Origin of the sequence: Georgenia ruanii (assembly GCF_009193175.1) — a bacterium.
Taxonomy (GTDB): domain Bacteria; phylum Actinomycetota; class Actinomycetes; order Actinomycetales; family Actinomycetaceae; genus Georgenia; species Georgenia ruanii.
The window spans coordinates 111,319-168,494 of the sequence record NZ_VUKE01000011.1 but is presented as its reverse complement, the minus strand read 5'-3'; the positions used below and the strand labels follow the sequence as shown (position 1 = coordinate 168,494).

The window sequence follows — 57,176 nt, the reverse complement described above, 5'->3', positions numbered from 1 at the left end:
TCGAGGGCGGCCTCGCCCTCGGCCCGGTAGCGGGCCAGGAGCTTGTAGACCCAGGAACGGTGGACGTTGTAGGTGGCGGCGACCTCGGCCACGGGACGCTTCTGGGTCACGACCGCGGCGATGACCAGGCGGGGCAGGCTCGACATGCCCCACCGGTAGTGCCTCCAGGCACTGTCGCCGATGTCCTGGGAGACGTGTCGCCGATGTCTTGAGAGACCTGTCGCCTATGTCTTGAACCACGACACCTCTAGCTCCACCGAGGATCTACCAGGATCCAAACCCCCGAGCCACACGGTTCGGGGGTTTTCTCGTTCTCCGCCGTGGGGCCCGAGGCGCCGTCTGCCGCGGGCATCGGCCGCGCAGCGCAGCGGCCCCAGGGCGCGAGCGACTCGGCACCCAGGCGCTCAGTCGACTCGGCACGCAGGCGTTCAGTGCACACAGGCGTTCAGTGCACGAGGGCCTTCAGGGCGATGAGCACCGCGGCGATGGCCGCGACCGCGGCCGCCTCCAGCAGCGAGCGGGCCATCCCGGCGCCGGTGAGGCGTGCGGCCAAGAACCCGTAACCGGCGAGGAGGGCGAGGCCGGACCACTTGGCGACAACGAACGCCGTCCCGTACGCCATGAAGCCGAGCACGACGGCGAGGAAGAACACGCTGGGGAACGCGACCCCGATGGCGACGGCCACCGCGTTCGCGGTGATGACGCGCGGCGGCTCGCGGTGCCCGCCCATGCTCGCGCGTGCTCGTCCGCCAAGGTGCTCGCTGTACATCTCCGCGAGCGCCACGGCCAGGGCGGTCGCCAGGAGCGTGCCGACGGCGGCGGACGGCGTGGGCGGATGGGCCTCGAGCGTCAGGACCAGCGCGAGGCCGATGATCGAGCCGTACACCACCCGCGAGACCTGCCCAGAGCCGAGGTGGCTGAGGATCCGCGGGTGCACGGTCATGGACGTTCCTCCTCGGGCGGGACCCGGCGTCCGCCGGGTGCGGCACCACGAACGGCACCGCGCCACGCCCGTGGTCAGGCCGCGGCCAGCAGCGGCCGGAACGGCAGAAGCTCGGCCTCCCCGGGCCGCACGAACCCGCAGGAGGACTCGGGGACCTCGTTCCAGGCCCCGCTGAGGTCGCGCAGCGGCTCGGAGACGATGAAGCGCGCCTCGGTGCCCAGCTCGTGCAGCACCTCCACCTCCGGGTGCAGCGCGGCGAGCTTGTCCACCCGGGTGGAGAAGTACAGCGAGCGCGCCTGACCCGAGCTGGCGTACCGGAACGCCCACATGCCTACGCCGTCCGTGGTCGCGACGGTCATCTGCACCGGGTGAGGCACGCCGTGACGGGCGGCGACGTCCTCGACCAGGCCCACCGCGCGTTCGACCGCGGGGATCGGGTCCTGCTCGAGCCCGAAGGTCAGGGCGAGGAAGAAGAGGAGCTCGGAGTCGGTCGTCCCCTCGATGTCCGGGAAGAGGTCGGGATCGACCGCCATCACCAGGTCGCGCCGCAGCTCGTGGAAGCCGGCCACCATGCCGTTGTGCATCCACAGCCACCGCCCGTGACGGAAGGGGTGGCAGTTGCTGCGCTGCACCGCCGTCCCGGTGGACGCCCGGATGTGCGCGAAGAACATCCCGGTCCGGACCTGGCCGGAGATCTCGCGCAGGTTGCGGTCGTTCCAGGCGGGGTCGACGCCTTTGAACAGGGCCGGCTCCTCGCCCTCGCCGTACCAGCCGATGCCGAAGCCGTCGCCGTTCGTCGTCGTCGCCCCGAGGCGGGAGTGCAGGCTCTGGTCGATGAGGGAGTGCTCCGGCTTGAACAGCAGCTCCTCGGCCAGGATGGGCCGTCCGGAATACGCCATCCATCTGCACATGCGCCGACCGAACCACGAGCCGCGACGGTGTGGCATCATCCGGCCGGGGTGAAGCGGCCGATCGGGGACGTGGCCGCAGAATGCCTGGCAGCGAACGAGGCAGGTGCCGGCCGCACGTGTCCGGTGTGGGTGAGAAGCGGCCGTGACAGAGAGCTGAGGACGAGTCCGACGATGACGACCTCGACGGCGCCGACGCCCTTCACCGGCGCTGACTACGCCAGCCGGCTCACGCGTACGGCCCACGCGGCGCACGAGGCGGGGCTCGACGGCGTCCTCGTCGCCCCCGGGCCGGACCTCGTCTGGCTCACCGGCTACCAGCCCCCGCCCACCGAGCGGCTCACGCTCCTGCTGCTGCGTCCGGACCAGGAGGCCACCCTGGTCGCGCCGACCCTGGAACGGCCGGACGCCGAGGCGGCACCCGGCGCGGACATCTTCGAGGTCGTCGGCTGGGCCGACGGCGCCGACCCCTACGGCGTCGTCGCCCAGCTGCTCCGGCCCGACGGGCGCTTCGCGATCTCGGACGGCACCTGGGCCCTGCACCTGCTCGGCCTGCAGCGCGCGCTGCCCCGCACCCGGTATCGCGGCCTGAGCGAGTGCCTGCCCATGCTGCGCGCGGTCAAGGACGCCGCCGAGCTCGCCCGGCTGGCGGCCGCCGGCGCCGCCGCGGACGCCACCTACGAGGAGATCGTGGGCGCCCGCTTCGCGGGCCGGCGCGAGGCGGAGGTGGCCGCAGACCTGGCGGACCTGCTGCGGGCCCACGGGCACGAGCAGGTGGACTTCACGATCGTCGGGTCCGGACCCAACGGCGCCAACCCGCACCACGAGGCGGGGGAGCGGGTGATCGAGCCGGGCGACGTCGTCGTCCTCGACTTCGGCGGGCTCATGCACGGCTACGGGTCGGACACCACGCGCACCGTGTCCGTCGGCGAGCCGGGCCTCGAGGTCCGGCGCGTGCACGACGTCGTCCGGCGCGCCCAGCAGGCGGCCTTCGAGGCGGTCCGCCCCGGGGTGACGTGCCAGGAGATCGACCGGGTGGCCCGCCGGGTCATCACCGAGGCCGGGTACGGCGACCGGTTCATCCATCGGGTGGGCCACGGGATCGGCGTGACCACGCACGAGCCGCCGTACCTCGTCGAGGGCGAGCACCACAAGCTCCGGCCGGGCATGTGCTTCTCCATCGAGCCGGGGATCTACCTCCCGGGTCGCTTCGGCGTGCGCATCGAGGACATCGTCACCGTCGACGACGACGGCGGCCGGCGGCTCAACACCACCGAGCGGGACCTGCGGGTGGTCGCGTAACCGCCGGACGCGGGGGAGGAATCACCCGACGCGGGGGAGGTACCGAGACGGCGCCGGCGCGACGCTCGTCGTGTCTCCGCACACGGGAAGGTGGTCCGGATGGACTTCTGGTCGCAGTTCTGGCAAATCCTCTGGTGGACCCTGTGGTTCACCCTGTTCATCGCCTACCTGTGGGCGCTGTTCGCGATCATCACGGACATCTTCCGTGACCGCCGGCTCAACGGCTGGTTCAAGGCGCTGTGGCTGCTCTTCCTGCTGTTCTTCCCGTTCCTCGCGGCGCTGATCTACCTCATCGCCAGGGGCCGGGGGATGGCCGAGCGGAACATGCGGACGATGGAAGCCCAGAAGGCGGCCACGGACCAGTACATCCGGGATGTCGCAACCACGAGCGCGGCCGACGAGATCGCCAAGGCCAAGACCATGCTGGACTCGGGGGCGATCACCCCGGCGGAGTACGAGGCGCTCAAGGCGCAGGCGCTCGGCGGGAACCGCCAGACCTCCACGCCGGCCTCGCCGGCCGGACAGGCCTCCACACCAGCCGGGCAGCCCTGACCCACCGGAGGACCGCGGCCGGCCCGCCCGCACAGGGCAGCGGGGGCGGGCCAGCCGCGTCGGTGTGTCCTGACAACGGCGTCAGGACTGCTCGGCGCCCCCGCCGGCGACGTTGACCAGCCAGCGGATGCCGAACTTGTCGGTGCACATCCCGAAGTAGTCGCCCCACGGCGCCTTCTCGAGGGGCACGGTGACCTGTCCGCCGTCGGACAGCTTGTCCCAGTACCCGCGCAGCTCCGCCTCGTCGTCGCCGCTGAGCGAGACGGCGAGGTTGTCGCCGGGGGTGAGGTCCATGCCGTTGGGGGTGTCGGCGGCCATGAGCACGAGCCCGCTGGGGGTCTCGAGCATGGCGTGCATGATCTTGTCCTGCTCGGCCGGGTCCTCGCTGGCGTGGAACTCGCCGAAGGTGCTGGTGTTGAGCTCGCCGCCGAACACCGAGTGGTAGAACTCCATGGCCGCCTTGGCCGTGTCGCGGAAGTTGAGATACGGGTTGAGCCGGACGGTTGCCACGATCGGTCTCCCTTGGTCGGTCGGGGTGGTGGCCCGATTCTTGCCCAGGCGCGTGCCCGGAGGAAGGGGCTATCCCGGGAGCCCTCATCCTGGGACTGTCCCGGCCCGCCCGGGGCCTGTTCGGACAGCCCCCACCCCGGGGGCCAGCCGGAGCTCATGACGAGCGTACGGCCCGTCCTGCTGACACCATCCGCCCATGGTCCAGCGCACGCCCGTCCTCACCGCGGAGGACGACGACGATCCCGTGACGCCCCACCGCCGTGCCGGCCGCCGCACCCGGGTCGGTCGCGCCGTCACCGCCGCGACCGGTGGCGTGCGCGTGCGGCGCTGGCAGCGCTACGGCCAGGACCGCCTCTATGTCACGGCCGCGGACGGCGCCCTCGTCGGTTGGTACGACCTCGTCACCCTCACCGCGCACCCCGCCGCCCCGGGCCAAGCGGCCGCCCTCGGCGCCGCCCTCACCGCCTGGCGCGAGCGGGCCGCGCCGGTCCCGGGCCCTGACGGCGCGGGCACGGTGGGCGGGGCGTGGACGGACCTGGCCGGACGCCGGCCCGGCACGATGCCCCGCGCGCAGGCCGCGGCGCTGCGGCGGGAGGCGCCGGTGCGTACCTTCTTCGCCCGGGTGATCGGCCTGCCCACCCCTGAGCGGGCCCGGCGCGTGGCGGCCCGGGCCGAGGAGCGCGTCGCCACCGGCCTCGAGCGGCTGGTGCGCCGCGACCCGCGCTGGCGCATCCTCCACGCCGTGCCGGTCGGCCCGGACGGCTGCGACATCGACCACGTCGTCATCGGCCCGGCGGGGGTGTTCACCATCAGGGCCGCGTACCACCCCGGGGCCCGGGTGTGGGTGTCCGGCGACAACCTGCTGGTGGACGGCGTGCCGCAGCCCTACGTGGGCCAGGGCAGGGCCGAGGCGGCGCGCGCCGCCCGGCGGCTCACGGCCGCGTGCGGCTTCGAGGTGGCGGTGACGGGCCTGGTCGTGCCGGTGCGGGCCAAGGAGGTCGTGGTCCGCGCGGGGCCGGCCGGCGCCGCCGTGGTGGAGCGGGTGCGGCTGGGCCGCTGGCTGGCCGGGCGGCCCGAGGTCCTCGACGGCGTCCGGGTGGCGGCGATATACGCCGCGGCCCGCCGATCCTTGACGTGGACCGCGGCCACAGGGGCTGCCGCGTCGGCGTGAGGCGCCGCCGGGCCTGCGTGCATGGCGCCGCTAATGGCCGCCGGGGAGGTCGGTGTACTTGGCGTTGGACCCGCGCGAGAGCTCGACGGGGTACTTCGCGGCGTTCTTGTCGATCTTGGCGTGCACGGCCGCGCCGAGGTCGATGCCGAGGGAGTTGGCGACCTCGACCAGGTAGGTGAAGACGTCGGCGAGCTCGTCGGCGAGGGCCTCCCGGCCGGCGTCGGTCGCCGCGAACGCCCGGACGTCGTCGTCGCTGCGCCACTGCATGAGCTCGGCGAGCTCGCCCACCTCGCCGACGAGGGCGAGCGTGAGGTTGCGGGGCGTGTGGAACTGGTTCCAGTCCCGCTCGTCGGCGAAGGCACGCAGCCGGGCGTGCACGTCGGAGATGTCCATGGCACCTGTCTACCGCAGGCCGCGCCCCTCCCCGGGCCGCGTCACGCCGGCCGCCCCGCCCTTGCCTCAGCCGGGTGCGGCAGGCGGCGGCAAGGGCGGTGGTTGCGCGCCGGGTGCGCGCACGCTCACGCTGGTGCGGTGACGCGACGGGGCGACGCGAAGCCCGGGTCCTCGGCGGGTCCGCGCGGTGCGGCGCCGGGGTCATCGGCGGGTCCGCGCGGTGCGGCGCCGGGGTCATCGGCGGGTCCGCGCGGTGCGGCGCCGGGGTCATCGGCGTCCCGACCCCAGCCCCGCGCCGGTGTGCTCACCCGCGAGACGAGCGAGTTCGAGCGGGGCCTGTCCTTCTTCGACGCGATCTACGCCATCGCCATCACCTTGCTGGTCGTCACCATCGACGTCCCGCCGCCCGAGGCCTGGCAGAGCCTCGCCACCCTGGCCGCCAGCGGCGTGCCCCGCCAGTTGGCCGGCTTCGCCCTCAGCTTCGTCGTCATCGCCGCGTTCTGGCGCGTCAACGTCCGGCTGATCCAGGGCATCTCCGCCATGGACCCGGCGACGACGAGGGCGAACCTCGTCGCCACCGCGCTGGTGGTCCTCGTGCCGTTCACGACGCAGGCCATCAGCGACCCGGGCTCGGCGTCGTATGCGCTGCCGACGGCGCTCTACGCGTGCAACATCGCGTTCGCCGCGCTCGCCCAGCTGACCATGTTCGAGGTGGCCCGCCGCCATGGCCTCGAGCGCGCGCGGCTGTCCCGGCGGGAGCACCGCGTCTGGCTGGTCGCCGGCCTGGTGACGCCGGCGGTCTTCCTCGCCTCGGTGCCGGTCGCCTTCCTCTGGGGCGGCGACGTCGGCAAGCTGTTCTGGCTGGTCTCGGCCGTCCTGTCGCCGCTGGCCGGGCACGCGGCGCGGCGGCGGACGTCGCGCTGAGCCGGCGCCGGACCGGTAGATGGGCGGCCCGCCCAGGCGGTGGGCCGCGCCACGGAACCGCCGGTGAGCCACCGTTTCTCGGGCTGCCGGGCGCACCCGCCAGCTCTACCCTGGAGACGGTGACCGGGCACACCCCCGCCCGGCGCCGCCGCATCCACGAGATGACGAAGGAGTCGTCGTGAGCCTCCTCACCCACCCCGAGCTCGACCCGACCACCTCCGAACGCACCACCGTCTTCCGCGCCCCGGGCCCGTTCGACCCCGAGCACGGCCACGAGCAGGTGGTCTACTGCCACGACCGCGCGAGCGGCCTGCGGGCGATCATCGCCATCCACAGCACGGCCCTCGGCCCGGCCCTGGGCGGCACCCGGTTCTACCCGTACCCCACCGAGGAGGACGCCCTCGCCGACGTCCTGCGCCTCTCCCGGGGCATGACCTACAAGTGCGCCCTCGCCGGGCTCGATCACGGCGGCGGCAAGGCCGTCATCATCGGCGACCCCGCCACGGACAAGTCCGAGGCGCTGCTGCGGGCCTACGGCCGGTTCGTGGAGTCTCTCGGCGGGCGGTACGTCACCGCCTGCGACGTCGGCACCTACGTGGGCGACATGGACGTCATCCACCGCGAGACCGGACACGTGGTCGGGCGCAGCGAGGTCCACGGCGGCTCCGGCGACTCCTCGGTGCTCACCGCCTTCGGAGTGTTCACCGCCATGCGCGCGTGCGCCGCGCACGTGTGGGGCAGCGACTCGCTGCGCGACCGGACCGTCGGCGTGGCCGGGGTCGGCAAGGTCGGCCACCTGCTGGTGGGCCACCTCCTCGACGCCGGCGCGCAGGTCGTCGTCACCGACGTCAGCACCCGGGCTGTCGAGCGGGTGCGGTCCGAGCACCCGGAGGTCGACGTCGTCGCCGGCCCCGACGCCCTGGTGGGCTCCGCGCTGGACGTGTACGCCCCCTGCGCCCTCGGCGGGGCGCTGGACCGGGCCACCGTGGACGCGCTGAGCGCGAAGATCGTCTGCGGCGCGGCCAACAACCAGCTCGCGGACGACGGCGCCGGTCACCTGGCCGAGCGGCTGCTCGAGCGCGGCATCACCTACGCCCCGGACTACCTGGTCAACGCCGGCGGGGTCATCCAGGTCACCGACGAGCAGGAGGGGTTCGACATGGCACGGGCTCGGCACCGGGTCGAGGGTCTGTTCGCGACCACCGAGGCGGTGCTGGCCCGGGCCGCGGAGCAGGGGATCAGCCCGGCGCGGGCCGCGGACCACCTCGCCGAGGAGCGCATCGCCGCGATCGGGGGCCGGTTCCCGTACCTGCGCCGCTGAGCGGGGCATTCCCGCTCCGGCTCCGAAGGGCCCGCGACGGGTGGGGGTGACCGCGCGTTCGGCCTCATGGGGCGAACGGCGGCCGCCCCCATGGGTCGCCCGCGCGTGCGCTCAGCCGAGGTCGCGGCGTCTCACGAGGGTCAGCGCGACGACGGCGAAGACCACCAGGTACGCGGCGAGCAGCCACGCGGCCGAGGCGCCGTCCAGCACCGTGAGCACCCCCGGGGTGCCCTCCCCACGCGGGTCCTGCCCGACGGCGCCCAGCGCCCCGGCCAGCGAGCCCGCGGCCGAGCCGGGCAGCCGGTCCGTCAGCGTCGCCATCCCGTCCACGAGCCCGGACACCCCGCGCAGCAGGTTCTCCACCACCAGCGCCCACACCAGGCCGAGCCCGGCGGCGAGCGCGGGGCCCTTCGCGAGGGCGCCGACGAGGACCCCGCCCGCCGCCCACATGCCGAGCACGAGGAGGCCCGCGGCCATCGCCTGCACGAGGTCGCCCGCGGCCGGGCCGGCCGCCGAGCCGCCCTCGACGGCCGCGACGACGTGCGCCGTGGCGAGGTCGGTCGCCGCGGTCAGCGCCACGATCCCCACGACCGACACCGCGAGCGCGACCAGCGTGCCGCCGAACGCGGCCAGACGCCCCGGCCCCTGCGTCAACACGGTCTTCCACGTGCCCCAGGCGTAGCCGTTGCCGATCGCCAGGGCGCCGAGGAGCATCACGATCGCCCCGCCGAACATCGGCATGCCCTGGACGAGGGTGCTGGGCACGTTCGCGGGGAGCAGCCCGGCGAGCAGCGCCTGAGGCGAGGCGCCGGCCGCGGCGTCCGGCCCGCCCCCGCCGCTGTAGCCGATCCACGGGAAGGCGTAGGCGAAGAGCAGGTTGAGCACCGTCCAGACCCCCACCAGCACCCAGGTGGCGGGCCAGCGCCACAGGCGGCGGAGCTCGGCGCGGGTGCTGCGGGCCAGTGCGGTCAGGGCGTTCATCGGGACACCTCCAGGGCAGGGGCGGCGGAGGCGGTCATCTCGAGGAAGACCTCCTCCAGGGAGCGTTCGACCGGGCTGATCTCATGGATGTCTAGGCCGGCGGCGACCAGCGCCCGGGTCAGGTCGGGCACCGCCTCGGCCCCGGCGGTCAGGCGCAGCGTCCGGTCCCCACGGTCGCCGTCGACCAGCTCGACGGCGTCCGGGCCCAGGACGCGGGCGGCGACGGCGGCGGCGGCCTCGAGGGGGAAGGCCCGCAGGCGCAGGCTTGCCCCGCCGCGCAGGTCCGCCACGGTGCTCTCGGCGAGCAGCCGGCCGTGGGCGACGACGCCCACCCGGTCGCAGATCTGCTGGACCTCGGCGAGCAGGTGGCTGGAGAGCAGGACGGTCTGCCCGCCGGCGGCGATGTCGACGAGGAGGTCGCGCATCTCCGCCATCCCGGCCGGGTCGAGGCCGTTGGTGGGCTCGTCGAGGACGATGAGGTCGGGCTCGCCCAGCAGGGCGGCGGCGACGCCGAGGCGCTGCTTCATCCCGAGCGAGTAGGTGCGGAACCGGTCCCGGCCCCGCCCGGCCAGGTCCACCCGGGCCAGGGCGGCGTCGGCGGTGCGGGCGTCCAGGCCCTGGTAGGCCGCCAGGACCCGCAGGTTCTCCCGCCCGGAGAGGTAGGGGTAGAACCCCGGGCCCTCGACCAGGGCGCCGACGCGCGCCAGCGCCGCCGGTGTGCCCGGCGGGGCGCCGAGCACGGTGGCGGTCCCGGCGGTGGGGCGGACCTGGCCCAGCAGCATCCGCATGGTGGTGGTCTTGCCGGCCCCGTTGGGGCCGAGGAAGCCGTAGACCTCCCCGGCCCGGACGGTCATGGACACGGCGTCGACGGCGCGGCGCTGCCCGTAGACCTTGGTGAGTCCGTCGGTGGCGACGATCGTGGTGTTCATGCCCACCAGCGTCCGCCGGGGCCCCCGCCGCGTCGTCAGCCGCGTGGCGGCGCGACCGTACGAGGTTTCGTGACGGTCGGGCCCGCGCCCGTACGCGCCGTGGCGGCCCGGGCGCGGTCCGTGTACGCGGATCTGCGTACGCCGGCCACCGCCGGGAGGTGGACGCGCGGCGGGCCGCCCGGCCCTATCGTGGGCGCCGTGACGGCCCACGAACGGCCCGGGACCCGGCCCGGCGACGTGCTGCTCGCCGTCGCGCTGGCGCTGTTCGCGGCGGCAGGGACCGCCGGCGCGGGCCGGGACCAGCCCCAGGCCGCCCCGCTGGACGCCTGGACCTACGTGCTCACCACGCTCGCCGCGGCGTCGCTGGTGCTGTGGCGCGGGCGCCCGCTCGCCGTCTTCGCGGCCACGAGCGCGGCCGTCGCCGTCTACCTCGGTCTCGGCTATCCCTACGGCCCGATCATGATCACGGCGGCGGTGGCCGCGGGGCTGCTGGCCGCGTCGGTGCCGCTGCGCACCGTCGCGATCGCCGGGGTGGCGGACGCCGTCGTGCTCGTGGCGGTCCTCCTGGTGCGCGACGTCGTGCGCGCGTGGCCCGAGGCGCTCGCCCACGTGCTCGGGGTGCTCGTGTGGACGGCGCTGCCGCTGGCGATCGGGGTCGCGGTGCGCACCCGCCGGGAGGCGGCGGCGCGGGTGCGCGAGGAACAGGCGCTGCGGGCGGTGGCGGACGAGCGGTTGCGCATGGCGCAGGAGCTGCACGACGTCGTCGGGCACGGGCTGGCGGTCATCGCCATGCAGGCCGGGGCCGGGCTGCACGTGCTCGCGCGCGATCCGGCCAAGGCGCGAGCGGCCCTCGAGGCGATCCGCACCGCGAGCCGGGACGCGCTCGACGGGCTGCGCGCGGAGGTGGTCGCCCTGCGCGGCGGTGCCCCGCGGGCCCCGCTGCCGGGGCTGGCCGACCTCGGCCCGATGGTCGAGCGGGTGCGGTCGGGCGGCCTGGACGTGCGCCTCGACGTCGATGAGGTCGACGGGGTGCCCGACGACGTCGCGGGGGCCGCGTACCGGATCGTGCAGGAGGCGCTGACCAACGTGCTGCGCCACGGCGGACCGTCGGCCGGGGCCCTCGTGCGGGTCCGGCGGGCGCCGGGCCGGCTCGTCGTCGAGGTCGGCGACACCGGGAGCGGCCCACCGGCCGACGGGCTGGTCGAGGGCAGCGGCATCGCCGGCATGCGGGAGCGGGCGGCGCGCACCGGCGGGTCCGTGGCGGTCGACGGCCCGCCCGGCACCGGGGTGCGGGTGCGGGCGTCGTGGCCGCTGGACGACGACCGGCCGGACGGCGCGGCGGCCCCGTGACCGCGGGGAAGGCGTGGAGCAGGCAGGTGCCGTGGCGATGCCGGGAGGTGGTCAGGTGATCCGGGTGCTCGTGGTCGACGACCAGAGCCTGGTCCGGGTGGGCCTGCGCACCATCCTCGAGGCCGAGGACGATCTAGAGGTGGTCGCGGAGGCGGGGGACGGGCGTGAGGCGCTCGCGGCGGTGCGCGCCACGCGGCCCGACGTCGTCCTCATGGATATCCGCATGCCCGGCGTCGACGGCCTCGCCGCCCTCGCCCAGATTACCGCCGATGTCGCGCTGGCGGACGTGCGGGTCGTCATGCTTACCACCTTCGAGCTCGACGAGTATGTCTTCGAGGCCCTGCGCGGCGGGGCGAGCGGGTTCCTCCTCAAGGACGCCGACCCGGGCGACCTGCTCCGCGCGGTGCGCGCGGTGGCCGACGGCGGATCGCTCCTCGCCCCGTCGGTCACCCGCACCGTCATCAGCCAGTTCGCCCGGCAGGCGGGGCCCACCCACGCCCCGCGCCCGGGCCTGGAGCGGCTGACCGAGCGTGAGCGGGAGATGGTCGCCTGGGTGGCCACCGGCCGGTCCAACGACGAGATCGCCGCCCTCCTGACCGTCAGCCCCGCGACCGTGCGGACCCACGTGGGCCGGGCGATGCTCAAGCTCGGCGCGCGGGACCGGGCGCAGCTGGTCGTGTTCGCCTACGAGTCGGGCCTGCGGGTCGAGGGGTGAGGGCCGCGCCTGCGCGACAATGGAGCCCGCAACCCGATCTGCCCCCCCCACCGAGGAGTCCCCGTGCCCGCCCTGCCCGCCGCCGACGTCGGCGCCCTGCGCGCCGACTGCGCGAGCTGCTTCGGGCTGTGCTGCGTCGCGCTGCCGCTGACCGCCTCCGCCGACTTCGCCGTCGACAAGCCGGCCGGCGAGCCGTGCCGGAATCTCCATACCGACCACCGCTGCGGCATCCACAGTCGCCTGCGCCAGGAGGGCTTCCCCGGCTGCACCGTCTACGACTGCTTCGGCGCTGGCCAGCGGGTCTCCCAGGCCACCTTCGAGGGCCGCTCCTGGCGGCAGGACCCGGACACCGCACGGCGCATGTTCGCCGTCTTCCCCGTCGTGCGCCAGCTGCACGAGATGCTCGTCTACCTCGCGGAGGCGCGCACCCTCCCCGCCGCCCGCTCGCTCCGGGCGGAGCTGGCCGCCGCGGAGGCGGCGACCCAGCGGCTCGCCGCCGCCGGGCCCGACGAGCTGCTCGCCCTCGACGTCGCCGCCCACCGCGCCCGGGTCAACCCGCTGCTGCTGCGCGCCAGCGAGCTCGCCCGCGCCGGTGCCCGCGGGCGCCGCCCCGGCCGCCGGCTGCGCCACGCCGACCTCCTCGGCGCGGACCTGCACGGCGCGGACCTGCGCGGGGCCGACCTGCGCGGCGCCCTCCTCATCGCCGCCGACCTCCGCGGCGCGGACCTGCGGCGGGCCGACCTCATCGGCGCCGACCTGCGCGACGCCGACCTCGCCGGCGCCGACCTCACCGGCGCCCTCTTCCTCACCCAGCCCCAGGTCACGGCGGCCAAGGGCGACGGCGCCACGCGCCTCCCGCCGACGCTCACCCGGCCGGCCCACTGGGGCGCCTGACGGGTGCATCCGCCCGCGGCGCCGGCACGTATCACAGGCGTGACCACCCAGGCCCCCGAGCAACACGACCTCGACGCCCTCATCGTCGAGGCCCAGCACGCCCTCCGCGTCATCGTCCCGAACCTCGCCCCGCGGGTGACCGTGCGGGTGTTCGCCGCGCCGGACCGCGGCCGGTACGTCGGGGTGGACACGCACCGCCTCGACCCCGAGTCCGCCGCCACCGTCCAGCGCATCGTCTCCTACGTCAAGCAGTGCCGGGGCGACCGGGGCGCGACGGGCGTCAGCTGATCCGCTCCGCGGCCGGCGCGGGCGGCTCCGTGCCCGCGCCAGCTTCCGGCGGGCGCGCCTCGGTCCTCCCGCCGGCCCTTGGCGTCCGGCGGGCCGGCAGGCGCACGTGCCCCTGGCCGACGACGATCCCCAGGATGACGAGGACGGCGCCGACCGGCTGGTTGAGCGTGAGGCGTTCGCCCAGCACCAGCGCGCCGAGCACCACGCCGACCACCGGCGTCAGGTAGGTGACCGTCGATGCCGCGGTGGCGCCCCAGGCGCGCACGACGTCGAAGTTCCAGATGTACGCCACCCCGGTGCTCAGCGCCCCGAGGGCGAGCACCGCGGCGACGACGCCGCCGTCGACGGCCACCGGCGTGCGCGCGACGAACGGGGCCAGCACGAGCATGATCAGCGCGCCGATGCCCACCTGCGTGGCGGCGACCGTCACCGCGTCGTAGCGCACCCCGGCGAGGAAGCGGCGCAGGTAGACGAAGCCCGAGCCGTAGCAGGCGGTGGCGCCGAGGGCGGCCAGCTGACCGAGCCCGAAGTCCTCGCCGTGCGGGGCCCCGCCCAGCGTCCACGGCGCGGCGATGACGACGACGCCGGCCGCGGCCAGGGCGAGGGCCGCCGTCCGCACCGCGGTGAGCCGCTCCTGGGGCAGCGCGACGAGCGAGACGAGCAGCGTCATGACCGGCGTCGTCGCGTTGTAGATGCTCGACAGGCCCGACGGGATGTGCTGCCCGGCCCACGCGAAGAGCAGGAAGGGCACCACGCACAGCAGCACCGCGACCACCGCGAGGTGGCCGAGCACCCGCCGCTCGCGCGGCCAGCGCCGCCGCGTCAGCGTCATGATCAGCGCCAGGGTCGCCGCGCCGACGAGCAGCCGGCCCAGGACCACCTGCGCCGGGGCCAGCCCGCCCACCGCCACCCGGATGAACAGGAAGCTCGAGCCCCACATCAGGGCCAGCGCGCCGAACTTGATGGCCGTGCCGCGACCGGTCGTGCCGTGCGCCATGCGGTGCTCCCTTCTCTCGCGCTGCCCTGGGACGGGCTGCTCGCGCGGACGTCAACACCGAGAAGACGCCGCAGCGTCCCGCGGTGTGAGTGCGGGCGCCCCTCACCCGGCCGGTGATCCGCCGGGGGCTTCCCCGGCCGGGCCTCGGCGGCCACAGTAGAGCCACGGACACGATCCACGTACGAGGAGAGTGACATGCGGGCTCAGCGAGGAGACCACATCGTCGTTGCGGGGACGCACGTCGGCGAGGCGGTGCGCGACGGCGAGATCATCGAGGTCCGGGGCGGCGACGGCGGGCCGCCCTACCGGGTGCGGTGGAGCGACGGGCGCGAGGGGATCATCTACCCGGGCGCGAGCGCGGAGGTGCGCGCCCAGCACGGCGCGGAGGCCCCGAGCGGCGTGCCCGCCGACGTGCAGGGCCGGCTGGTCCGCGAGTGGGACATCCGGGTGTCGATCTACGCGTTCGGCGACGACACGACGACGGCGAAGGTCGCCGTCGTCGCGGGCGAGGCCGGGATGAGCGCGGCGGGGGAGAGCCGGCGCAGCAGCCGGGATCCCGCCGTCCCGCGCATCGGCGACAAGGTCGCCGTCGCCCGGGCGCTGCACCACCTCGCCGACGAGCTGCTCACCGGAGCGGCGGAGGACGTCGAGGGGTCCACCGGCGAGCACGACGTGACGATCTCGCCGCGCTGACGCCGGCGCGCGGGCAAGGGGGCCGACGCTGCCCGGGCCGGCGAGCCGTCAGGCGCCGGTGATGGCCTCGGCCTCGAAGGCCGGCGCCTCGTGCACCGGGTGATCGGCCGGGGCCAGGATGCTCCGGAAGATGGCGAGCAGGGCCGCACCGACGAGGGCGGTGCTGGCGGCGAAGAGGAACGGGGCGCCCGCGCCGAAGGCCGCCAGGGAGGTGCCCACCGGGGCGCCGATGGCGCCGCCGAAGAAGCGGACGCCGGAGTAGGCGGAGGAGGCCACGGTCCGCGGCAGGTCGGTGGCCTCCATGACAGCCTCGGTGAGCACGGTGTTGGCCGTCCCGATCTCGAAGCCGAGCATCACCACGCAGACGACGAGCCAGGGGGTGTGCCCGGTCAGCTGGGACGCCGCGACGTGGGTGGCGGCGAACACGACGAGGGTGACCGCGAGCACCCGGGTGGGGGAGAACCGGTGCGTCAACCGCGGGGCGAGGACGATGCTGGTCAGTGCCAGGCCGATGCCGAAGCCCGTCATGACGAGGCCGATGCCGACCGCGGGCATGCCCAGCGGGTAGGGCACGTAGGCGAGAGTGACGAAGAACGAGGAGTTGTAGAAGAACGCCACGATGCTGAGTACGAGGAGCGAGCGGATGCCCAGGGCCCGGAAGGGCGCCGATGCGGTGCTCCGCTGCGCCGACCGGCCGGCCCCGCGCACGAAGACGATGATCGCCACGAACCCGATGGCGAGGAGCGTGGCCGTGCCCCAGAAGGGCACCATCCAGGAGATGTCCCCGAGCAGCCCGCCGACCAGGGGGCCGACGGCCAGGCCCAGGCCCAGCGCCGCCTCGTAGAGGATGACGGCCTGGCCCGCCGTCCCGCCGCTGGCCGAGACGATCGCGGCCAGCGCGGTCGACAGGAACAGGGCGTTGCCCAGGCCCCACAGCGCCCGGAAGGCGATGATGCCCTCGATCCCGGTGGACAGCGCGCAGCCGACCGCGGCGACGGCAATGACAGCGAGCCCGACGAGCATGGTGTTGCGCGTCCCCGCGCGGGAGGAGAGCCAGCTCGTGAAGAACATGACCACGGCCGTCACTACCAGGTAGCTGGTGAAGAGGAACGAGGTCTGCGTCGGCGTGGCGTCCATGGCCTCGGAGATCGACGGCAGGATCGGGCCGACGAGGCCGATGCCCATGAAGGTCACCATCGAGGCGAAGGCGACCGCCCACACCGCCGCCGGCTGGCGGAACAGGGGCGTGGAGGCCGGGGTGGCGGGGGCTGCCGCGGGGGAGGCCCCGGCGGCTGGCGCTGCGGTGGGCGCGGGGGACTGGGCGCGGGTGATGAGTCTCTCCGAATCTCGTCGTGGGAAGTTGGGCGTCCGCGGTGGAGGGAGTCGTTACCTCCGGTGGGACGGACGTGCCCCTCATCGCTGGGTGGGGGACGCCGAGATAGTACACGAGTAAAACATTGGTGAATCACCTGGGGTGGGACCTGTAGGGTTGGGGGCATGGCTTTGCCCGCCGCGGGGGACGACTTCATCACTCGGCTGCGCCACAGCTGGCAGCGCACGCTGCCGGAGCTCGACACGACGCCGGTGGAGCTCCTCGGGCGCATCAACCGCATCAGCGCGCTGTCCATCCAGCAGCTGGACCGGGTGCTGGCCTCCAGCGGGGTGACCCGGTCGGAGTTCGACGTCCTGTGCGCCCTGGCCCGCAGCGACCGCCCCTTGCGGGCCAGCGAGGTGACCGCCCAGACCATGCTCAGCGGGGCGGCGACGACGAAGCTCACCGCCCGCCTCGAACGCATCGGGCTCGTGGAGCGGAAGAAGCTCGAACGCGACGGCCGCGTGGTGCTGCTGCAGCTCACCGCGGAAGGTCAGGACCTGGTCGAGCGGGAGTTCCCCCGCTGCGTGGCGCACGACCGCGAGCTGCTGACGGGCCTGGACGAGAAGGAACAGGCAGCGCTCGCCGCGCTCCTGGGGCGGATCTCGGACAACGCCGAGCGCACCCGCTGACCCTCACAGACGACGGCGTCGCCACGACAACGGCGCCGGTGCCATCCCCCCGGGGACGACCACCGGCGCCGTCGTGCGGGGCGTCGCCGTCAGAACGGGTAGCGCTCGATGTCCTGCTGCATGGTGATCCACTGCGTCTCGGTGAACGTCTCGAGGCCCGCGTGCGGGCCGCCGAACCGGCCGCCGACGCCGGAGGCCTTGGAGCCGCCGAAGGGGGCGGTCGCCTCGTCGTCGACCGTGGCGTCGTTGATGTGGATGGCGCCGGAGTCGATGCGGTCGGCCAGCTCGTAGGCCGCGTAGGGGTTGGAGGTGAGGATGCTGACCGACAGGCCGTAGTCCGAGCCGTTGATGAGCTCGATGGCCTCCTCGACCGTGTCGTAGGCGACGACCGGGGCGACGGGGCCGAAGATCTCCTCGGTGTAGGCGGGGCTGTCCGGCCGGACGTGGCTCAGCACCGTGGGCCGGTAGAACAGGTTGGTGTACTCCCCGCCCGCGGCGAGGGTCGCGCCCTGGTCCACCGCGCCGGTGACGATGGCGTGGATGCGGTCGCGCTGGTGGGTGTCGATGATCGGGCCCAGGGCGTTGGTCGGGTCGGCCGGGTCCCCGACGGGGAGGTTCTTCGCCTTGTCCGCCAGCGCCGCGACGTACTCGTCGGCCACCGAGGAGTGCACGAAGTGGCGCCCGGTGGTCATGCAGATCTGGCCCTGGTGGAGGAAGGAGCCCCAGGCGCCCACGGACGCGGCCGCCTCGATGTCGGCGTCGGGCAGCACGAGCAGGGCGTTGTTGCCGCCGAGCTCGAGGTGGACCTTCTTGAGCAGCGGCCCCGCGGCCTCCCCGATCTTGCGGCCGGCCGTCGTCGAGCCGGTGAAGGACAGGCAGGGGATGCCCGGGTGGGCCACCACGGCGGCGCCGAGCTCGGCGCCGCCGGGCAGCACGTGCAGCACCCCGGCGGGCAGGCCGGCCTCCTCCAGCAGGTCCGCCAGGGCGAAGCCGCCCGCGATGGTGGTGCGCGGGTCGGGCTTGAGCACGACGGCGTTGCCCAGCGCCAGCGCCGGGGCCACCGAGCGCATGGACAGGATGCCGGGGAAGTTGAACGGCGAGATCACCCCGACGACGCCGACCGGCACCCGGCGGGCGACGGACAGGCGCGGCTTGACGGAGCGGAGCATCTCCCCGTACGGGTGCGAGGCGAGCGCGGCGGACTCCTGCAGCTCGGTGGTCACCAGGCCCACCTCGAAGGCGGCCTTGCCCTGGCCGGAGCCGGCCTCGGCCACCAGCCAGCGGGCGAGGCGGTCGGGGTTCTCCTGCAGCAGCTGGGCGGCCTTGAGCAGGACGGCGGCCCGCTTGTCGTAGGGCAGCGCGGCCCAGTCCCGCTGGGCGGTGCGCGCCTGCGCGACCGCGGCGTCGAGGTCCGCGGCGGTCGCCGAGGCGACCTCGGCGAGCCTGTCGCCGGTGGCGGGGGAGCGGACCTCGAGGCGCGGGCCCGACCCGGCGACCCAGCCGCCGGAGTAGAGCTTGCCTGACCACTGGGTGGTGACGTCGGTCGTCATCGTCCTCGTCTCTTCTCTCCTTCGAAGGTCACCCCGCTGAGCAGGGGCGTCCAGATGGTGGGTCGGTGTCGATCGTGCCACAGCGGGTCTCGGCGCGGACGAGCCGCCCTTCCGCCCTGCGCGAGCAGCGGCGGCACCTTCGCGACGTCGTCGACGAGGTGGGTGCTGCGTGCCAGGTCCCGGCCCCGCGCCAACGGGCTGAGGCGGCGTCGTGCAGGTGCGGCCAAGCGCGGAGGGGTGTGCGCGCGCCGGCCCCGAGCGGCTCGGGCGCCGGGCATGGCGAGAGGCCCGGGTCCGAAGACCCGGGCCTCGTACGCGTCACCTCGGTGGGCCGGCTTCTCGACCTCTGCCCGATCCTGGGTGGTGCCGGTGCTGACTGCGCATCAACGGCCAACGGATCGCAAGGTTCGCCTGGCGGCCGGGGTAACGGTGTATGGCTTCCACACTGCTACGCATCACCTGGCCTGGTCCGCTGGGCACCGCGGTCCCTCCGCCGATGGACGGTGTGCACCGCCGCCCGATCGCCCGGGGGAGTCGCGGTCTTGTGTGACCAGAGTAACCTCATCGCCCCTCGAGTGGGGGGTCGAACGTCCCTCGACGTGCGGCAATCTCGCCCGCGCCCGGCACGCCGCCGCCCATACTGGGCCATGGCCTGGCCCTCTGCGGACTACGACGCCCCGCTCGAGCACGCCCACCGTCACGCCCGGGACTGGCTCGGCACCCTGGCCGACCGGCCGGTGCCCCCGCGCGCGGACGTCGACGACGTCGTCGCCGCGCTGGGCACCGAGCTGCCCGCGGAGCCGACGGCGCCGGCCGACGTCGTCGACCACCTCGCCGCCGCCGTCGACGCCGGGCTGACGGCGATGCCCTCGGGGCGGTTCTTCGGCTTCGTCATCGGCGGGACGCTGCCCGCGGCGCTGGCGGCGGACTGGCTGGTCTCGGCCTGGGACCAGAACGCGCTGCTGCGCCGGCTCTCCCCGGCGAGCGCCGCCGTCGAGCAGGTCGCCGCGACCTGGCTGCTCGACCTGCTCGGCCTGCCCGCCGACGCCGCGGTCGGGTTCGTCACCGGCGGCACGATGGCCAACTTCGCCTGCCTGGCCGCCGCCCGCGACGAGGTGCTGCGGCGGGCCGGGTTCAGCGTGGCCGAGCAGGGCCTGACGGGCGCCCCGCGGCTGCGCGTGCTCGCCGGGGCCGAGCACCACGAGTCCGTCGCCGTGGCCCTGCGCTACCTCGGCCTGGGCGCGCCCGCGGTGGTGGCGGCCGACGACCAGGGGCGGCTGCGCCCGGACGCGCTCGCCGCCGCCCTCGACGCTTCGCCGGACGGCCCGGCGATCGTGTGCCTGCAGGCCGGCAACGTCCACTCCGGCGCCTTCGACCCGTTCGCGGAGGCGGTCGCCGTCGCGCGCGAGCACGGCGCCTGGGTGCACGTCGACGGCGCCTTCGGCCTGTGGGCCGCGGCCTCCCCGCGCACCCGGCCGCTGCTCGCCGGGCACCACCTCGCCGACTCCTGGGCCACCGACGCCCACAAGACCCTCAACGTGCCCTACGACTCGGGCCTCGCCGTCGTCCGCGACCCGGCCGCGGCCCGCGCCGCGCTGGGCATGCGCGCCGACTACCTGCTCACCGGCGCGACGAGCGAGCCCATGGACACCGTGCCCGAGCTGTCCCGCCGCGCCCACGGGGTGCCAGTGTGGGCGGCGCTGCGCAGCCTGGGCCGGTCGGGCACCGCCGAGCTGGTCGAGCGGCTGTGCGACCACGCGCAGGCCTTCGCCCGGGGGCTGGCCGCCCTCGACGGCGCCGCCGTCCTCAACGACGTCGACTTCACCCAGGTGTGCGTGTCCTTCGGCGACGACGCGCGCACCCGGCGGGTGGTCGAGGGCCTGCTGGCCGAGGGCACCACCTGGATGACCGGCTCGCGCTGGCGCGAGCGGGAGGTGCTGCGCATCTCGGTGAGCAACTGGTCCACCAGCGACGACGACGTCACCCGCAGCCTCGACGCGGTGCGCCGGGTGCTCGCCGGCCTCTGAGCAGCGACCGGATTGTCATTGCGGCTGCGACCGGAATGGCGGACCGGCCGCGCGAAGGGCCCGGGCGAACTGCCCGGCAGGTCGGGACGCTCGCCCCTGCCGCCCGGGACGCCGGGCGGCCCAGGCTCAGTGCCGAGCCCGAACCGGTCACGGTGGCCGGAGCACCCCGGGCAGAGCCAAGGAGTCCCCTTCCATGTCCGCCTCCGCAGTCACGTCCCCCACCACCACCGCGACCCGCCGCGCCGCGGCCGGCAGCCGCGGCTGGGCCGCCGCCGGCGTCGTCGCCGGCCTGGCCGGGGTCGCCAGCATCTACCTCTCGCTGAGCCTCAGCCCCGCCTACGACCGGGACAACCCGCCGACCCCGGAGCTGATCACCGAGCACCTGGGCGGGGTCATTCCCCAGCTCATCGGCTTCCACGTGGCTACCGTCGTCGCCGCCCTGCTGCTCATCCCGTTCGCCGCCGGGCTGTACCGCCGGCTCGCCGGCCAGTCCCCGGCCCGCTCGGTGCTCCCGGCGGTGGCGGCCACCGGGCTGGGGGTGCTCTCCGCCGTCCTCGTCCTCGGCTCCGGCCTGGACACCGAGTTCGTCTTCGGTCTGTCCGACCCCGCGCTCATGACGGCCACCGACGTGTCGATCTACTCGCACTGGGTCGCCACCATCGCCTGGCTGTGGGTCACCGCCGGGGTCAGCGCGCTCGCGCTCGGGATCGCGGCGCTGCGCCACGGCGCGGCCGGCAAGGCCCTCGGCGTGACGAGCGTGGTGCTCGGCAGCCTCATGGTCCTGTTCGGCGTCTCCCCGCTGCAGTACATGGCCGGCTTCATCGGCCCGGTGTGGCTGCTGGTCAGCGCGCTGGCGCTGCTGCGGGGCGAACGCGCCGCCCGATAGCACCTCCCGCAGGCCGGATCCCCCTAGATTGCCGCCATGACCGACCGACACCCGCATGACTGAGCCGATCCGCCAGGACCCCGGACGCCCCGCGTCCGGGGTCCTCGGGGCCGCCCGGGGCGGAGCCCCGGCCCTCGCCCTCGCCCTGGGCGGGACCGCCTGGCTCCTCTCCCTCGCCGGGCTGGCCCTCTACCTGGCCTCGGGCCCCCGCCTCACCCCCGACGAACTGTTCCTCCTGGTCGACGTCACCGTCGGCCTCGTCTACGGCGCCGTCACCGCCCTCGTGCTCACCCGCCGCCGCCACGTCGTCGGCTACCTCCTCGCGCTGACGAGCATCGGCGGCGCCGTCTCCGCCTTCGCCGGCGGCTGGCAGGTCTTCGCCCTGGCCCGCGGCGTGGACGCCGGCGCCCTCGCCGACCCGTTCGGCTGGGCCTGGGTGCCCGGCACCCTCGCCATGTTCCTCGTGGTGCCCTGGCTGGTCCGCGAGCGGCCGCTCGGGCGCGCCTGGTGGGGCCCGGCCGCCGGCGCCCTGGTCGCCCTCGCCGCCCTCGCTTGCTCCCTGCTCGGCGCGTACGACCTGCTCATGCCGGCGCTGGCGGCCGCCGTCGTCCTCGGTCTGATGACCGCCGCGGCCACGGAGGTCCGACGACGGCGGGCCGGGGACGCCGAGGCGGTCGGGCTGGACTGGCTCGCCGCCGGCACCGCGGTGCTGGCCGCCTCCTTCGTGCCGCTGCTGCTGCCCGAGGGGCTGGTCGCCCCCTGGCTGACCCCGGCGCTGCACCTGGCGAGCCAGGCGCTCTTCCCCGCCGCGATCCTGTCGGTGGTGCTGCGCCAGCGGCTGTGGGGCGTCGAGGTCGCCGTCTCCCGCACGCTGCTCGCCGGGGCGCTGACCGTCGGCCTGGCGGCGATCTACCTGGTCGTCAGCGTGCTGCTCACCGGGCTGGTCCCCGGGCAGGGGCTGGCCCAGGCGCTCGCGGCCGCGGCCGTCGTCGTCGCCGTCCAACCCACCCGGCTGTGGCTGCAGCGCCGGGTGCGGGTGATGGTCTACGGCGTCGCGCACGACCCCTGGCGGGTGGCGGGCCGGATGGGCACGGCGCTGGGCCGCTCGCCGGACCCGGAGGCGCTGCTCGCCTCGCTGGTGGAGAGCGTCGGCACCGCGCTGCGGCTGGAGTCGGTGACCCTGCTCGCCGGCGGCCCCGGGGAGGAGGCGGTGATGACGGCGTGGGGGACGGCTTCGGCCGGTGCCACCCGGGTGCCGCTGACCGCGGGCGCCGAGCAGGTGGGGGTGCTGGCAGTGACCGCGCGGCCGGGGGAGGCGCTCGACGCGCGCACCGGCCGGGCGCTGGAGGAGCTCGCCGCCGTGGTGACCTCCGGCCTCGTCCTCGCCCGCACGGCCCAGGAGCTCGCGCGCACCCGCGAGCGTCTGACCACCGCCCGGCTGCAGGAGCGGCGGGTCATCCGCCGCGAGCTGCACGACGGGCTGGGGCCGTGGTTCGCCGGGCTGCGGCTCGGGCTGCAGGGCGTGGCCAACCTGGTCGAGACGGACCCGGCGGGCGCGCGGGAGATGCTCGCCGCGCTGCGGGCCGAGCTCGACCAGCGGGTCGAGGACGTGCGCGGCCTCGCCCGCGCCCTGCTCCCGCCGGCCCTGGAGGAGCTCGGGCTCGAGGCGGCCCTGCGCGAGGCCGCCGCCCGGCACGGCGAGAACGGATTCGAGGTCCGGCTGGCCTGCGACGTCCCGCCGGAGCTGCCCGCGGCGGTGGCCGCGGCCGCGTACGGCATCGCCGGGGAGGCGATCCTCAACGCCGCCCGGCACAGCGGCGCGGCCGGCTGCGACCTCGAGGTCGCGCTCGACGGCGCCGCCCTGCGGCTCTCCTGCCGCGACGACGGCGCCGGGCTCGCCGCTGACGCCACGCCCGGCGTCGGCACCCGCGCCATGCGCGAGCGCGCGGAGGAGCTGGGCGGGCACGTCGAGATCCGCGCGCTGGTGCCGCGCGGGACGTCGGTCGTGGCCGTGCTGCCGGTGGGCGCGCGGTGAGCGGGGCGATCCGGGTGGTGGTGGTCGACGACCACCCGGTGTTCCGGCTCGGCATGGTCGGGTTGCTCGGCTCCCTGCCCGGCATCGAGGTGGCCGGGCAGGCGGCCGACGCCGCCGGGGCCCGCGCCGTCGTCGGCGACGAGGTGGACGTGGTGCTCATGGACCTGCACCTCGGGGCCGACTCCGGCATCGACCTCACCCGAGAGCTGGTCGGCCACCACCCGCGGGTGGCGGTGCTGGTGGTGACGATGAACGAGGACGACGCGTCCGTCGTCGCCGCCGTGCGGGTGGGCGCGCGGGGGTACCTGCTCAAGTCCGCCGGACCGGACGCCGTCGAGCGGGCCGTGCGGGCGGTGGCGAACGGGGAGATGATCCTCGGCCCGCAGGTGGCCGCGCGGGCGATGTCCTCGCTGGTGGGCGGGCGGACGGCGGCGCGCGTGCCGTTCCCCGAGCTCACCGACCGCGAGCGGGAGGTGCTCGACCTCATGGCCCGCGGGCACGACAACACCGCCATCGCCCGGCGCCTGGTGCTCAGCCCCAAGACGGTGCGCAACCACGTGGCGAACGTGCTGACGAAGCTGGCCGTGCCTCACCGCTCGGCGGCCATCGTGCGGGCGCGGGAGGCGGGGCTGGGCGCGGAAAGCTGACCGTGCGGCGTGTGCTGGCCGACCGAGGCAGACAACCGGGCCACGTCAGGTTGACCAACCGGGCCTGGTCAGCCTGGTTCCATGCTCGTAACGTGCAGTCATGGCCGAGACCGTGAACGTGCAGGAAGCCAAGAGAAGGCTCTCCGAGCTCCTCGCGCGGGTCCAGCGCGGCGAGGAGATCATCATCGCGCGGGCCGGCGTCCCGGTGGCCAGGCTGGATCCCATCGCGAAGCCGCCGGCGCGGACCTTCGGCACCATGGCCTTCCACGTCCCAGAGACGTTCTTCGCGCCCCTGCCGGAAACAGAGCTTGAGGCATGGCAGTGAGGTACCTCCTCGACACCCATGTCGTCCTCTGGCTGCTCGGCGAGCCGGCGATCATCCCTCCGGAGATCCGGCACGAACCCGTTTGATCGCCTCCTGGTCGCGCAGGCGATCCAGGGCAACCTCATCCTGGTCACCACTGACGCGGCGGTCCGTGCACTCGGTGGGCTGCGCACGCTCGGCTGGTAGCGATGTGGAGGACCGCCCCGCTCAGGTCCATCTGCGAGGATCGGGGTAGTCGGCGCTCAGCCCCTCCGCCAGCCCTCGAGCACCGCCGCGACCGACGCCCGCACCTGCGTGCGAGCGTCGGCGCGGGAGGTGCCGGCCATGAGCATCTCGTCGTACTCGGTGTCCTCGTGACGTACCGAGGCCGCGACCGCCCGCTCGACGGCGGAGGCCTCCAGGCGCTGGCCCGCGGCGGTCCGACCGATCCGACCGCTGCCTCGCACGCTGGTGTGCAGGGCGATCAGGGCGGCCCGTTCGGGCGGGCATCCCGGGAACATCTGGCTGATCTCGGTGGCGAGCCGCTCGGCGAGCTCGCCGTCGGCCGTGCGCCGTCGCTCCTCGTCACGGTCGCGGCGGCGGGCGCGCGCCTCGGCGTCGGCGAGGCAGGACGTCTCGGCCCCCTCCAGCGCCCGCTCCTCGACGAGGGCACCTTGGCGCTCGTAGCGCCCGCGGGACCGGCTGAAGCGGACCACGACGGCCGTGAGGCGGCTGGCCTTCTTCGCCCGGCGCGTCAGCGTGGCGTTGCCTGCGGGCAGGAAGGTCAGGTGGTCGAGGTCGGCGCAGCGCAGGCAGAGCGGGGCGTCGTCCTCCATCAGCAGCAGGTCCCCGGTCCCGCGGCACCGGGCGCAGGCCCAGTCGCCGAGCGGCGAGATGACGACGAGATCCGGCGGCCGGCTGGCCTTCTCCTGCAGGCGCGCCCGTTTGGCCTCCGACAGGGCCGGGGAGACCCAGTGCGTGCGGTACGCCCGCTCGATCTCCGGCTCGCCGCCGGCGGAGAATCGCAGCGTCCTGCGGTCGCGGGTACGGGCCACGTAGGCCGTCTCGCTGGGCTCCAGCCCCTGATCACGGGCCCACCGCCGCATCGCCGCCATCGCCGTGGCGATTCTTCCCTGACCGGCCTGCACCACCTCTTCCAGGCACGGCACGCGCCCCTGGCGCCAGTGGTCCCGGTGCACCGGCTGCAGCCAGCCGATGCCGACGAGCACATCGACGGGCGCCACGTAGCCCTCCTCACGCAGCGCCTCCTCGGCCGCGCGGGTGACCCGCTCCTCGATGGAGGCCACGGTCGTTCCTATCGCCACGCCGCGAGGTCCGGCACCGCCGCGGCGGCCAACGGGGCCGCCGTCACCGCGCCGCCCCGCTCGACCGGCAACCCGTAGGCATCGGTGGTCCTCTCCACGCCGGTGACCTCGACGGCCCCGAGCTCGGCGAGTGCCCGGCAGATGTGCCGGACGTCGCTGTCGAGAAGGCGGCGGTGCCCGCGCAGGTGCTCCTCCTCGAGGTCGTCGAGGACGAACGACGCCTCGACGAGCTGCCACAGCCGCTCCTGGAGGTCGGCGAGCGGCACGGGTTCGCCGACGGCGAGCAGGTGGGCCAGCAGGCCGGGGACCTCGCCGTCGAGAAGTTCCTTCCAGCAGGGGTTCACCCAGGTCGCGTGCGCAAAGCGGGGCACGTGACGCAGGATAGGGCCGACCGCGACGGCATCGCATCCTCGGTGTTCATTGCTGTCTCCCGCACGGCCGCAGACCGTCCGCACGAACGCGGCGGCCGGCCCCCGGTGGGGACCGGCCGCCGTCGTCAGACCGCCCGATCAGGCCCGGCGGATGTCGATGGCGCTGACGACCGGCAGGTTCTTCATGGCCGTGAAGCCGATCTCGATGCCTTCGCCCCCGGTGGTGGTCACCCTGGTGGTGAGGTCGTACGGGGCGTGCTGGCCGACCTTGGCGACGAGGTCGAGCGCGGTCTCCGCCGGGGTGCCGTTGACCGTGACGTCGAAGACCCGCCACCCCACCGGCACGTCGACCGTGCCGTCCGGGGCGGGCACAGCGGTCCCGTCGCCGCCGGTGTCGCCGGCCGAGGTGATCTCGGCGAGCCGCAGGGTCACCTCGTAGGTGCCGTCCGGCACGTCGAAGCGGTAGGCCGACATGCCCTTGCGGTAGGTCTGGTACAGCGGGTCCTCGTCGCTGCCGTCCACCCAGTCGTTCTTCATCCACCCGTAGCCGGCGGTGAAGTCGTCGGCCAGGGCGCCGAAGCCGCCCGGGGCATACTCGCGGTCCTCCAGCCACACCGTGCCGTCGGCGTCGGTGTACTGCACGACCGCCCCGGCCGAGAGCGCAAGCCGCTCGAAGGGCACCTCCGGGTCGGCCAGCCGCGGGGCGTGGTAGGTGAAGTGGACCGTCGCCTCGTCGGTGAGCTTCGTACCCGCCGGGGCGATCGCGAACGCCGAGAGCCGGTTCTCGCCGTCGACGAAGGGGACCATCCAGCTCACGTGCCCGATGGAGTCGGTCGCCTTCGCCCCGAGGGGGGTGTCGTTGTGGAAGAGCTCGACGCGGTCGGCGTTGGAGTACACCGTCACGGTCTGCTCGACCGGCCGGTACCCGGTGGCGCCGTCCGGCCCCACGCCGGCTCGGCGGTTCCACAGGTCCGTGGCGATGTGCAGGACGTCGACGCCGCGCCAGGCCTGCACGAGGTGGTAGACGGGCTTCGGCGTGCGGTCGGCGAGCATGAGGCCCTTGGTGTTCACGTGCGGCACCGACCCGGTGCGCGACTCCGACCCGAAGTCGAACTGCGACCAGTACGTTGTCCCGGCCAGCCAGGGGCGCTCGTCGATCTGACGCAAGTAGCTCTCGAGGTAGTACTGCTGGTACTCGATGGACTGGTCCTGGTAGTTGGCCTGGCCGGCGAGCCGGAGCAGGTCGCCCGGCACCACCCGGTGCAGCCGCGCGTCGGAGTCCGCGCCGAACTCCGAGACCCACACCACCCGGTCGGGGTAGCGCTCGTGCTGGGCGTCGAGCCACGGCCCGAACTGCTCCGCCCGCCCGCCGTACCACCCGTGGTAGAGGTTCCAGCCCCAGATCATCGGGATGTCGGCGATGCCCGCCTCGTTGTACGACTCCTGCTGGTGGCCCACCATCGCCGTCAGCCGGTCCGGGGCCTCCTCGCGCAGCACGTCCTCGCCCCGCTGGAGCATGTCCCGGGTCCACTCGAGATAGTTGTCCGGCTGCGGGCTCGGGCGGCGCAGGAAGATCTCGTTCATCGACCCGAAGACGACGATCGCGGGGTGATTGTAGTGCTGGCGGGCCATGTCCCGGATGTTGCCGAGGTGGTTCTCGACGAACTCCTCGGTGAGGATCGCCCGGTTGACCATGGGCGCCTCCTCCCAGATCACCAGCCCGAGCTCGTCGGCGGCCTCGAGGACCGCGGGCGCCTGCGGGTAGTGCGCCAGCCGGACGACGTTGGCGCCCATCTCCTTGATCAGCCGCAGGTCGCGGATGTGGTCGGAGTCGGCCAGGGCGTTGCCGCGGCCCACCTCGTCCTGGTGCCGGTTGGTGCCGCGCAGCGGGTACGGCTCGCCGTTGAGGAAGAAGCCGGCGTCGGGGTCCACCGAGAACCAGCGCACCCCGAGCGGGGCGTCGACGCGGTCGCGGCGGCCCTGGCCGGCGTCGACGACGGTGGCCACCCGGTAGAGGTACGGCGACTCCGGTGACCACAGGTGCGGGCGGTCGATGGCCGGAAGCGTCAGCTCGAACTCGGCCGCGGACCGGGCGGCGAGCCGCACGTCGGTGCCCGCCTCGGCGACGGGCGCGTCGGTGGCGTCGAGGACGGTGCTGCGCACCCGGGCGGTGACGGCGGCGCCGGTGTCGTTGACGACGCGGCCGCGCACACGCACGACGGCGTGGGCGGCGTCGGCCGCCGGGGTGTCCACCCGCACGCCGGGCGCGGCGTGGTCGAGGACGTCGAGGTGGACCTCCTCCGTGGTGATCAGCCAGACGTTGCGGTACAGCCCGCCGTAGAACGTCCAGTCGCCCGAGTACGGCGGGATGTTGTCGTCGTGGGTGTTGTCCACCCGGACCGCGACGGTGGCCGCCTTGCCGGGACCGACCCGGCGCAGCTGGTCGGTGATCTCCACGCTGAACGCGGTGTAGCCGCCGACGTGCCCGCCCACGCGGTCGCCGTCGACGTAGACGTCGGCCACCTGGAAGGCGCCCTCGAAGTACAGGAACACCCGCTGCGATTTGTGCGCCCCGGTCACCTTGATCGTGCGCCGGTACCAGCCCGGGCCGCGGTAGAAGCCGGGCTCGTCGTCGAGAGAGTCAGTCGCGTTCCAGGTGTGCGGGACCGACAGCTCCTGCCACCCGGCGGTGTCGAACGCGGGCCGTTCGGCGCCGGCCGGGTCACCCAGCGTGTGAACCCAGCCCTCGTTGAGCAGCTGGCGCTCGCGCTGCCGGGCGGCCTGCGGCGGGCGGCGGTTCTGCGCCTGTGCCGGTTGGGCCAGCACGGACAGCGCGGCGCCGGCCGCCAGCCCGGTCAGCACGCTGCGGCGCGTGGGACCGGTCGGTATGGCGGGAGTGGTCATCGTCGAGCTCCTCTCGGGCGCACGCCCCCGGTGCGCCGCGCCCCGACCCTGGCGGCATCGGACGGGAGCCGACAAGAAGTTGCCGGGATTTGCCGCCGATGTGGCCCCGGTCACGGGGTCCCCAGGACCGAGGGGCGTCCGCCTCGGACCGGGCGGATGATGGTCGTCGGCCACAAGCGAGCGACGAGGTGGCGAGGAGCGATGAGCGTGCTGGCGGACCTGTGGGGGTACGTCGGGATCAGCCCGATGGGGGCGCTCGCCGTCGTGCTGGCCACCACCGTCCTCTACCTGGCCTTCATCGCCCTGACCCGGTTGCTCGGTAGCCGGGTCCTCGCCAGCCTGTCGAGCTTCGACCTCCTGGTCGTCATCGTGCTCGGCGCGATCCTCGGGCGGGCGACGATGGGGGACAGCCCGACGCTGGCCGGCGGCCTCGTCGCCCTGGTCACGCTCCTCACGCTCGAGGCGCTCATCGGCCAGCTGCGCAAGCAGCCGCGGTGGGAACGGTTCGTCGCCAACCAGCCGGCGGTGCTCATGGCCGGGACCCAGATCCTGCACGGGCAGCTGCGCCGACAGCGCATCACCGAGGCCGAGCTGCGCTCGCGCCTGCGCCAGGCCGGCATCCGGTCCGACGCCGAGGTCGCGGCGGTGGTGCTGGAGCCCTCGGGCACGTTGAGCGTGCTGCGCCGCGGCGAGCCGCTGGACCGGTCCATGCTCGCCGGGGTGCGCGGCGCCGAGCGGATTCCGCCGGAGGTGTTCGCCGGCGGACCCACGACTCCTCGCACGCCGACGGAGCCGCGCGCGCCGTCAGGTTCGGCGCCACCTGGGAGCGAGCACGGTCTGCCCACCGGGACGGGCGACGGCGTCGCACCCTGGCCGCGGGCGTGACGCCCGCCGCCGGGGGCTGAGCGGCGGGCGCCGGGGGCGCGGCGCGGGCCGATCAGGCGCTGCGTCGGTGCAGCTTCCTGGCCGCCCTGATCCGCCCAACCGGTCGGAGACCCGGTTCCGCCCCGCGGTCGCCGGGCCGGTCGGAACCGGGCGAGCCGGCCAGGACGAGCGTCTCCGGGCCCGGGACGCCGTTCGCGCTGTCACCGACCGATGCCGTGTGCGTCGCACGCGCGGGGCGACCCGGCTGCTTGGCGTAGGGCAGGGCCAGGGAGGGGTAGAGGCGGCTCAGGGTCCAGGCCTGGTACAGCGCGGCCACCCACCCGGCCGGACCGGCGACGGGGTCGGCGCCTGCGGAGGCGGTCGGCCGCGAGGGGTCCTCAGCGCGGACCAGCTCGTCGCCCAGCCGCACCATCTCGTGGGTGAGGTCGCCCGGCTGCGGGGCCGGACCGATCCCCGGCAGCGCCAGCTCGTCCGACGTGCCCCAGACGGCGACCGAGGGGTGGCTGGAGCGTTGACGCACCATCTCCCGCACGGAACCGAGGTGATCTGCGGCGAACGAGCCGGTCAGGGTGGCGCGGCGGACGGGCGGCAGCTCCTGCCACACGAGCAGGCCGAGCTCGTCCGCGGCCTCGAGCACCGTGGCGGACTGGGCGTCGTGCGGCATCCGGACCACGTTGACGCCCATGCCCTTGAGCGTGCGCAGCCCCTGGATGCGGGCGGCGTCGGAGTGGGGGTGGCGGCCCATGGCGCCTTCGTGCAGGCCGGTGGGCGCCAGCCGGTACGGGGCGCCGTTGAGCCGGAAGCCCGTGGCGTCTGCGGCGAGGTGTCGCAGGCCGAGCGGGACGTCGACGCGGTCCCGGCCGTGCCCGGAGTCCACGACCGTGCTCACCCGGTACAGGTAGGGCGTCTCGGTCGACCACAGGTGCGGGTGGGCGATGGCGGGCAGCTCCAGCTCGAACCGCGCCGTGGCCCGTGCGGCCAGCGCTACCTCGCTCTGGGCGTCGGCGACGACGACGCCGCCGGCGTCGAGGACGCGGCTGCGCACCCGTGCCGTGGTGGCGGTATCGGCGTCGTTCACGACACGCCCGCGCACCCGGACGAGTGCGCGGGCGGCGTCGAGGTCGGCGGTCTCCACCTGAACACCGGGGGAGTCGAGCAGGTCGAGGTGGACCTCCTCGGTGGCGACGAACCAGACGTTGCGGTGCAGGCCCACCCGGTGTACCGCGGGGCCAGGCTGCGCCGGGGCGGCGACGCGGACGGTGACGGTCGCCTCGGCGCCGGGCGCCCGCAACCGCAGCGGCTCGGTGACATCGAGGCTGAAGGCGGTGGCGCCACCGGCGTGCCCGCCCGCCCGCACGCCGTCGACGTAGACCTCGGCGACATCGCCGGCGCCTTCGAAGTGGAGGAAGAGTCGCCTGCCCCGCCAGGTCTCGGGCATGCGCAGGTTCCGCCGGTACCAGATCGGGGTGGCGGCCCCGCCGGTGGTGTGCCCGGCGTCCAGGTGCGGGACGGGTGCCGGCCGCCAGGCGATGGCGGCGTGATGGTGGGCGGCGTCGCCGTCGTCGCGGGCGAAGAGCCAGCCCTCGTCGAGCAGTCTCCGCGCCCGGCGCCGGATGGCGTGCGGCGGACGGCGGTTCTGCGCCGACGCCGGCTGCGCGAGGACGGACTCCGCGCGCCCAGCGGTCAGGCCGCTCAGCACGCCGCGGCGCGCCGGGCGGGCCGGCGTCTGGGAAGTGGTCACGGTCGGTGCGTCTCCTCACGGGTGCACGCCCCCGGTGCCTCCCCGTTCGGCCGTGACCGTACCGGACGGATCGAGAAAGAAAACGGACGGATTATGCGGCAGGTGGCCGGAGCCGCAACTTGAACGGCGTCGCGGGTGATGTCGGCAACGTGGAGGGTGTGGAGGGTAAGGCCGGGAAGGGCTCGTCCCCGGGGTTCCGTTCAGGGGCTCGGGAGGCCCGGAATCCGTAGGAGAACGCCGCTTCTGACCGTCCCTGAGCGGCCCGTGCCGGGTGCCGTGCGGGGCGTGGTCACGAGCTCGTCCCAGGGTGTTGCGCGCTGTCGCTGCCATGGGGACTTCTCCCCATCGGGCCACGCCGCGCGCGCCGGCCGCGCCGGTCTGCGCAGTGGTTGCGCCGGCGAGCTCACGGCACAGAGACCGGACGCTTCCTCCGCGCGGAGACGTCAGCGCTTCTTGCGCGTCTCCTTGGCGTTGGCCTTCTCGATGGCGTCGACCAGCTGGTCCTTGCTCATCGAGGACCGGCCCGGGATGTCGAGCTTCTTGGCGACGTCGTACAGGTGGGACTTCGACGCGTTGGCGTCCACACCGCCCTTCGTCTCGCCCTTCGACCCGCGGGTGCCGGCGGCCTTCTTGTCCGACGGGCCCTTCTCGTCCTTGGCCTCCCAGTGGTCGCCGACCTTCTCGTAGGAGTGCTTGAGCGCGGAGTAGGCGGTGCGGTTGGCGCGCTCGCCCTCGCCGTAGCTCTCGGCGGCGGAGTCGTGCGCCTTGGCGAAGGTGCGCTGGGCCTTCGCGGGCGACTTCTTCAGGGTGCTGGGCAGTTCGCTCTTCTTGGCCGAGCCGTCCTTGTTCGTCTTGGGCATCGCGGTTGTCCCTCCTGCCGGTGACGCGCGGGCGCGCCCGCGCGCGCTCCTGCCCCCAGCGTGGCCGCACCCCGGCCGGTGCGCACCCGCAGCGGCTGGTCTGCGCCAGAATGCCGACCGGCCGGGGCTCTCGGTGACGCTCGGGGTGCGGAGATCTGGGCGGCTTGGGCGAAACGCGCCACAAAGTCGCAACGGAGGGGGCTGCAAGTCGCCCCGGGAGGCGCTCATCCGCCTCTGCAATCACCTCGCGCGGAGAGTTTGTGGCGCGTTTTGCGCGGGTTGCGGGTCCCGTTTGCCCTCCCTCACCGCCGGGGCCACACTCGCGGCAATCGATCCATGACGGCGTGGGGCGGACGTCGATGGCGGCGATGACCGGCGGGCAGGGCGACGGGGGCTTCCCCCGCGGTGTCGCGCGCACCACCGGCCTGCGCGGGGGGCGCCGATGAGCGACGACGAAGCGCGCACCGCGGCGAGCCAGGAACCGCACGACGCCACCCACCCGCGAGGCCCCGAGCTGCTCCGCGTCGAGGGCCTGGGCAAGCGCTTCCCGGGCGTCGTCGCCCTCGACGGGATCTCCTTCGACCTGCACGCCGGCGAGGTGCACGTGCTCCTCGGCGAGAACGGCGCGGGCAAGTCCACGCTCATCAAGTGCCTGGCCGGGGTGTACCAGCCCGACGCCGGGGAGATCGTCGTCGACGGCACGCGCGTGCACCTGCCCACCACCGCCGCGGCCGAGGCGCTCGGCATCGCCACGATCTACCAGGAGTTCAACCTCGTCCCGCAGCTGAGCGTGGCCGAGAACGTCATGCTCGGCCGCCAGCCGCGCCGCCTCGGCGTCGTGGACACGCGGCGCATGAACGCCCTGGCCCGCGAGGCCCTCGGACGGGTCGGGCTCACCCTCGACCCGCGCACCCCCGTCGGGCGCCTCGGCGTGGCCCGTCAGCAGCTCGTCGAGATCGCCAAGGCGCTGAGCCTGGACGCCCGCGTGCTCATCCTCGACGAGCCGACGGCGGCCCTGACCGACGTCGAGGTCGACCGCCTGCTGCGCCTCATGGCCGAGCTGCGCGAGCGCGGCGTGGGCCAGATCTTCATCTCCCACCACCTCGAGGAGATCCGCCGCATCGGCGACCGGGTCACCGTGCTGCGCGACGGCCGCTCGGTGGGCACCGTCCCGGCCACCACCAGCACCGACGAGCTCGTGCGGATGATGGTGGGCCGCTCCATCGCCCAGCAGTACCCCCGCGAGCGCACCCCGGTGGCCGAGGAGCTGCTCGCCGTCGAGCGCCTCACCCGCCCGGGCGTGTTCGAGGACGTCAGCCTGGCCGTGCACGCCGGGGAGGTCGTCGGCCTCGCCGGCCTGGTCGGCGCGGGCCGGACCGAGGTGCTGCGCGCGGTCTTCGGCGCCGACCCCTACGCCGCGGGCAGCGTGCGGGTGCGGGGCGCGGAGCTGCCCCGCCACGACGTCCGTGCCTCGATCGCCGCCGGCCTGGGCCTGGTGCCCGAGGACCGCAAGACGCAGGGCCTGGTGCTCGGCGCCACGGTGGGGGAGAACCTCGCCCTCGTCCAGCTGCGCCGGGCCACCCGCGGCGGCGTGGTCGACCTCGGCCGGCTGCGCGACGTCGCCACCCGTGCCGTGCGCGACCTGGGCATCCGCACCCCCTCCATCGCCGCGCCGGTGCGCAACCTCTCCGGCGGCAACCAGCAGAAGGTGGTCATGGGCAAGTGGCTGGCGGCCGACCCGGCCGTCCTGCTGCTCGACGAGCCCACCCGCGGCGTCGATGTCGGTGCCAAGGTGGAGATCTACCAGCTCATCAACAAGCTCACCGCCGCCGGCCGCGGGGTGCTCATGGTCTCCTCCGAGCTGCCCGAGGTCCTCGGCATCTGCGACCGGATCCTCGTGATGGCCCAGGGCCGCCTCGTCGGCGAGCTCGCCCACGCCGAGGCCACCCAGGACGCCGTCATGGCGCTGGCCGTGCAGGAGGTGGAGTCCACCCGTGTCCACTGAGACCGCCGCCCGCCCGCGCGCCGGCGCCCTCGGCGCCCGCGCCCAGGGGCTGCTCGGCCAGAACGGCACCCTGGTCGCCCTCGTGCTGCTCGGCGTCGTGCTGGCGTTCCTCAGCCCGGTGTTCCTCAGCCCGCAGAACCTGCTCAACATCGGCGTGCAGGCCGCCGTCGTCGCGATCCTGGCCTTCGGGCAGACGTTCGTCATCGTCTCGGCCGGCATCGACCTGTCGGTGGGCTCCGTGGCGGCGCTGGGTGGCATCGTCACCGGGTACACGGCCAGCACCATGGGCGTGCCCCCCGCGCTCGCGATCCTCCTGGGCGTGCTCACCGGCGTCGCCTGCGGGCTGGTCAGCGGCGTGCTGGTGGCCTACGGCCGGCTGCCGGCGTTCATCGCGACACTGGCGATGCTCTCCATCGCCCGCGGCCTCGCCCTCGTGCTCTCCGGCGGGGTGCCGCTGAACCAGCCCCCCGCCGTCGCCGCGCTCGGGCAGACCATCGGCGGGTGGCTGCCGGTGCCGGTGGTCATCATGGCGGTCTTCGGGCTGCTGGCGGGGTTCATCCTCAACCGCACCTACCCGGGCCGGGCGATGTACGCCATCGGCGGGAACGAGGAGGCGGCGCGCCTCTCCGGCATCAACGTGCGGCGTCAGCAGCTGATCATCTTCTCCCTGGCGGGCTTCTACTCCGCCGTCGCCGGGCTGGTGCTGGCCGGCCGGCTCGCCTCCGGCCAGCCCCAGGCCGCCACCGGCTACGAGCTGGACTCCATCGCCGCCGTCGTCATCGGCGGCGCCAGCCTCGCCGGCGGGCAGGGCCGGGCGTTCGGCACATTCGTCGGCGCCCTCGTGCTGGCCGTGATCCGCAACGGCCTGAACCTCCTCAACGTCTCCTCCTTCTGGCAGCAGGTCGCCATCGGCGTGGTCATCGCGCTCGCCGTGCTGACCGACACCCTCCGCCGTCGCCGCGCCTGACGACGGCGGGAACGTCACCGGCCGGAACGGCCCGGCCCGACGAAAGGAACGACCGTGATGCGCAAGCCCCTCGCCCAGATCGCCGCCCTCGGGGCGGCGGCCGCGCTCGCCCTGGCCGCGTGCGGCAACCAGAACTCCGGCAACCCCAACACCAACGCGAACACCGGCGGCACGGCCGCGACCTCGGGCGGGCAGAGCGTCGGCCTGGCCCTGTCCACCCTGAACAACCCGTTCTTCGTCTCCCTGCGCGACGGCGCGCAGAAGGAGGCGGACGCCGCCGGCGTCAAGCTCACGGTCACCGACGCCCGCGACGACGCTACCCAACAGGCCAACCAGATCCAGAACTTCCAGACTCAGCAGCTCAACGCCGTGATCATCAACCCGGTGGACTCCGACGCTGCCGGGCCCATGATCGCCCCGCTGGTCGGCGCCAAGATCCCGGTGGTGGCCGTGGACCGCGCCGTCAACGGCGCGGACGTCAGCTCCTTCATCGCCTCCGACAACGTCGACGGCGGCCGGATGGCCGCCGACCAGCTCGCCAAGGCCATCGGCGAAAAGGGCAAGATCATCGTCCTGCAGGGCGTGGCGGGCACCTCCGCCTCCCGCGAGCGCGGGCAGGGCTTCGACGAGGCCATCAAGAAGTACCCGAACATCGAGGTGGTGGCCACCCAGCCGGCCGACTTCGACCGCACCAAGGGCCTGGACGTGACCACCAACCTCATGCAGGCCCACCCCGATGTCACCGGCGTCTTCGCCCAGAACGACGAGATGGCGCTCGGCGCGGTCCAGGCGCTCGGCGACCGGGCCGGCAAGAGCGTCTACGTCGTCGGCTTCGACGGCACCCCGGACGCCCAGAACGCCATCAAGGGCGGGACGATGTACGCCTCGATCGCCCAGCAGCCCGAGGAGCTCGGCAAGACGGCGATCGACTCCGCGGTCAAGCTCATCAAGGGCGAGGGGGTGGACAAGACCATCTCCGTGCCGGTGGTCGTGATGACCAAGGAGTCGCTGTCCGGGGGCGCGGGCAGCGCGCCGCCGAGCGGCTCGGCCACGCCGAGCATGTCGCCGTCGGCCTCGCCGAGCAAGTGATCCGCCGGGCGGGTCCGGCGCCGAGGCGGGAGGTCTCGGCGAGCATGTGACGTCTCGAGAGGGAGGTACGGGTGCCCAGGATCGTCGTCATCGGCTCGGCCAACGCCGACCTCGTCCTCGACATCGACCACCGGCCGGGGGCGGGGGAGACCGTGCTCGGCTCCGACGTCGTCGTCACCGCCGGCGGCAAGGGCGCGAACCAGGCGGTCGCGGCCGGCCGGCTCGGCGGCGACGTCGCCTTCGTCGGCTGCGTCGGCGACGACGGCTACGGCGAGCTGCTGCGCCGTTCCCTGGCCGACGCCGGCGTGGACGTCACCCACCTGCGCACCGTGCCCGGGGCCAGCGGCAACGCCATCATCCTGCTCACGCCAGACGGCGAGAACTCCATCATCGTCTCGCCCTCGGCCAACCGGCGGGTCACCGTGGAGCTGCTGGAGGAGAGCCGGGCGGCGTGGGCGGGCGCCGCCGTCGTGGTCCTCCAGCTCGAGATCCCGCTCGCCACGGTGGCGCACGCGGCGACGACGGCGCACGCGGCCGGGGCCCGGGTCATCCTCAACGCCGCGCCGGCCGCCGCGCTGCCGCCGGAGGTGCTCGCCGCCGCCGACGCGCTGGTGGTCAACGAGTCCGAGGCGGCGTTCCTGCTCGGCGGCGTCCCGGCACAGGCCGCCGAGCCGGGCGGCGCCGCGGCCACCGCGGTGGCGCTGCTCGACCTCGGGCCGCGGTCGGTGGTCCTCACGCTGGGGGCCGACGGGGCGGTGCTGGCCGCGCGCGGCGCCGAGCCCGGCCACGTGCCCGCCCGGAAGGTCACCGCGGTGGACACCACCGGCGCGGGCGACGCGTTCGTCGGTGCGCTCGCGGTGGAGCTGGCGGACGGGCGCGACCTGCGCGCCGCCGTCGAGCTGGCCACCGACGTCGCCGGCGTCGCGGTGGGCCGTCGTGGCGCCCAGGCCGCCTACCCGGCGCGGGAGGAGGTGCGGTGAAGAGGGCTGGCATCCTCAACGCCGACCTCGCCGCCGCGCTGGCCCGGCTGGGGCACACCGACCTCGTCGTGGTCGGCGACTGCGGGCTGCCCCGCCCTGCCCCCACCATTAATGGACGCGACACTCCCGCTTCATGGCCCAGTCATCGCGGCCGCCTACGGTCAGGCGAGCTCAGCGAGACGAAGGAGAGCCATGAACGGCCAGCACCAGACCACCCCCACCGGCACATCCCGCCGCGCGGTCCTGTCCGTCGGCGCGCTGGCGGCGGCGACCGCCCTGGGGTCGGTGGGCCTCGGTGGCACCGCTGCCGCGGCGCCGAGGGGCGGCCGGGGCCGCGGCCCCAAGGCCGGCGTGCTCTTCAGCGAGTCCTTCGACGACGTCGTCCGTCCCACCGGGTACACCCACGAGGCGCCGAAGGGATGGACCACCGAGGCCCACGGATTCCGCACGGGGGAGGGACGCTGGGCGGGCTGGACGTTCACCGGCGTGCGGGACTGGACCTGGGCGGCGGGCACCGACCAGCGCCACTACTTCACCGGCGGCTTCGGGACCTTCGCCGTCATCGAGAGCGAGCACCACCGCCTCGACCAGGAGAGCGCGGACACCCTCAACGCCTCCCTGACGACGCCGAAGATCAGCCTGCGCGGCGAGGACGAGATCGAGCTGGCGTTCGACTCCCACTATCGGCAGGGACGTCCCGAGCAGTCCGCGGCCGTGACGGCGTCCTTCGACGGCGGCGCCGCCCAGGACCTCGTGGTCTACCGGGCCGACAAGTACTCCAGCCACGAGCAGCTCCGTGTGCAGGTGCCCGCCGGCGCCTCCAGCGTGCGGTTCTCCTGGGAGTACCGCAACGGCCACAACGACCGGTGGTGGGCCATCGACAACATCGAGGTCCGCGTGCCGCTGCCCGCGCTCCCGGCCGACAGCGCGCCGCTGGTCACCATCGACGTCGTCTCGGACATCCACGTGTCGGACTCTCACGATCGCTACGACCGGGTCGTCGAGCAGCTCAACGCCATGACTCTCCAGGCCGGCGCGCTGGTCATCAACGGTGACGCCGTCGAGCTGGGCCTGCAGGCCCACTACGACGCGCTCGCGGCCGCCCTGGCGGGCAACCCGCACCGCTCCGGCAACGTCCTGCTGACCGTGGGGAACCACGAGATGCTCGGCGCCGAAGGCTCCGACGTCTACCTGGCGCGCTACCTGAAGGTCGCCGGCGAGTCCACGCCGTACTTCGAGCGCGTGGTCGACGGCGTGCCGCTGATCGTCGTCGGCACCGAGTACTTCGGCGACCGCGAGCGCGAGGGCCGCGAGCCCTACAACAACTTCTCCGACGCGCAGCTCGCCTGGCTGGACGGGCGCCTCGCCCACTGGCGCAACAAGGGTCAGGTCGTGCTGCTCTTCAACCACTTCCCGCTGCCGTACACCGTGTCCCAGACGCACAGCTCGTGGGAGCAGAACAACTACGAGGACATCGACGCGTTCAACGCCGTCGTCGGGAAGTACACCAACATCCTCATGTTTACCGGTCACACCCACGACGACCTCAACCTCAACGACTGGTGGGGCACCTACCGCGTCGCCGATCCGAAGAACCCCGCCGGCTTCCCGGTGGTCAACACCGGGGCCGTGCTCAACGCCTACGTCCCCGACGGCGACGTGGACACCGCGCGGGTCGACGGCGATCAGTCGACGGGGTTGCGTGTTCACCTGTTCGACGACCGCATCCGGGTGGAGGCGCACGACTTCGTCGCGCGCGGGCCCATCAAGTTCCACGACTTCGCCCTCAGCGCGCTCGCCGGCCGAGGCTGACACCGTTCGAGGCGGGGACGGGCGCGCCGACCACCGCTCAGCGTGCGTCCGGTCACGGTGGTGGCCATCGTGACCGGGTGGATGCCCTGACGATCCTCGTCGCGCTCGGGCTGGCTTCGGTGCTCCTGGTCGGCCTGGGGGAGCGGCTGCGCCTGCCCTGGCCGGCGCTCATGGTCGTGCTCGCCGCGGTGGGCAGCCTGCTTCCGGGGACGCAGCAGGCGCCGCCGATCAGCCCCGACCTCATCCTCCCGCTGTTCCTGCCGCCGCTGCTCTTCGCCGCCGCCCAGCGCACCTCGTGGGCGATGTTCCGCAGACGCTGGCGCGCCGTCGTCGGGCTGGCCCTGCTCCTCACGGTCGTCACCATCGCCGCCGTCGCCGGCACGGTCGTCGCCCTGGTCCCGGGCGTGTCCGTGGCGGCCGCGGTGGCCATCGCCGCCGCGGTCGCCCCGCCGGACCCGATCGCGGCCGAGGCCGTCGCCGGGCCGCTGGGCATCCCGCGGCGGATCGTCTCGGCACTGCAGAGCGAGGGCCTGTTCAACGACGCGGTCGCCATCGTCGTCTTCCACGCCGCCGTCGCGACGCTCGTCAGCGGCTCGGACGTCCGCCCGCGGGTGGCCCTGGACCTCGTCGTCGGCGTCGTGCTGGCGGGGCTGCTCGGTCTCGCCGTCGCCTGGGTGGCCGACTGGCTCACCACCCACCTCACCCTCGTCGCCGCCCGCAACGCGCTGCGGCTCGTGCTCCCCTTCGCCGTCTACCTGATCGCCGAGGAGCTGCGCGTCTCCGGCGTCATCGCGGTCGTCGTCACGGCGCTGCAGATGGGCAGCGTGCAGCAGGTCGACGCCGTCGAGGACCGGCTGACGGGCAAGGCGTTCTGGGACGTCGTGGAGCTGCTCGTGACCGGCGTGGCCTTCGGGCTCATCGGCGTCGAGCTGCGCTACATCCTCGACACCTCGCAGGCCGGGCTCGGACGCCTCCTGGGCACCGCGGCACTGGTGTGCGCCGTCGTCGTCGCCGTGCGCGCGGCCTGGATGGCGCTGTCCCTGCTGGCGGTGCGCCGGTCGGGCCGGCGGTGGCTGGCCCCGCGGAACGGCCGCGAGGCGATCGTGATGACCTGGTGCGGGATGCGCGGGCTCGCCACCCTGGCCCTCGCCCTGGCCATCCCGCGCGCCCTGCCCGACGGCACGCCGGTGCGCGGGTACGACCAGCTCGTCGTCACCGCGGTCGCGATCCTCGTGGTCACCCTGCTCCTTCCGGCGTTCACGCTGCCGGCGCTGGTCCGGGTGCTCGGCGTCGTCAAGGAGGGGGACGAGGAGAACCTTGCCGAGCAGCGGGTGGCCCGGCGCGCCAAGGAGGCGGCCGTGGCGCACCTGCACAGCCTCGAGGACGTCGCCGAGCTGTCCGAGGACGAGGCGGCCACCATCCGGGTCGACCTCGCCCGGCTCGACGAGGCGCTGCCCGGCCCCGCCGAGGAGTACCCGGCCGAGTACGCCGAGCGCGTGCGGGAGGCGCTGCACCGGCGCGAGGTGATCGAGCGGCGCCGCAACGGCGCCCTCGCCGCGGCCCGGGCCGAGGCGCTGCGCATGCGCGGGGAGCCGGGGGTGGACCCGGAGGCGGTCGACGCCGTGCTGCGGGAGCTGGACCTGCAGACCAGTCACCACTACCGGGGCCTGGAGAGCTGAGCCGTCGCCGCGTCGTCGCGCGCGGGACCGCCAGGTGGATGTCCGCGGTCGGCGGGACTGACCGCCCGCTGGCCGATGACGTGGTACGGAGATCCGTACCACGTCATCGGCTCAACGCTGCGGTCGTCCGCCGGGCCCTCCGGCCTGGCGCGGCGGCGCCGCCGGGACCTCAGCCAGCGTGCGGCACGACGACCGCGCGTCCGCACAGCTCGCCGGCCTCGAGCTTGCGGTAGGCCTCGAGGGCGTCGTCCATCGCGAAGCGCTCGACCTCGGGGCGGATCTGCCCGGCGCGGTACATGGCGACCACCTCGTGCAGGTCCTCGATGGTGCCCCAGTAGGTGTTGGTGATCGTCGACTCGTACGGGGTGGTGAAGAAGGACCACTCGGTCACGCCGTTGGCGATGCCGACGACGGTCAGCCGCCCGCCCTGGGCCATCGACGCCTGCGCGGTCTTGATCGTCGGGGTGGCGCCGACGAAGTCGAACGCCGCGTCCACCCCCCGCCCGCCCGTCAGCTCGCGGATCGCCGCGACCTGGCCCTCGCCGCCGGGCACCGTGACGGCGCCGTTGGCCTCCGCCCGGCGCATGGCGTCCTCCTTCATGTCCGTCGCGATGACGGTCGCGCCGGTCAGCGCGGTGAGGATCTGCACGGCGATCTGGCCGAGCCCGCCCAGGCCGATGACCAGCGCGTAGCGGCCGCCGCCGGCGAGGTTGGGCAGGGAGTGCTTGACGGCGTGGTACGGCGTGAGCCCGGCGTCGGCGAGCGGGGCGGCGTCGACGGGGTCGGCGTCGCCGAGGGGGACGAGGTTGCGCGCCGGCACGACCTCGTACTCGGCCATCCCGCCGTCGCGGCCCAGGCCGAGGCCCAGGTAGGGCATCGTCGCGGCGTTCTCGCAGTAGGTGTCCTGGCCGCGCGAGCAGGCCTTGCAGTGCCCGCAGCCGATCGGGCCGTAGGCGAGGTAGGCGTCGCCCTTGGTGAAGCCCTGCACCCCGGGGCCGACCTCTTCGACCCAGCCGGACGCCTCGTGGCCCAGGGTGAAGCCGGGCGGGATGGAGCCGGGCGCGCCCTCGGTGAACTCCTTGTAGAGGGCGACGTCGGAGTGGCAGGCACCCGAGCCGGCCACCTTGAGCAGCACCTCCCCGGGGCCGGGGACCGGGCGCTCGACCTCCTTCAGCTCGGGGGAGGTCTCGTACTGGGTGAACACGACTGCGCGCATGTCTCGTGCCTCTCTCGGCCCGGCACCATGTTCCGGCCCGGGCCTGCTTGGTTGAACGTTCTACTACAAGGTAGTTCTGTCCCTCGTCGTCTTCATTCTCGGCGGGGTCGGCGGGTCGGCACCCGGGCAGGAGGTCCCGAAGCGGGCACGCGCCGAGGGCGCGTCGTCGCCGCGGCGCCGTAGGCTGCGGGCAGCGGACCCGCGGGCACCGCGGCACTCGACCTCGACGACGAGACAGGGATGACACATGGACACCGACCGCAGCACCGACCGGGACGTGAGGCTGCGCTTCGACGACGTCGAGCCCGCCGTGGACCCGCGGGCGTGGGTCGCGCCGGGCGCGGTGCTCGTCGGCAAGGTGACGCTCGCCGCCGAGGCCAGCGTCTTCTACCACGCGGTGCTGCGCGGGGACATGGACACCATCGACATCGGCGCCGGCTCGAACATCCAGGACGGTTGCATCGTCCACACCGACCCCGGGCACCCGGTCCGGGTGGGCGAGAACGTCTCGGTCGGCCACCGGGCGGTGCTGCACGGGTGCACCGTGGAGGACGACTGCCTCATCGGGATGGGCTCGGTGGTGCTCAACGGCGCCCGCATCGGCCGCGGCAGCCTCGTCGCCGCCGGGGCGGTGGTCCCCGAGGGCATGGAGGTGCCGCCGGGCTCCCTGGTCGCCGGGGTCCCGGCGAAGGTGCGGCGCGAGCTGTCCGCCGAGCAGCGCGCGAAGATGCTCGAGAACTCCATGACCTACGTGGCCCTCAAGAGCCGGCACCGCGAGGCCTGGGGCTGAGATGCGACCCGACCCCACCGTCCCGCGTGGTGGCGTGCCTGCCCGCGCACGCCGCGCCGTCCGGCTCGTCGCCGCCGCGGCCTGCGCCGGCGCGCTGCTCGCCGGCTGCGCCGGGGGCGGCCGGCCGAGCCCCTCACCCACCACCCCCGCGCCGACCTCCGCCAGCCCCACGCCGGGCCCGACCCAAGGGAGCACCGTGCCACCGGAACCCGCCGCGGTGGCCGACGCCGCCGTCGCCGACCTCGCCAACAGGCTCGGGGGTGGGACCGAGCCGATCACCGTGGTCCTCGCCCAGCGGGAGACCTTCCCCGACGGCGCCCTCGGCTGCCCGCAGCCGGGCCACATGTACACCCAGGCGCTCGTCGACGGCTACCGCGTGGTCCTGGCCCGCGGCGACCGCGAGTGGCTGTACACCGCCGGGACCGACGGCATCCCGCACCTGTGCCCCTCGGGCGAGCAGGACGGCGGCACGCCGTCCGGGGCGCCGCTCACCCCGAGCGCGGGCTGACCGCGGCAGGGCCCGCCCTCCTCCCGTCGCGGCTCAGGTGCTCGCGGCCCCTCGTGCCGGCCGATCGAGGCGGCCGCGTGAGGAGGCGGCGACACCGGCTCCCACACGGAGCGCGACGGGTGGCCGGGCACTGCTAGACGAGCGCCGCCGCCAGCATCCGCCCGAAGGCCGCCTCGGTGACGATCGGGATGCCGTACCCGGCCGCCTTGCGCGCCTTGCCGGACAGGGAGTCCGGGTCCGCGGCGACGACGAGACGCACCTGCTTCGTCACGTTCGGGTGCGGGACCAGGCCCGCCGCGGCCGCGCGGGCCTGCCACACCTCGCGCGGCTCGGCCATCTCCCCGGTGAAGACCACCTTGTCACCGGGCGCGAGGCGGAAGTGCTCGACCGTCGGCGCCAGCGCCGCGTCGTCGAGCGGCGGCGGTACCCCGGCACCGGCCTCGGCGTCCAGGGCGCCGTCGACCTCGGCGGGGTCGAGATCGAGGAGGCTCGCGACCGCGTGGAGGTCCTCGCGCTCAGCGGCGGAGACGACGCCGTCAGCGATGGCCGCGCGGGCGAGGGACCGCAGGTAGGCACGGTGCAGGGCGATGGCCGTGGGCTGGTCGATGGCCAGGTCGTGCGCGGTAGCGACGAGGGCCTGCTGCTCGCGCACGGACAGGACGCGGTCCATCAGGGCGTGGTCGAGCAGGGCGAGGTAGTCCGTCTGGGCCTCGCTGCCGGGCACCGCTACCAGTGAGTCGACCAGGCGGGAGAGGAAGGGCACCTCGCGCTCGGTGGCGTTGCCGCGCACCACGCACCGGGCCCCACCGTCGGGGATGGCGGGCCAGGCCGCCCGCTCGGCGGCCGCGACGGTCTCCCACCACGGCGGCGTCCACCGGCCCGGTGCGCCGAGACCGGGGGCGACGTCCGCCCGGGGCAGGCCGGCGAGCTCGAGATAGTGGCGCAGCAGCCCCGCGGCGGCGGTGGCGTCGGCGAGCGCGCTGTGGTGGTGCTCGAGCGGGACGCCGACGGACGCGCAGCACCCGGCCAGCGTGCGCGGCGCCTGGGGGAGCAGGCGGCCCGCCCAGCGCAGCGTGCACAGCGTCGTCTCGGCCGTCAGCGGGACCGCGTGGCCGACCCGCAGGTAGGCGGCGGTGAGGAAGCCGGCGTCGAACCGGGCGTTGTGCGCAACGAAGGTGCGCCCGCGCAGGAGCGTGGTCAGCGTCCCGGCGAGGTCGGCGAAGGTGGGGGCCGCGAGGACGTCGGCGGCGCGGATGCCGTGGACGTCCTGCGGGCCGAGGTCGCGCTCGGGGTTGACCAGGGTGGACCAGGTGTCCTCGACCTCGCCCGTGGGGGAGAGGAGGACGACGCCGACCTCGACGACGCGGTCGTGCCCGCCGGGACGCAGGCCGGTGGTCTCCAGGTCGACGACGGCGTAGCCGTTCATGTGCCGCTCGTTCCGTGCTCGTCAGCAGATACGGAGCATCTCTACCAGAACGCGGAGACACGGCGGTCCGCGATCGTGCGCCGGTTGCACGAACACGTCCGAAACGTCACGGGAGCACCGCCCCGCCTGCCACGATGCGGGGCATGAGCGAGTCGCCCGTGCCCCTCGAGAACTTCCTCGACGCCTTCCAGCGCCTGGCCGAGGCCGCCGCCGAGCAGGCCCAGGCCCGGCGCTCGGCGGGCGCCGCGCCGCTGCTCCCGGTCCTCGAGGCCCACCTCGGCACCGACCCGCGCGGCATCGCGGTGCTCACGGAGATGCTCAGCCCGCTGCGCGTCGTGGACGCCGACGTGGCGCTCGAGCGCGTCGTCGCCGCCCACGGCGGCGGCGAGCTGATCGGCATCGGGGGCGGCGACCAGCGCTGGCACAACAGCCTCTCGGAGATCCTCCAGCTGACCACCCACGGGATGTTCCCGCTCGGCCCCGTCGACTACCACACGGCGCCGGTGGGGCCGGCGGAGGAGCGCGCCACCGTGGCGTTCGGGCTGCACCTGTTCCGCGTCATCCGCGACGGCGCCCGCCACCCGGTGGCGGTGCTCGAGCGCGCGGGCAACCCGCAGTTCGGGCAGGCACCGAAGCTCGAGGTGCTCGCCACGGCCGACGGCGTCGCCGAGGCGCTGCTGGCCGAGATTCGCACCGCCATGAACGCCCACAGCGTGCTGCGCGGGAAGGTGGTGACCTTCGCGCCGTCGGAGTACGGGTCCAGCGCGGGCGGGGTGACCTTCGTGCCGCGCCCGGACGTGGCCGCCGGCGACGTCGTGCTGCCGGCCGGTCGGCTGGAGCGGATCGAGCGCCACGTCCTCGGCATCGCCCGGCACCGCGGGGAGCTGCTCGCCGCGGGCCAGCACCTCAAGCGTGGCGTGCTGCTCTACGGCCCGCCCGGGACCGGCAAGACCCACACCGTGCGCTACCTCGTCGGCGCGGCGCGCGAGGCCACCGTCATCCTGCTGTCGGGGACGTCGCTGCAGTTCGTCCACCACGCCGCCGAGGTCGCCCGGGCGTTGCAGCCGGCGATCGTCGTGCTCGAGGACTGCGACCTCGTCGCCGAGGAGCGCAGCCACCGCACCTCCTCGCCGCTGCTGTTCGAGGTGCTCGACACCCTCGACGGCCTGGCCGCCGACGCCGACGTCGTCTTCCTGCTCACCACCAACCGGGCCGACATGCTCGAGCCGGCGCTGGCCCAGCGCCCCGGCCGGGTCGACCTGGCCGTCGAGATCCCGCTGCCCGGCGCCGAGGCCCGCCGGGCCCTCCTGGCGCTGTACGCCGCCGACCTGCCGTTCTCGCCCGCCGCGCTCGACGAGGTCGCGGCCGCGGCGGAGGGCACCACGGCGTCGTTCACCAAGGAGCTCGTGCGCCGGGCGGTGCTGCGCGCCGTCGAGCGCGGGGGCGCCGACGTCGGGGACGCGGACCTGCGCGCCGCGTTGACGGAGATGATGGACGACGGCGAGGCGCTCACCCGAGTCCTGGTCGGCGGCGCGGGGGCGGGGGAGACGGCGGGAGTGACACGGCCGACGGCGACGCCTGGCGCGGCGTCGTTCGGCTGGACGGCGCACGGGAGCGTCTAGGGGACTGGCATGGCCCTTGGGGTCGGGCCGGCACCGGCACCCGGGGCCCTCCGTGGCACTGAGGTTCGGGATCGCCTCGGAGGCGGTGCCCGGACCACTAGACACGGCGGTCGAAACTTTGTTCGAATAGGTCCGTGCGATGGGAAGCCCAGGAGCTGAAGGTCACGGACCCGGCGGCGCTGCTGCCGCTCGCCGGGCTCGTGCGGAGCATCCAGACCCCCGACTTCGCGGGGGTGACCTTCCACGAGGTGGTGTGCAAGAGCGCGCTCAACCGGGTGCCGGCGCAGTCGGCGATGCCGTTCCACTGGACGATCAACCCCACGCGCGGCTGCCTGCACCGGTGCACCTACTGCTTCGCCCGCCGCACCCACGAGTACCTCGACCTGGACGCCGGGCAGGACTTCGACACCCAGATCATCGTCAAGACCAACGTCGTCGAGGTCCTGCGCCGCGAGCTCGCCCGCCCCTCCTGGCAACGGGAGCACGTGGCGCTGGGCACCAACTCCGACCCCTACATGCGCGCCGAGGGCCGCTACAAGCTCATGCCCGGGATCATCACGGCGCTCGCGGACTCCGGCACCCCGTTCTCCATCCTCACCAAGGGCCCGCTGCTCCGGCGCGACCTCCCGCTGCTGGTCGAGGCCGCCACGCGGGTGCCGGTCTCGGTGGCCGTCTCCCTCGCGCTCATCGACCCGGACCTGCAGCAGCGGGTCGAGCCGGGCACCGCCACCCCGAAGGCGCGCCTGGAGCTGATCCGCGCCATCGCCGACGCCGGGCTGGAGTGCTCGGTGCTCGCCATGCCGATCCTGCCCTGGCTCACCGACTCCGAGGACCAGCTCGACGCCCTCTTCGGCGCGCTCGCCGGCGCCGGCGCGTCCGACGTCACCGTCGGCGCCCTGCACCTGCGCCCCGGCGCCCGGGAGTGGTTCATGGCCTGGCTCGGCCGGGAGTACCCCGCGCTCGTGCCGCGCTACCGGCGCCTGTACGGCTCGGGCTCCTACGCCCCCAAGGACTACCGCCAGTGGCTCGGCGAGCGGGCCGGCCGCGCCCGCCGGAAGCACGGCTTCGACCGGCGCGCCCCGCGGCGCTGGGCCCGGGACGCGGCGTCCGACCCGGCGCCGGCGAGCGCGCCGGCCGCCCCGGCCGCGCCGGAGCCCGCGCAGCTCGCGTTGTTCTGACGCGCGCCGGCGGGGCCGCCCACGTCCCACCCGGAGGCTCTCGACGCCGCACGTGAGCGACACATCGACAACCGTCAACGGGTGTGCGGGCGCCGGGCGGACGATCATGGCCTGAGGGACACCCGAGCCGACGGGTGCGCGCGCAGCTGAGGAGCGTCATGACCGTGACCCACCAGGACATCTCCACCACCAACCAGTGGCAGGCGCTGGCCGCCCACGCCGAGGAGCTCAAGGGCACCCACCTGCGCGACCTGTTCGGTGCCGACGCCGAGCGCGGCGCCACCTTCACGGCCGAGGCGGTCGACCTCTACGTCGACTACTCCAAGAACCTGGTCACGGACGAGACGCTGGGCCTGCTGGTGGACCTGGCCCGGGCCGCCGGCCTGCCCGAGCGCATCGAGGCGATGTTCCGCGGCGAGCACATCAACGTCACCGAGGACCGCGCCGTCCTGCACACCGCCCTGCGCGCCCCGCGCGACGCGACGCTGGTCGTCGACGGCCAGGACGTCGTCGCCGACGTCCACGAGGTCCTCGACCGGATGGCCGCCTTCGCCGCCAAGGTCCGCTCGGGGGAGTGGACCGGGCACACCGGGAAGCGGCTGACCACCATCGTCAACATCGGCATCGGCGGCTCGGACCTCGGCCCGAAGATGGCCACCATCGCCCTGCAGCCCTACGCCGACCCCGACATCACCTCGATCTTCGTCTCCAACGTGGACGGTGACGACATGGCCGCGGCGCTCAAGGGCGTCGACCCCGAGGAGACGCTGTTCATCGTCGCGTCCAAGACCTTCACCACCATCGAGACGATCACCAACGCCAAGACCGCCCGCACCTGGCTCCTCGACGCCCTGGGCGACGGCGCCGCCGTCGCCAAGCACTTCGTGGCGGTGTCCACCAACGCCGAGAAGGTCGCCGAGTTCGGCATCGACACCGCCAACATGTTCGGCTTCTGGGACTGGGTGGGCGGCCGGTACTCCTACGACTCCGCCGTCGGGCTCTCGCTGATGATCGCCGTCGGCCCGGACAACTTCCGCGCCATGCTCGCCGGCTTCCACGCCATGGACCAGCACTTCCGCACCACGCCGCTGGAGCGCAACGTCCCGGTGCTGCTCGGGCTCATCGGCGTCTGGTACCGCAACTTCCAGGGCACCGCGACCCACGCCGTCCTGCCCTACAACCAGTACCTCTCGCGGTTCCCGGCGTACCTGCAGCAGCTGGACATGGAGTCCAACGGCAAGTCCGTCACGCTCGACGGCGCACCCGTCACCTACCAGACCGGCCCGGTGGTCTGGGGCGAGCCCGGCACCAACGGCCAGCACGCCTTCTACCAGCTCATCCACCAGGGCACCCAGACCGTGCCGGCGGACTTCATCGGGTTCGTCCACCCGGCCGACGAGGTGCCCGGCCACCACGACCTGCTCACCGCGAACCTGCTCGCGCAGACCGAGGCGCTCGCGTTCGGCAAGACGCCCGAGGAGGTCCGGGCCGACGGCGTGCCCGAGGAGCTCGTGGCGCACAAGACCTTCGCCGGGAACCACCCGACGACGACGATCCTCGCGCCGAAGCTGACGCCGTCGGTGCTGGGGCAGCTCGTCGCGCTGTACGAGCACAAGGTGTTCACCCAGGGCACGGTCTGGAACATCAACTCCTTCGACCAGTGGGGCGTGGAGCTGGGCAAGGTGCTCGCGAACCGGATCACCCCCGAGCTCACCGCCGACGAGGCGCCGTCGCTCACGCACGACTCCTCGACCAACGCGCTCATCGAGCGGTACCGGGCGGCGCGCCGGGAGAGCACGGAGGGCTGACCGGCACGTGTCCCGGCGGGCGGCCGCTTCCGCCGCACACGGGTCGTGGCGCCGCGGGCGGGTGGTCTACCACGCGCCCGTGGCGCGAACCGGGGCTTGTGGCGGGAGCGGCCGCTCGGGAGCGGAGCAGCAGCCGGGTCAGTCCGCCGCGGGCGCCCCGGCGGCGTACTCCTCGTCGGTCACGGGCGCGAGCCAGTGGACGACGTCGTGCTCGGCGTCGCCTTCGTTGATGGCCAGGTGCACCATGAGCCGGTCCGGCGCCGCACCGTGCCAGTGCTCCTCGTCGGCCTCGAACAGGACCCGGTCGCCGGGACGGATGACTTCGACCGGGCCGCCGCGCCGCTGGCACAGTCCGACGCCCTCGGTGACGAAGACGGTCTGGCTCAGCGGGTGGCGGTGCCAGTGGGTCCGGGCGCCGGGCATGAAGTGCACGAGGCTCGCCTGCACCCGGGAGGGCGCCGGCGATGCCGCGATGGAGTCGATGTAGACGTCGCCGGTGAACCAGTCGGCCGGCCCCTTGGCGGTGCCGATGGAGCTGCGGGTGATCTGCATGGAGGCGTTCTCCTTCAGGTAGGGCGGGATGTTCGGCCCCCGGCTCGGCGGTGTAGATGGCCAGGTCGAGCAGGTAGGCGCGTTCGGCGGCGTCGAGCTGCAGTGCGCGGGCGACGGCCTCGAGGACGTCCTCGCAGACGCCGCCGATGTGGCCCTTCTCGAGCTGGGTGCACCACTCCGTGCTCATACCGGCCAGGACGGCGACCTCCTCGCGGCGCAGCCCGGGCACGCGCCGTCGTCCGCCGGCGCGGAGGCCGACCCGCTCGGGCGCGAGCTTGGCGCGTCGGGTGACCAGGAAGCCGCGGATGTCGGAGCGGTTGTCCACGTCTCCACGGTAGGAGCATCCTCCCGTGCCGAGGGAGGTTCTCGTTCTACCCCCTACCAACGCGACCTCCCGCGCCCGCGCGAGGGAGGGTGTCATGGAGGAGGCGCCGGGGACGTGCGACAGCCCCGTAAGCATGAAGCCCGCCCCGGCGGCCGCCACCGACAACCAGTAAGGAGCACCCCATGCGAGGAGCAGTCCTCTACGGCCCCGGCGACGTCCGCGTCGAGGAGCGCGACCGCCCGAGCCTCGTCGAGCCGACCGACGCGATCATCCGTGTGACCGCCGCGTGCGTGTGCGGGTCGGACCTGTGGCCCTTCCGCGGCATCGACACCTCGGACCGGCCGCAGCCCATGGGGCATGAGTACGTCGGCGTCGTCGAGGAGATCGGCGACGCGGTCGAGACCATCACGGTCGGCGACTTCGTCGTCGGCTCGTTCTTCGCCTCCGACAACACCTGCGAGATCTGCCGGGCCGGCTACCAGAGCCGCTGCGTGCACAACGTGCCCATGGGCATGTTCGGCTCCCAGGCCGAGCTGCTGCGGGTGCCGCTGGCCGACGGCACGCTCGTGGCCACCCCCGGCATGCCCGACCCCGACCTCGTCCCGTCCCTGCTCGCCGCCTCCGACGTCCTCGGCACCGGCTGGTTCGGCGCCGTGGCCGCCGAGGTGGGCCCCGGCAAGACGGTCGCCGTGGTGGGCGACGGCGCCGTCGGGCTGCTCGCCGTCCTCGCCGCCCGGCAGCTCGGCGCCGTGCGGATCATCGCGATGAGCCGGCACGAGCCGCGCCAGCGGCTCGCCCGGGAGTTCGGCGCCACCGACATCGTCACCGAGCGCGGCGACGCGGGGGTGGCGCGCATCAAGGAGCTCACCGGTGGCCTGGGCGCGCACTCGGTGATCGAGGCGGTCGGCACCCAGGAATCGATGATGCAGGCGATCCGGTCCACCCGCCCGGGTGGGCACGTCGGCTACGTCGGCGTCGCGCACGGCGTGGAGCTGCCCGGCCAGGAGGTCTTCTTCGCCGCGGTGCACCTGCACGGCGGCCCGGCCCCGGTGCGCCGGTTCCTGCCCGCGCTGATCCAGCTCATCTGGGACCGCACGATCGAGCCGGGCAAGGTCTTCGACCTCGAGCTCCCGCTGGAAGAGGCCGCCGTGGGCTACAAGGCCATGGACGAGCGGCGCGCCATCAAAGCGCTGCTGCGGCCCTGACAACACGGGTCAGAAGCCGTGGCGGGTCCGCTGCTCCCGCAGCAGCTGCGCGGCCAGCGGGATGCCCCACGCCGTGCACAGCTCCTCGGCGCGGTCGGCGTGCGCCGTCGCCGCAGGCAACCGCCCGGCCGCCGCCTCGGCCATCGCCAGGTACATGTCCGCCGGACCAGCCGCGTTGCCCGAGCCGGCCGAGGAACTCTGACCGGTGTGGCGCGCCAGCTTGGCGGCCGCGGCGGCGCCCAGCGCGGCGTCGCCGAGCCGGAGGGCGGCCTCGCCGGCCAGGCACCAGTCGAGCATCGAGAACCAGCACTCGTGCTCGAGGTCGACGGGGTGGGCGGACAGGTGGGCACGCGCCGCCTCCTCCTGCCCGGCCCGCAGCATCAGCACGAGCACGAAGCTGGTGACCGGGACGAAGCCACCCTCCAGTCCCAGCAGCGGGGGAAGCGCCTCGGCGCCGCGCCCCTGCCACAGCCGCAGCGTCCCCCGGGCTCGGGCGACCATGGAGGCGGCCAGCGGCCGGGAGGTGGCCCGGCGCCGGGCCTCCATGTCCGCCAGGCGCTGCTCGGCCTCGGCGAAGCGGCCCGCCAGGGTCAGCCAGGCCAGCTCGAGGTTGTCCAGCACGAGCAGCGCGTAGGGCAGCCGCAGGCGGGCGGCGTGCTCCCGGGCCCGGGCGGCCGTCGCCCACATCGGTGCCACCAGCCCCAGCTCGCCCTCGCTCACCGCCCGCAGCGTGGTCGCGATCACCAGCGAGCGCTCGTCGCCCAGCCGCGTGGCCAGCTCGACGGCCCGGCCGGAATGGTCCAGGCACTCCCGCCGGGTCGCCGGGCACCACAGGGACAGGCAGGCGATCTCGTAGGCGTCGAGCAGGAGCGGATCGTCCCCGAGGCGGCGCGCCATGGCCACCGCCCCCTCGGTCAGTCTGCGGCGCTCGGCCACCCCGGCGACGTAGTACAGCTCGTTGGCCAGGCTCAGCATCGCCTCGCAGCGGAGGCGTCCGTCCTGCGCCGGGAGCGCACGCAGCACCCGACGGAGGGTGGCCACGGTGTCGCCGTGGACCTGACCGGGGCTCGCGGACTGCCACAACGTGCCGGCCGTCGGAGCGGTGGCCGCCCGGGCGAGCAGCTCGAGGTCCCCGATCTCGTCGGCGACGGCGACAGCCCCGGCCGCCGCGTCGGTCAGCCCCGGCCAGTCCCCGGCCCACCTGCAGGCCTCGGCGAGGTCGAGGAGGACGGCGTGGCGGTCACGCGCCGTGGCGCCCCGGTCGGCTTCCTGTGCGGTGAGCGCCGCCCGGAGGAGAGTCGCGGCCTGGTCGTGGGCGTGGTAGCGGCCGGCGACGGCGGCCCCGGCCACCGCGGCGCGCCAGGCTCGGGCGGCGTGCGCGGGTCCGCTGGCCAGCCAGTGATGCGCGGCCTCGGTCTCGCGCCCGGGCAGGGTCGACAGGTGCCCGGCGACCCGGGCGTGCAGCCGTGCCCGGCGGGAGGCGGGCAGGATCGTGCAGATCGTGTCCCGCACCAGGGCGTGGGTGAAGGCGAACTGGTCGATGTCGACGTCACGGACGAGGCCGCCGGCCAGGGCCGGGTCGAGGTGGTCGAGCAGCTCGTCCTCGCTCGCGCCGACTGCCGCAGACGTGGCGGCCAGGTCGAAGCGGCGCCCGACGACCGCAGCCGCGTGCAGCGCCTGGACCGTCGCCGCGGGCAGGCGGTGCAGTCGGCGCAGCAGCACGTCGCGCACCGCCCCCGGCGGGCCGGGCTCGGTCAGCAGCGCCGTCAGGTCGCGCCGTTCGCGGGCCAGGCGGGCGTACTCCACGAGGAACAGCGGGTTGCCGGCGGTGCGGTCGTGCAGGGCGGCCGCCTGCGCCGGGGTGGGGCTGATCCCGGCCACCGCGGAGACGAGTGTCGTCGCATCGGCGGCAGTGACGCCTGCCAGCGGCAGCCGCAGGACGTCGCGGTGCGCGAGCGCGTCCACCGCCTCGTCGAGGGCCGGGACGGCGGCGCGGGGCTCGTGCCAGGTCACGACCACCAGCAGCCGCCCGCCCTCGAGCATGTCGGCGAGCAGGCGCAGCACCCGCAGGCTGGAGGCGTCGGCCACGTCCAGGTCGTCCAGCACCAGCAGCACGGTCTCGTTCGCGGCGGCGCGGAGGACAGCGGCCGCGATGGCCTCCCAGGCACGGAACGCGGCGCCCGGCTCCTTCTCACCCACATGGAGCGGTCGGTCCTCGCCCAGCCCGAGCAGCGCCGTGGCCCAGGGCCACAGCGGCGGGGCGCCGTCCCCCGAGCACCGGCCGGCCAGCAGCCGCACCTCGCGGGCACGGGCCCGGGCGGCCAGCTCGGCGCACAGCCGGGACTTACCGATGCCCTGCTCGCCGGTGATTGCACAGGCCCCGGGGTTCCCCGCGGCGGCGGCGTCCAGGAGACCGGCCAGCGCGGCCAGCTCGGCGTCCCGGCCGACCAGCGGCCACGGCGGCAGGCGGGGTCCCGGCGCGGCAGGTGCGCAACAGAGGGTTGTCCCGGTCCCGGTCCCGGTCCCGGCCCCGGCCCCGGACCGGGGTGCCGGCGCGCCGAGCGGCGATCCGCTCCGCGCCAGGTCAGGGGTCTGGCGCGAGATGCTCCACTCCAGGGCGGGATCCTGGCGCAGGATGCCGGTGGTCAGGGCCCGCAGCTCGGGGCCGGGTTCGAGCCCGAGCTCACCCCTGAGCACGTCGCGCACGCGGCGCAGCACCGCCAGGGCCTCGGCCTGGCGGCCGGTGCGCGTGAGGGCCACCGCCCGCAGCGCCCAGAGACGCTCCCGCCACGGATGGACGCCGGTGAGCGCCTCCAGCTCGGCCGCGACGGCGCCCTCCTGCCCGAGGACGAGGCGGGCCAGGGCGAGATCCTCCACCGCGAGCAGCCGCAGCTCCTCCAGCCGGGCCCGCTCGGCCCGCGCCGGCTCGGCGTCCTGCAGCTCGAGGTAGGGGGTGCCGCGCCAGAGCGCCATGGCCGCCGCGAGTCGTTGGGCGGCCTCGGCAAGCGTGGCGGCGTCGGGGGCGGCGGCGGGTGCTCGGCCCTGGCCGAGAGGCGCCAGGGGCGCGAGCGCCTGGTGGACGGCGGCAACGTCCCGGTCGAAGATCGCCGCGTCGACCTCGTCGGCGCGCAGCCGCAGGGCGTAGCCCGGCTCGACGGTGACGAGCACGCCGGCCGGGGCCCGGGCGGGGCGAGCGGGCTCCAGCCTCCGGCGGAGCCCAGCGACGTAGACCTGGAGCGCGCCGACCGCCCGGGCGGGCGGCCGGTCACCCCACAGCAGGTCGACGAGGGTGTGGACCGGAACGGGACGGCCGAGATGCAGCGTCAACGCTGCCAGGAGGGCGCGCTGCTTCCGGGGGCCCAGATCCACCGCGCTGTCGAGGCGGGCCTCCACCGGGCCGAGCACATCGACCCTCACGCCTGACGAGGGTACGAGCCCGCGCGCCCGCCCGCCGCCCCCGCCGCGGGGGGCCGGCGCCTGCGAGGGGAGGCGGCTCAGCCCACCGGCGCCGCCTCCCTGCCGATCGGATGGTTGGCCACGAACAGGCCGCCCGGGTCGACAGTCGCCCGGATCGCCGTCAGCCGCGACCAGACCTCCTCGGGGAAGAAGGTGCGCGGATCGACGTCGGCGCGCTCGGTGAAGTTCAGGTAGTGCCGGCCGTTCGCCCACGGCGCCAGCGCGGTGACGAGCGCCCGGGCGTCGGCCTCGCCGGCCGCCCGCGCCTGCGGGGTCGGCACGATCGCCACCCCCAGGACGGAGAAGTCGCCGTCGAGCCGGTCGAGGGCGCCACCTCCCTCGGCGGGCCGGACGAGCGCGCCGCCGAGCTGGCGCAGTTCGCCGAAGAACAGCGTGGACCGCGTGCCCACCCCCAGCTCCGCGACGAAGGCGTCCACCGCCGCGTCGGGGAACGCGGCGAGCAGCGCCCCGTTGGTGACGGCCGGCGTGGGCGGCTCCGGGTCCATGTGGATGCGGGTGATGGCCGGCGTGGGCACGCGCGCGAAGGTGTCGACCTCCGGGCGCTGGGCGCGCAGCTCGGCGAGGATCTCGGCCGCCCGGTCGTCATCGGCCAGGATGGCGCCGTCGATCACGGCGATGTGCCGCCCGCGCACCACCTCGGGGATGTCCGGCAGCGGGGGAAGGTTCAGGATGCGGAAGGCCGTGGTGATGGCCTCGGGGGCAGCGGGTGCCCACCGCGCCCACGTGCGCAGCACCCGCTCGGCGTCGGCGACGTCCCACAGCAGGAGGCCGGCGTAGGCGGTGGAGAAGTCGTAGAGGCGGAACTCCAAGGCGGTGACCACACCGAAGCTGCCGCCGCCGCCGCGCAGCGCCCAGAACAGGTCGGGGTTCTCGGTGTGGCTGGCGCGGACCAGCTCGCCGTCGGCGGTGATCAGCTCGACGCCGGTGAGGCTGTTGGTGGCCAGGCCGAGCTGACGGGCGTACCAGCTGGCCCCGCCGCCAAGGGAGTATCCCGCGATCCCGACGTTGGGGGAGGAGCCGTGCAGGGCGGCCAGGCCGTGCTCGGCCGCCGCCGTGACGGCCGGCTCCCACACCACGCCGGAGCCCACCCGGGCGCGACGGTTGGCCGCGTCGATGGTCACCTCGTCCAGGGCGCCGGTGCGGACGAGGACGACGTCGTCCAGGCCGCGGCCGGGGAGCGGGCTGGCGCTGTGACCGGTGGACTGCGGGGCCACCCGCAGGCCGGCCGCGGCCGCGGCCTTGACGACGGCCGCCACCTCGGCCGGGGTGGTCGGCGTGGCGACCGCCGCGGGGCGCTGGTCCGTCGCGGCCATCCACGCCGCGCGCGCGGCGTCGTACCCGGGCTCATCGGGCAGGAAGATCGGGCCGGTGCCGGGCTCGCGGAGCGAGCCGACGGCTGTGCTGCGTGCGTCCGGGCTCAAGGACATGGAAGGCACCCCCATCTCACGGCTGTGGTCCTGCCGGACCACTCTGCGCCGCGCTGCTTGGCGGGGACTTAGGGGTGGCTTAAGTCAGTCCGCGAAGGTGGGTTCCGGGATGGTCCGGTCGAGCGGGTGGTCGACCTCGTCCCGGCTCATGCGCGCGAACACCCACGCGGCGACGCCGAACAGCACCGGCACGAGCGAGGCCACCACGAACACCGGTCCCAGCCCGAACGCCTCGCCCACCGGCCCGGCCAGCGCCATCGACACCGGCATGAGCACCAGGGAGACGAAGAAGTCCAGGCTCGACACGCGCCCGAGCAGCGCCGGGGGCACCCGCCGCTGCAGCAGCGTGCCCCAGATGACGTTGCCCATCCCGCTGGTCACGCCGACGACGAACACCGCCGCCACCATCACCCACAGCCGGCTGGTCAGGCCCACCAGGGCCAGCGGCACGCTGCCCACGCTCCACGAGAACACCAGCACGGTCAGGTACCGGCGCGGCAGGCGCCAGGAGGCGACGGCGAGGGAGCCGATCGCGCTGCCGATGCCGAACGCCGCGAGCACCAGGGCGAACTCGCCGGGCCCGCCGCCGGCGTGGTCGCGCACCGCGAAGGGCAGCAGCACGTCGATCGGGCCCATCATCAGCAGCACCCAGCCGCACGCGAACAGCAGCGTGCCGAGCAGCCAGGGCGTGCGGGCCATG

48 protein-coding genes and 3 pseudogenes (1 of these 51 running past the window's edge) are annotated in these 57,176 nt (G+C 74.6%); 29 read left to right on the top strand and 22 right to left on the bottom strand.

The genetic code is table 11. The annotated features are described in order from the left end of the window. The 3 genes from GD880_RS12420 to GD880_RS12410 form a co-directional block, all read right to left on the bottom strand. On the bottom strand, positions 1-146 hold a 146-nt coding region (locus tag GD880_RS12420; protein ID WP_152231926.1), incomplete at its 3' end, for a helix-turn-helix domain-containing protein. Between the two features lie 299 nt (positions 147-445). After that, entirely contained in the window at positions 446-943 is a 498-nt protein-coding gene (locus GD880_RS12415) for a hypothetical protein (protein ID WP_152231925.1), read from the bottom strand. A 74-nt stretch (positions 944-1,017) separates the two neighbouring features. Further along, the gene (locus tag GD880_RS12410; protein WP_152231924.1) at positions 1,018-1,842 is read right to left on the bottom strand and encodes a class II glutamine amidotransferase; all 825 of its coding nucleotides are present in this window, start codon (positions 1,840-1,842) and stop codon (positions 1,018-1,020) included. A 183-nt stretch (positions 1,843-2,025) separates the two neighbouring features. Between GD880_RS12410 and GD880_RS12405 the strand changes: the two genes are divergently transcribed. Together GD880_RS12405 and GD880_RS12400 are read left to right on the top strand one after the other, a co-directional pair. Next, a complete protein-coding gene (locus GD880_RS12405; protein ID WP_152231923.1) occupies positions 2,026-3,153 on the top strand; it encodes an aminopeptidase P family protein in 1,128 nt (375 codons plus the stop codon). 99 nt (positions 3,154-3,252) lie between these two features. Beyond that, entirely contained in the window at positions 3,253-3,705 is a 453-nt protein-coding gene (locus GD880_RS12400) for an SHOCT domain-containing protein (RefSeq protein WP_152231922.1), read from the top strand. Between the two features lie 81 nt (positions 3,706-3,786). Here GD880_RS12400 and GD880_RS12395 read toward each other — a convergent pair whose 3' ends face one another. Continuing rightward, a complete protein-coding gene (locus GD880_RS12395) occupies positions 3,787-4,215 on the bottom strand; it encodes a VOC family protein (protein ID WP_226909616.1) in 429 nt (142 codons plus the stop codon). 196 nt (positions 4,216-4,411) lie between these two features. Here GD880_RS12395 and GD880_RS21045 point away from each other — a divergent pair, with 196 nt between their 5' ends. Further along, positions 4,412-5,386 (top strand): nuclease-related domain-containing protein, encoded by a 975-nt coding sequence (locus GD880_RS21045; RefSeq protein ID WP_152231921.1) that lies wholly within the window; start codon positions 4,412-4,414, stop codon positions 5,384-5,386. A 30-nt stretch (positions 5,387-5,416) separates the two neighbouring features. Here the strand turns inward: GD880_RS21045 and GD880_RS12385 are convergent, their stop codons facing one another. Further along, positions 5,417-5,779, bottom strand: coding sequence for a nucleotide pyrophosphohydrolase (locus GD880_RS12385; protein ID WP_152231920.1), 363 nt, complete (start codon positions 5,777-5,779; stop codon positions 5,417-5,419). Between the two features lie 300 nt (positions 5,780-6,079). On the opposite strand from GD880_RS12385, the gene GD880_RS12380 reads away from it, so the two are divergent. Further along, on the top strand, positions 6,080-6,703 hold the full coding sequence (locus tag GD880_RS12380) for a TMEM175 family protein (protein ID WP_152231919.1): 624 nt from the start codon (positions 6,080-6,082) through the stop codon (positions 6,701-6,703). Between the two features lie 280 nt (positions 6,704-6,983). Then, entirely contained in the window at positions 6,984-8,024 is a 1,041-nt protein-coding gene (locus tag GD880_RS12375) for a Glu/Leu/Phe/Val dehydrogenase dimerization domain-containing protein (protein WP_226909620.1), read from the top strand. 111 nt (positions 8,025-8,135) lie between these two features. Here the strand turns inward: GD880_RS12375 and GD880_RS12370 are convergent, their stop codons facing one another. Then, positions 8,136-9,005, bottom strand: a complete 870-nt coding sequence (locus tag GD880_RS12370) for an ABC transporter permease subunit (RefSeq protein WP_152231917.1) — start codon at positions 9,003-9,005, stop codon at positions 8,136-8,138. After that, entirely contained in the window at positions 9,002-9,934 is a 933-nt protein-coding gene (locus tag GD880_RS12365; RefSeq protein ID WP_152231916.1) for an ABC transporter ATP-binding protein, read from the bottom strand. Before GD880_RS12365 ends, GD880_RS12370 begins: the two co-directional genes overlap by 4 nt. A gap of 198 nt (positions 9,935-10,132) precedes the next feature. Here GD880_RS12365 and GD880_RS21040 point away from each other — a divergent pair, with 198 nt between their 5' ends. The 4 genes from GD880_RS21040 to GD880_RS12345 all read left to right on the top strand — a co-directional run bounded on the left by GD880_RS21040 (position 10,133) and on the right by GD880_RS12345 (position 13,181). After that, a complete protein-coding gene (locus tag GD880_RS21040) occupies positions 10,133-11,284 on the top strand; it encodes a sensor histidine kinase (RefSeq protein WP_152231915.1) in 1,152 nt (383 codons plus the stop codon). A 55-nt stretch (positions 11,285-11,339) separates the two neighbouring features. Next, positions 11,340-11,999 carry a response regulator transcription factor gene (locus tag GD880_RS12355; RefSeq protein ID WP_152231914.1) on the top strand — a complete coding sequence of 220 codons (660 nt, stop codon included), beginning with the start codon at positions 11,340-11,342 and terminating at the stop codon, positions 11,997-11,999. A 63-nt stretch (positions 12,000-12,062) separates the two neighbouring features. Continuing rightward, on the top strand, positions 12,063-12,893 hold the full coding sequence (locus GD880_RS12350; RefSeq protein WP_152231913.1) for a pentapeptide repeat-containing protein: 831 nt from the start codon (positions 12,063-12,065) through the stop codon (positions 12,891-12,893). A 39-nt stretch (positions 12,894-12,932) separates the two neighbouring features. After that, positions 12,933-13,181 carry a hypothetical protein gene (locus GD880_RS12345; RefSeq protein WP_152231912.1) on the top strand — a complete coding sequence of 83 codons (249 nt, stop codon included), beginning with the start codon at positions 12,933-12,935 and terminating at the stop codon, positions 13,179-13,181. Here the strand turns inward: GD880_RS12345 and GD880_RS12340 are convergent. Then, positions 13,174-14,178 (bottom strand): DMT family transporter, encoded by a 1,005-nt coding sequence (locus GD880_RS12340; RefSeq protein ID WP_152231911.1) that lies wholly within the window; start codon positions 14,176-14,178, stop codon positions 13,174-13,176. The two genes, GD880_RS12345 and GD880_RS12340, sit on opposite strands and share 8 nt — an antisense overlap. 195 nt (positions 14,179-14,373) lie before the next feature. On the opposite strand from GD880_RS12340, the gene GD880_RS12335 reads away from it, so the two are divergent. Continuing rightward, positions 14,374-14,871 carry a DUF1918 domain-containing protein gene (locus tag GD880_RS12335; RefSeq protein WP_152231910.1) on the top strand — a complete coding sequence of 166 codons (498 nt, stop codon included), beginning with the start codon at positions 14,374-14,376 and terminating at the stop codon, positions 14,869-14,871. A 48-nt stretch (positions 14,872-14,919) separates the two neighbouring features. Here the strand turns inward: GD880_RS12335 and GD880_RS12330 are convergent, their stop codons facing one another. Further along, positions 14,920-16,092: an MFS transporter gene (locus GD880_RS12330; protein WP_226909615.1), complete on the bottom strand. Its 1,173-nt coding sequence runs from the start codon at positions 16,090-16,092 to the stop codon at positions 14,920-14,922. A gap of 276 nt (positions 16,093-16,368) precedes the next feature. On the opposite strand from GD880_RS12330, the gene GD880_RS12325 reads away from it, so the two are divergent. After that, the gene (locus GD880_RS12325; RefSeq protein WP_152231909.1) at positions 16,369-16,875 is read left to right on the top strand and encodes a MarR family winged helix-turn-helix transcriptional regulator; all 507 of its coding nucleotides are present in this window, start codon (positions 16,369-16,371) and stop codon (positions 16,873-16,875) included. Positions 16,876-16,964: 89 nt separating this feature from the next. On the opposite strand, the gene GD880_RS12320 is transcribed toward GD880_RS12325, so the two are convergent. After that, positions 16,965-18,425, bottom strand: a complete 1,461-nt coding sequence (locus tag GD880_RS12320; RefSeq protein WP_152231908.1) for a benzaldehyde dehydrogenase — start codon at positions 18,423-18,425, stop codon at positions 16,965-16,967. A gap of 647 nt (positions 18,426-19,072) precedes the next feature. Between GD880_RS12320 and GD880_RS12315 the strand changes: the two genes are divergently transcribed. From GD880_RS12315 to GD880_RS12295, 5 genes are all read left to right on the top strand, one after another. Then, complete coding sequence (locus GD880_RS12315) at positions 19,073-20,452, top strand: pyridoxal phosphate-dependent decarboxylase family protein (protein ID WP_152231907.1); 1,380 nt, start codon at positions 19,073-19,075, stop codon at positions 20,450-20,452. 193 nt (positions 20,453-20,645) lie between these two features. Beyond that, a complete protein-coding gene (locus GD880_RS12310; protein ID WP_152231906.1) occupies positions 20,646-21,338 on the top strand; it encodes a hypothetical protein in 693 nt (230 codons plus the stop codon). Positions 21,339-21,393: 55 nt separating this feature from the next. Further along, positions 21,394-23,373, top strand: a complete 1,980-nt coding sequence (locus tag GD880_RS12305) for a histidine kinase (RefSeq protein ID WP_152231905.1) — start codon at positions 21,394-21,396, stop codon at positions 23,371-23,373. Next, on the top strand, positions 23,370-24,020 hold the full coding sequence (locus GD880_RS12300) for a response regulator (protein ID WP_226909614.1): 651 nt from the start codon (positions 23,370-23,372) through the stop codon (positions 24,018-24,020). Before GD880_RS12305 ends, GD880_RS12300 begins: the two co-directional genes overlap by 4 nt. A 100-nt stretch (positions 24,021-24,120) precedes the next feature. Continuing rightward, a complete protein-coding gene (locus tag GD880_RS12295) occupies positions 24,121-24,345 on the top strand; it encodes a type II toxin-antitoxin system Phd/YefM family antitoxin (RefSeq protein WP_152231904.1) in 225 nt (74 codons plus the stop codon). A gap of 242 nt (positions 24,346-24,587) precedes the next feature. Here GD880_RS12295 and GD880_RS12290 read toward each other — a convergent pair whose 3' ends face one another. The 3 genes from GD880_RS12290 to GD880_RS12285 form a co-directional block, all read right to left on the bottom strand. Then, positions 24,588-25,631: a DUF2293 domain-containing protein gene (locus tag GD880_RS12290; protein WP_226909613.1), complete on the bottom strand. Its 1,044-nt coding sequence runs from the start codon at positions 25,629-25,631 to the stop codon at positions 24,588-24,590. 8 nt (positions 25,632-25,639) lie between these two features. Then, on the bottom strand, positions 25,640-26,020 hold the full coding sequence (locus tag GD880_RS20765) for a hypothetical protein (RefSeq protein WP_226909612.1): 381 nt from the start codon (positions 26,018-26,020) through the stop codon (positions 25,640-25,642). 138 nt (positions 26,021-26,158) lie between these two features. Next, a complete protein-coding gene (locus tag GD880_RS12285; protein WP_152231902.1) occupies positions 26,159-28,924 on the bottom strand; it encodes a glycoside hydrolase family 2 TIM barrel-domain containing protein in 2,766 nt (921 codons plus the stop codon). Between the two features lie 201 nt (positions 28,925-29,125). Here GD880_RS12285 and GD880_RS12280 point away from each other — a divergent pair, with 201 nt between their 5' ends. Further along, positions 29,126-29,809 carry a DUF421 domain-containing protein gene (locus GD880_RS12280; protein ID WP_152231901.1) on the top strand — a complete coding sequence of 228 codons (684 nt, stop codon included), beginning with the start codon at positions 29,126-29,128 and terminating at the stop codon, positions 29,807-29,809. Positions 29,810-29,861: 52 nt separating this feature from the next. On the opposite strand, the gene GD880_RS12275 is transcribed toward GD880_RS12280, so the two are convergent. Together GD880_RS12275 and GD880_RS12270 are read right to left on the bottom strand one after the other, a co-directional pair. Next, the gene (locus GD880_RS12275; RefSeq protein WP_152231900.1) at positions 29,862-31,550 is read right to left on the bottom strand and encodes a glycoside hydrolase family 2 protein; all 1,689 of its coding nucleotides are present in this window, start codon (positions 31,548-31,550) and stop codon (positions 29,862-29,864) included. Positions 31,551-31,993: 443 nt separating this feature from the next. Further along, positions 31,994-32,410: a ChaB family protein gene (locus tag GD880_RS12270; RefSeq protein ID WP_152231899.1), complete on the bottom strand. Its 417-nt coding sequence runs from the start codon at positions 32,408-32,410 to the stop codon at positions 31,994-31,996. A 442-nt stretch (positions 32,411-32,852) separates the two neighbouring features. Between GD880_RS12270 and GD880_RS12265 the strand changes: the two genes are divergently transcribed. From GD880_RS12265 to GD880_RS12240, 6 genes and pseudogenes are all read left to right on the top strand, one after another. Then, the gene (locus GD880_RS12265) at positions 32,853-34,415 is read left to right on the top strand and encodes a sugar ABC transporter ATP-binding protein (RefSeq protein ID WP_152231898.1); all 1,563 of its coding nucleotides are present in this window, start codon (positions 32,853-32,855) and stop codon (positions 34,413-34,415) included. Beyond that, a pseudogene (locus GD880_RS21250) lies at positions 34,405-36,399 on the top strand (ABC transporter permease/substrate-binding protein); the annotation flags it as partial. The gene GD880_RS12265 and the pseudogene GD880_RS21250, both read left to right, overlap by 11 nt. A gap of 143 nt (positions 36,400-36,542) precedes the next feature. Further along, a complete protein-coding gene (locus tag GD880_RS12250; protein WP_152231896.1) occupies positions 36,543-37,451 on the top strand; it encodes a ribokinase in 909 nt (302 codons plus the stop codon). Next, positions 37,448-37,540, top strand: a pseudogene (locus GD880_RS20750) (RbsD/FucU domain-containing protein); the annotation flags it as partial. The gene GD880_RS12250 and the pseudogene GD880_RS20750, both read left to right, overlap by 4 nt. 103 nt (positions 37,541-37,643) lie before the next feature. After that, positions 37,644-39,263, top strand: coding sequence for a metallophosphoesterase (locus GD880_RS20745; RefSeq protein ID WP_226909611.1), 1,620 nt, complete (start codon positions 37,644-37,646; stop codon positions 39,261-39,263). 77 nt (positions 39,264-39,340) lie between these two features. Further along, complete coding sequence (locus tag GD880_RS12240) at positions 39,341-40,942, top strand: cation:proton antiporter (RefSeq protein WP_152231895.1); 1,602 nt, start codon at positions 39,341-39,343, stop codon at positions 40,940-40,942. A gap of 169 nt (positions 40,943-41,111) precedes the next feature. Here the strand turns inward: GD880_RS12240 and GD880_RS12235 are convergent, their stop codons facing one another. After that, positions 41,112-42,158 carry an NAD(P)-dependent alcohol dehydrogenase gene (locus GD880_RS12235; RefSeq protein ID WP_152231894.1) on the bottom strand — a complete coding sequence of 349 codons (1,047 nt, stop codon included), beginning with the start codon at positions 42,156-42,158 and terminating at the stop codon, positions 41,112-41,114. A gap of 247 nt (positions 42,159-42,405) precedes the next feature. On the opposite strand from GD880_RS12235, the gene GD880_RS12230 reads away from it, so the two are divergent. Next, positions 42,406-42,948 carry a gamma carbonic anhydrase family protein gene (locus GD880_RS12230; protein WP_152231893.1) on the top strand — a complete coding sequence of 181 codons (543 nt, stop codon included), beginning with the start codon at positions 42,406-42,408 and terminating at the stop codon, positions 42,946-42,948. A gap of 34 nt (positions 42,949-42,982) precedes the next feature. After that, positions 42,983-43,456: a hypothetical protein gene (locus GD880_RS12225; protein ID WP_152231892.1), complete on the top strand. Its 474-nt coding sequence runs from the start codon at positions 42,983-42,985 to the stop codon at positions 43,454-43,456. 133 nt (positions 43,457-43,589) lie between these two features. Here GD880_RS12225 and GD880_RS12220 read toward each other — a convergent pair whose 3' ends face one another. Continuing rightward, entirely contained in the window at positions 43,590-44,882 is a 1,293-nt protein-coding gene (locus tag GD880_RS12220; RefSeq protein ID WP_152231891.1) for an exonuclease domain-containing protein, read from the bottom strand. Between the two features lie 143 nt (positions 44,883-45,025). Here GD880_RS12220 and GD880_RS12215 point away from each other — a divergent pair, with 143 nt between their 5' ends. From GD880_RS12215 to pgi, 3 genes are all read left to right on the top strand, one after another. Then, positions 45,026-46,504 (top strand): ATP-binding protein, encoded by a 1,479-nt coding sequence (locus GD880_RS12215; protein ID WP_152231890.1) that lies wholly within the window; start codon positions 45,026-45,028, stop codon positions 46,502-46,504. A 134-nt stretch (positions 46,505-46,638) separates the two neighbouring features. Then, the gene (locus tag GD880_RS12210; protein ID WP_152231889.1) at positions 46,639-47,682 is read left to right on the top strand and encodes an Rv2578c family radical SAM protein; all 1,044 of its coding nucleotides are present in this window, start codon (positions 46,639-46,641) and stop codon (positions 47,680-47,682) included. 158 nt (positions 47,683-47,840) lie between these two features. Further along, positions 47,841-49,490, top strand: coding sequence for a glucose-6-phosphate isomerase (gene pgi / locus GD880_RS12205; RefSeq protein WP_152231888.1), 1,650 nt, complete (start codon positions 47,841-47,843; stop codon positions 49,488-49,490). A gap of 138 nt (positions 49,491-49,628) precedes the next feature. Here pgi and GD880_RS12200 read toward each other — a convergent pair whose 3' ends face one another. Both GD880_RS12200 and GD880_RS12195 read right to left on the bottom strand, forming a co-directional pair. Beyond that, a complete protein-coding gene (locus GD880_RS12200) occupies positions 49,629-50,042 on the bottom strand; it encodes a (R)-mandelonitrile lyase (protein ID WP_152231887.1) in 414 nt (137 codons plus the stop codon). Between the two features lie 58 nt (positions 50,043-50,100). Then, a pseudogene (locus tag GD880_RS12195) lies at positions 50,101-50,367 on the bottom strand (helix-turn-helix domain-containing protein); the annotation flags it as partial. Positions 50,368-50,549: 182 nt separating this feature from the next. On the opposite strand from GD880_RS12195, the gene GD880_RS12190 reads away from it, so the two are divergent. Further along, positions 50,550-51,572 carry a zinc-dependent alcohol dehydrogenase family protein gene (locus GD880_RS12190; RefSeq protein WP_152231886.1) on the top strand — a complete coding sequence of 341 codons (1,023 nt, stop codon included), beginning with the start codon at positions 50,550-50,552 and terminating at the stop codon, positions 51,570-51,572. Positions 51,573-51,581: 9 nt separating this feature from the next. Here GD880_RS12190 and GD880_RS12185 read toward each other — a convergent pair whose 3' ends face one another. The 3 genes from GD880_RS12185 to GD880_RS12175 form a co-directional block, all read right to left on the bottom strand. Then, positions 51,582-54,989 (bottom strand): BTAD domain-containing putative transcriptional regulator, encoded by a 3,408-nt coding sequence (locus GD880_RS12185; protein ID WP_193314479.1) that lies wholly within the window; start codon positions 54,987-54,989, stop codon positions 51,582-51,584. Between the two features lie 77 nt (positions 54,990-55,066). Continuing rightward, positions 55,067-56,476 carry an FAD-binding oxidoreductase gene (locus tag GD880_RS12180; RefSeq protein ID WP_152231884.1) on the bottom strand — a complete coding sequence of 470 codons (1,410 nt, stop codon included), beginning with the start codon at positions 56,474-56,476 and terminating at the stop codon, positions 55,067-55,069. Between the two features lie 84 nt (positions 56,477-56,560). Next, positions 56,561-57,176: the final stretch of an MFS transporter gene (locus GD880_RS12175; RefSeq protein WP_152231883.1), read on the bottom strand. It continues 695 nt past the right edge of the window; only the last 616 of its 1,311 coding nucleotides appear in the window; its start codon lies beyond the right edge, outside the window; its stop codon occupies positions 56,561-56,563.

Bases quoted from the DNA above. Each gene is read 5' to 3' on its own strand.
- GD880_RS12285 (WP_152231902.1), bottom strand. From the start codon at position 28,924: ATGACCACTCCCGCCATACCGACCGGTCCCACGCGCCGCAGCGTGCTG.
- GD880_RS12235 (WP_152231894.1), bottom strand. From the start codon at position 42,158: ATGCGCGCAGTCGTGTTCACCCAGTACGAGACCTCCCCCGAGCTGAAG.
- GD880_RS12265 (WP_152231898.1), top strand. From the start codon at position 32,853: ATGAGCGACGACGAAGCGCGCACCGCGGCGAGCCAGGAACCGCACGAC.
- GD880_RS21045 (WP_152231921.1), top strand. From the start codon at position 4,412: ATGGTCCAGCGCACGCCCGTCCTCACCGCGGAGGACGACGACGATCCC.
- GD880_RS12280 (WP_152231901.1), top strand. From the start codon at position 29,126: ATGAGCGTGCTGGCGGACCTGTGGGGGTACGTCGGGATCAGCCCGATG.
- GD880_RS12325 (WP_152231909.1), top strand. From the start codon at position 16,369: ATGGCTTTGCCCGCCGCGGGGGACGACTTCATCACTCGGCTGCGCCAC.
- GD880_RS12220 (WP_152231891.1), bottom strand. From the start codon at position 44,882: ATGAACGGCTACGCCGTCGTCGACCTGGAGACCACCGGCCTGCGTCCC.
- GD880_RS12370 (WP_152231917.1), bottom strand. From the start codon at position 9,005: ATGAACGCCCTGACCGCACTGGCCCGCAGCACCCGCGCCGAGCTCCGC.
- GD880_RS12215 (WP_152231890.1), top strand. From the start codon at position 45,026: ATGAGCGAGTCGCCCGTGCCCCTCGAGAACTTCCTCGACGCCTTCCAG.
- GD880_RS12410 (WP_152231924.1), bottom strand. From the start codon at position 1,842: ATGGCGTATTCCGGACGGCCCATCCTGGCCGAGGAGCTGCTGTTCAAG.
- GD880_RS12405 (WP_152231923.1), top strand. From the start codon at position 2,026: ATGACGACCTCGACGGCGCCGACGCCCTTCACCGGCGCTGACTACGCC.
- GD880_RS12385 (WP_152231920.1), bottom strand. From the start codon at position 5,779: ATGGACATCTCCGACGTGCACGCCCGGCTGCGTGCCTTCGCCGACGAG.
- GD880_RS12315 (WP_152231907.1), top strand. From the start codon at position 19,073: ATGGCCTGGCCCTCTGCGGACTACGACGCCCCGCTCGAGCACGCCCAC.
- GD880_RS20745 (WP_226909611.1), top strand. From the start codon at position 37,644: ATGAACGGCCAGCACCAGACCACCCCCACCGGCACATCCCGCCGCGCG.
- pgi (WP_152231888.1), top strand. From the start codon at position 47,841: ATGACCGTGACCCACCAGGACATCTCCACCACCAACCAGTGGCAGGCG.
- GD880_RS12310 (WP_152231906.1), top strand. From the start codon at position 20,646: ATGTCCGCCTCCGCAGTCACGTCCCCCACCACCACCGCGACCCGCCGC.
- GD880_RS12200 (WP_152231887.1), bottom strand. From the start codon at position 50,042: ATGCAGATCACCCGCAGCTCCATCGGCACCGCCAAGGGGCCGGCCGAC.
- GD880_RS12295 (WP_152231904.1), top strand. From the start codon at position 24,121: ATGGCCGAGACCGTGAACGTGCAGGAAGCCAAGAGAAGGCTCTCCGAG.
- GD880_RS12340 (WP_152231911.1), bottom strand. From the start codon at position 14,178: ATGGCGCACGGCACGACCGGTCGCGGCACGGCCATCAAGTTCGGCGCG.
- GD880_RS12365 (WP_152231916.1), bottom strand. From the start codon at position 9,934: ATGAACACCACGATCGTCGCCACCGACGGACTCACCAAGGTCTACGGG.
- GD880_RS12335 (WP_152231910.1), top strand. From the start codon at position 14,374: ATGCGGGCTCAGCGAGGAGACCACATCGTCGTTGCGGGGACGCACGTC.
- GD880_RS12180 (WP_152231884.1), bottom strand. From the start codon at position 56,476: ATGTCCTTGAGCCCGGACGCACGCAGCACAGCCGTCGGCTCGCTCCGC.
- GD880_RS12320 (WP_152231908.1), bottom strand. From the start codon at position 18,425: ATGACGACCGACGTCACCACCCAGTGGTCAGGCAAGCTCTACTCCGGC.
- GD880_RS12400 (WP_152231922.1), top strand. From the start codon at position 3,253: ATGGACTTCTGGTCGCAGTTCTGGCAAATCCTCTGGTGGACCCTGTGG.
- GD880_RS12270 (WP_152231899.1), bottom strand. From the start codon at position 32,410: ATGCCCAAGACGAACAAGGACGGCTCGGCCAAGAAGAGCGAACTGCCC.
- GD880_RS12190 (WP_152231886.1), top strand. From the start codon at position 50,550: ATGCGAGGAGCAGTCCTCTACGGCCCCGGCGACGTCCGCGTCGAGGAG.
- GD880_RS12415 (WP_152231925.1), bottom strand. From the start codon at position 943: ATGACCGTGCACCCGCGGATCCTCAGCCACCTCGGCTCTGGGCAGGTC.
- GD880_RS12305 (WP_152231905.1), top strand. From the start codon at position 21,394: ATGACTGAGCCGATCCGCCAGGACCCCGGACGCCCCGCGTCCGGGGTC.
- GD880_RS12230 (WP_152231893.1), top strand. From the start codon at position 42,406: ATGGACACCGACCGCAGCACCGACCGGGACGTGAGGCTGCGCTTCGAC.